The organism is Sporosarcina sp. ZBG7A, assembly GCF_000813425.1.
Taxonomy (GTDB): Bacteria; Bacillota; Bacilli; order Bacillales_A; family Planococcaceae; genus Sporosarcina.
On the sequence record NZ_JWIB01000028.1, the window covers coordinates 1 to 46,842 of the forward strand.

Sequence of the window (46,842 nt, forward strand, 5' to 3'; positions counted from 1 at the left end):
GTTCTTCAAACGGGCCATTTACAGGAAAACACTAAGGGGGAATATACTTTGCAATTAGGACTGAAAAACGATGAAGTCAGATTAGAAAGCTATACACCCGAATGGAAAGATGAATTTATTAAAGTCAAAAAAGAAATAATGAAGTACACAAAGCTTGAGGGTTATCGCATTGAGCATATTGGAAGTACAGCGATCACAGGTATGTCAGCAAAACCATTAATCGATATCGTAGTAGGCATTGATGATCTACAAGAGGTGGATAAACCGTTATTGAAAAGCTTTAGTAAGGCAGGTTTCTTAAGATTGAGAGTTGAAAGACCTGGGGAGATTGTTCTAGCAAAGTTTTCCGATGACACCTACAAAGAAAAGACTCATTTTATCCACTTAGTCGAATATCGAAAAGAACTTTGGAACAATCTTATCTTTTTTAGAGACCATCTAAACTCAAATGAAGACGCAAGGAAGCAATATTTGGAAATAAAACTAGATTATCTAAAAGCATCTTCAACAGGAGTAAACGAATATACAGACTTCAAAGAGAGATTTGTTAAAGAAATCTTTGCAAAAAGAACTGTTTAACACTATTCCAGATACGGGTGCGATTGTGTTATAAGTGATTTTGTCTATTTCGTAATCTGATCATTTAGTTTAATAATAAACCTTTTAACGTTTCAAATGGAACAATAATGAATAACGAAGTCGTGCAATAGAGGATACGATTTAACGGGAAAGCAGGGGGAACATGATTATTAACAAAAAGATAAATCAGGATTTTAAGACTGTTGTATCACATGTCAAAAAAACTTCTGAAGTAGTTGACGGTTCTGGTGCAGCGGTTTTTATTATAAAAAATGACGAAATCGTAACAGAAGAATACTGGGGGAAACATTCTAAAGGTTCTAGTGCAAGACATATTCAAGAAGACACCCAATTCCATGTTGCTTCAGTGAGAAAGAACTACATTGGTTTTGCTGCTGCATATGCTGTTTATGAAGGGTTTATAAAGTCAATCGATGATTTGGTCACTGAATACCATTCGGATAATGAATCTACACTTTTCGAAGGGATTACCATTAGGCATCTCTTAACGCATACGCATGGATTAAAACGTAATGGGAAGGAAACCCAAAGAGAATTCTTGCCCGGAGAAAGTTGGGCTTATCGGGGCATCGGCATTGATACGTTAACGAAAGTCATTGAAAATGCCACGGGAACGAGCATTGCAGAAATTCTAGCTGAACAAGCATTTAACAAAATGAGCTTTACCGAAACGGGCTGGTATTCAGAGGTAAACGAAAATCTGGTAGATGTTATAAGAGATTCGGATAATTCGAGCTGGTACGATGGAAAAAGCGTTTCTGGGAATGAACGAAATATGTACGTGTCTGTGAGAGAATTGGCCAAGTGGGGATACCTTCACCTCAAACAAGGATATATAAATGGTGAAAAGATTGTTTCAAGTGAAATAATAAACATGGCTACATCCTTACAAAGTCCAGATCTCATAGATAAAGAATTACCACAAAACGGTTTCTTATGGTTTGTTAAGGAATTACCTGCAAGTAAATCAGAAATTGGAGAACTTGTACCTAAAGGTTCATTCCAAATTCTAGGTTACACGGGAGTTACTTTATTGGTTATTCCCCAATATGACCTTGTTGCGGTACGTGCATTTAACAGCTTCGGTTCTCCAAACGGTTTCGATTATTTAGCGGATGTTCGTTCATTTGGTGATAGCATAATGGCATGCTTGTTAAATTAACGGGGGCAATTCACTAATATGATCCGTTCTTCAAACGGGCCAAATTGTAAAGTGAACTCAGCAAGAATGAGGAGAATTGTATGAAGTTTATTTGGATATTTATCGGTGCAATAGCATTGAATTCTACTAGTTATGTGATTGTAGAAAGTACTTTAGAGGCAAAAACAGGGTTTTTTGTTATAGTTATCCAAGGAATTGTGATTATCACTTTCATTCTTTATTTAGTAAAAAAGGAAAATAAAAAATGAATGTGTGAATATTCTGCATAATTGTCCTTGTTTCTAGTCAAACTGGACATCCTTTGTATTTAAAGCTAGGTTACCAAGATATATCAAAAATGTGGTTGGTCGAGAAGAAGTCTAAACAATCGGGCCAAATTCTTGCAAATTCTGTCTAGTGAAATCCAATACCTATCAGAGAGGTGTCATATGAAATTAAATTTGAAATTATTAATAGGATTACTTTTAGTTTTAACTCTAACAGGGTGCATTGGGGAGGATTACGATGTAGGTGTTCCTACGGCCCATTTAGAAATGGATTCACTGAAAAAACGATTAGTAGAAGCTAATATCCATTGGAACACTGAAAGTGAGAATGTACATGAAACAATAACGGATATTCAAAAATTTGCTCAATCTCAAGATGAAATAAAAGTCTCTCCAAACCAAGATGCCACATTAGAGTTTAAAGAGAATAAAAGAAATGGTGGAGATATTTGGTCAGACTCTAAAATAACGGCTGTTCTGTTAAAAGATGAAGAACAAATCGAAATTACAACGAGTGCATATACCGATTTTAAATTTCCATCTGAAAAAGGAAATTATGTGTTGAAAGTTGAATTTAAAAGTACGGCAGGTAGTGCACAATAAGTAGGGAATATCGTAGTTCAGTAACCTTTCACAAACGGGCCATTTTCATATATTTGAAACTTTTCTATAGCATCAACGACTAACCTTTATAAAGGGGGAGAAAAAATGAAAAAACTTACTTTCTTAGGAGTTTTGTTCATTGCGTTGATATTAGGTGCTTGCGGGGCTTCAAATGATAAAAGTGCTGGCACGATTTTAAGCGGAAACAAACCACCAAATGTAGTTGTAAAAATTAATGGTGAAAAATATGAAACAGTATTAGGTACATATTGTTGGGAAATCAGTTCTACTGGTGGTAAAAAGACAGGTGAATGTGTCGACACTGCTGGTCCAGTAGATTTATTAAAGGATAAAGAGCCTATCCAAATTAAGGCTGGTGAGGAAGTCACATTGAATATGGATTACACACCAAAGCCTAATAAAATGCATCTTTCACAGGTAAAGAGTGATAATGATGAAATGGAAATTGAAGTGAAAAACAATCAATTTACAGCTCCCAATGAAAAGGGCATATACTTTTATAGTTATGGCGTCTGGTGGATGGATGAAGAAGATAAAGATTTATCCCACGGTGATGCTTTCTATGCTTTTTCTTTAGAAGTTAAATAAACAGGGGCGTTTGCGGTATAAGCTATTTCGTTTATGTCGCAAACTGGCCATTTTCTGTAGAGAAGGAGTGAGTACTGATTAAAAAAAGACCAGGATTATTGGCATTAACAGTTTTAACATTTTTTGCTTATTTTATTTCTGTATGGATATTCGGATTTGGATCATGGATTGTTAAGATACTTGGATTAGGTTACGTTATCCTTTGGGGAGTATTACTTATTGGAGTTTGGAAGGACAAGGAAAATAAAAATGAGCTTTTCGATCCACCTAAATAAAATTTGAACTTAACAAGTTTTTAAATAACCTTTTAAATTATTGAGCTCAATTGCTGAGCAATGGATGTACATCAATTGGGTCATTTTGCAAAGTTGTAGTAGGTGCATTATTGTGTTCAATAGTAAGGGGGGACGTGGAATGAACAACAAGAAATTCAAAATAATATCCTTGTCTTGCTTATTAATTTGTATCCTCGTTTGGATTCCTAATATAGTTTTCCGAGTAGCTAGTCCTTTATTTTTGGTGACTTTTATTCTTGCTCCAGTCGGGATTGCATTCGCAGCATTGATAAGAAAATATTGGTTAATCGTCGCTAATACACTTATGTTTTTCAGCTTTTTCATATTTATGTTTGTGGGTTATCTTGCAAACAGCAACTGATGTCAAAACTCAAACTATATTTCTTACAACTAATGGGCGCAGTTGTTGAATAACGCTGTGCCTGAAACGTGTCATTGATTGTTTAACAACTGATTGAATACGAACAAGAATAGGAAGTGCAAAATGGGATATGATTGGGAAACATGTCCCCAGGAGGTAAGGGATTTTATTCGCAACCTTAATAAAGGTATACAAAGGATAATAAAAGAAAATTTTGTGGGTTTTTATATACACGGTTCCTTGGCGATGGGTGGTTTTAACCCTAGGAGTAGCGACATCGATGTTTTGGTTGTTACAAATAAAGCAATAGGGGTCGAAATTAAGTGGTTATTGGCACATTTTTTCCTGGAATATTCAAATTCCCCATTCCCAGTTGAAATTAGTTTTTTAAACAAGGAGCAGTTAAAGGACTGGAAGCACCCTTGTCCATTCGATTTTCATTATAGTGAATTTTGGAGAAAACGGTATCAGGATGCTTTGATAAGTGAGACGTTTAATTTTTTACAAAAGGAGAAAAGCACTGATACGGATTTAGCAGCCCATATTACAGTAACCAGCCATAGGGGGATATGTGTATATGGCGATGCTATTGCTGAGGTATTTCCTATCGTTCCTCAGTCAGACTATATATCATCAATAATGGGTGATTTCAAAGACTGTATACGAAATATTGAAAATGAACCAGTTTATTGTTCTTTAAATTTAATAAGGGTATTTTGGTATCTAAAAGAAGGGGTTATTTCATCAAAGCAAGAAGCGGGTAACTGGGGACTAGGAATATTACCGCAAGATTTACGGACCACAGTTGAAAAAGCGATTAACAACTACACGGGTAATAAAATTAATATTTCTTTTAATCAGGATGAACTCACTCTTTTAAAGAAGTATATAGCTGAAAAGGTCGAGTCTTTGTTACAAACTAGGGAATGAGTTGTCTGTCACAATCGCGTGCATTAACAAAACTAGGAATTCACTTCAAAAAAGCAGGGAAATTGAATATGAAAAATAAAGGCTAAACATAATTTGTTTAGCCTTTTTAATGATACCCGGGGCCACTTCTATTAGCGTTTATGAATGCTGTTAAATCAGGGTTTTTTTACGACTTTCTCGAAATGTCCGGCGATCCGCAGTGTGACCAAATTGTGCTGCAACATTTCATTAATTGAAATTATTCCAATGCATTTCTAAATGTGTATATTGTTGATTTGAATTTATGAAATGCACTTCTGATTCGAGGTCTTTATATACTTGGCAAATCTTAAATCGCATTATTCCCACCAATCTGTCTACCTCTCCCAGTCTAATTTCATACGTGCTATCGACAAGGTTTCAATTGGGAGTTATTCCTCTATCCTTTATGTCCTCCACGAGCGGCAACCTAATCGTAATTGTTGTCCCATACTTATTTGAATCTACATTTATTTTACCACCATGCGCTTCGACTAATTGTTTGGCGATCGTCAAACCAAGCCCTGTTCCAGTATCACCTGAGGTCGTGTTCGTTCCTCTGTAATAGCGATTGAATAGATTCTCCATCATATATTTTGACATGCCTATCCCTTCGTCTCGCACTTCAAGTAGAACCCAATCATCTTCTAGGTGTATGTCTACATGAATTGGTGTACCCTCGGGGTTGTGCTTAATCGCATTACTAATAACATTGTCTAACACCCTGTTAAATCTCTTCGGGTCAATGGCGACCCAAATAGATGTGCCTCCTTTTGGAAAGGTAACAGATTCTTCATCAACTTGACTAGCGTATTTATGAATAAATGCACCCAACTCGATATTTTCTATCTCAATTAACACGCCCTCATTTTTCAACTGATACGTATAGGTTAAATCGTTAATAAGTGCATCCATATAGCTTGCTTTTTCTTGCATAACTGACGCGAACTTCTGCACTTCTTCACTCGTCCACTTATGACTCGATTCGAGCATCACCGAATAACCGTAAATTGAACTAAGTGGCGTTTTCAAATCATGCGATAGCCCGGTAATCCAATCTTCTCGAAGTTGCTCTGTCTTTTGTAGTTTTCGTTCATTCTCTTCCAGATTTTCAGCCAATGTTATCAAAGACTCATCCACATCTTCATATACTCTATACTTCTTCTTTAATCGTCCATCTTTCTTGTTCCGTATTTTGTGATCTTCTATATGTCCATAATCTTTTCTAGACAACTTTTCAATCTTCTTCATGAAATAAAAAACAGGTCTTCCAAATCTTTGACCTATCCAAAACGAAAATAGAATAATAAATAGTAGAAGAATGCTGTGAAAAAGAGTAATGCCTATAAGAAATTTTTTCATGAAATTAATCATAGCGGTGTTAAAGGGAGCATAATGCGGATTAGGCATTCTAACGACAGCCGTTGTTCCATCCTCAAGTATTCTAGATGTTTTTATCTCTTTTTGCTCAGCTAGAACTTGTGACATTTCAAGCAATTCCATCCCATTCAACGCATCTTTAACGTTATCGTTAGATTTATAGATAATACTACCGTCTGTGTCGTAGAGCTCAAATATGGCTTTATGCTCTTCTAATACTTTTTTCTGATCAATAGTAATTTCGGGAAAACTTTTAGAAGTCATAAGTGTTTTCAACAGTATATCGCTATCTGTCCGTTCAATGAATAGCAGGGACCGTCCTTTTTTAAGCAACCATATATACGAACCTTTGTCAGCAGACATTTCAATAAAATCCGTAAACTTATACTTGGAAAGGATTTCACTTTTCTCAGCAGAAGAAGTAATTATGTTTCCTTCATTATCAATAAGTTGTAAGATTCCGCCACTCTCTTCTGCACTTTTCTTTAGTGCATTTGAAAACAGGAAATTTCCCTCTGCATCCTTCTCAATGTGACTCTCGATTGTGTCAATATCTGCTTCCCGGATATTTGTATATGCATTAAAATCACTTAACCCTTTAACGGCTAAGAAGATAATAATAAGTATAGAAGCTACAGCTACACTTAAATAAAAGATAAAGAAATAACCAACAAACCGGAGTGTAATCTTACTAGACAATACACCTTCACTCTCCCTCAGTTTGAAGTTTATAGCCAATGCCACGTACGGTCTTTAAATAGTTTGGAGAGCTAGGATCAATTTCGATTTTTTCTCGTAACCTACGAATATGAACCGTAATCGTATTATCATCTATAAAACTATCCAATCCCCAAACAGCTTCATAAAGTTGCTCTTTCGAAAGAACCTGATTCGGATGCTCACAAAACAGTTTCAAGAGATGAAATTGTTTCCCTGGAATTTGGGTGATAACTCCGTTTACAATCAATTCTGCAGCGTCCACGTCTAGTTGAAACTGTCCGAAGTCATAACGGTTTCTCCCTTTATTTACTGCAGACAGATATCGGCTTGTTTGGACCTTAACACGCGCTGCCAGTTCCATTGGATTAAACGGTTTCGTAATATAATCATCAGCACCGTGTATGAATCCGCGTAATTTATCTGCATCAGACGATTTTGCTGTCAAAAAGAATATCGGCGCGTCTGATCGTTTTCGGATTTGTTCTGCTAGTTTAAGACCAGTTCCATCAGGCAACATAATGTCCAATATATATAGATCATAAGATTTTTCAAGAATGAAAATTTCTGCTTCATGGTAAGTTAAGCATACATCAATATCGAAGAATCCCTCCTTGCGTAAAATAATATCTACCATGTCCCCAATAGCTTGTTCATCATCTAACACAAGTATTTTTGCCTGTTCCACTAAATTACCTCCATATGTAAGACTCTGTTAAGGTTCCAGTCACATTCTTATAGGATTCACCCTATATAGTAACAAATGAAAGGGTGGTTTTGTATGTGGGTTATTGCTAAGCATGAAAGTTTACAACTATTAAAAAGCGTTAAATCAATTCTCGTTCTACTGTTTCTACTCGGCTGTGCGTATGCCGGCGTAAGTGTTACTGAACTATTAAAGAGTTCCTTCGACATGATGCACGAAAATGATTTATCCGTTTCTGGAAGTGAAGCGATGGTACATTCGATAGGTTTATCGTTTGCTATCTTAATTTTCGGACCATTATTTGCATTCATACTTACACATGATGTGATGAATCGAGATATTGAACAACGGACAATGCGTTTTTTAATTACAAAAACCGAACGCCAAAAAATCGTACTAGGAAAAGTAATTGGCCATTTAATATTTTGGTTTACCATTATTACAATATCATACTTACTAATTTTCATTTTATCTGGCTATTTTTCATTTCTCGCTTTTTTCCAATCAGCTTCATTCATATCTGTATTTGTTGGACTGGCTTTAATACTTTCTTTGATTATTAAGAAGCCAATCTTCTCTTCATTTATTAGCATTCTGTTGGGCATCGCATTTCCCATCTTAAGTTTTTGGGCGATGTTTAGTGATAAGTGGGTTCTCTCTGTTTTTAAATATGCCACTCCTTATAATTATTTGGAAGATGATAATATGCTTTTTTTTGTTAATTTTGCTTTTACAACTGTTTATATACTGTTGGCTATTTATTTATTTAGAAAGAAGGATGTATAATGAATGCCATTTCAGTTCGGAATTTAACAAAATCATACGGCCGTACCAAAGCAGTCGATTCGGTTAATCTACACATCAAAAAAGGTGAATTATTTGGATTTTTAGGACGTAACGGTGCCGGAAAGTCGACGTTCATCAATATGCTAACAGGGATAATTCAACCAACAACAGGCGAGATTTCCTTACTCGAATTAAAAAACACCAATACAATATTAAAACGAATCGGCGTCTTACCTGATTACACCGCATTTTATGAATCAATGACTGCCCTGCAACACCTAAGCTATTTTTCCTCATTGCAAGGGGCTAAAAAGTCGAAAATGGAATGCCTTACAGTCTTGGAGAAGGTCGGACTTGTCCCACATGCAGCTGTAAAAGTCGGCAAATACTCATTCGGTATGAAAAAAAAGTTGGGCATTGCACAAGCAATTATTAATGAACCAGACTTGCTCATTCTTGATGAGCCGACTTCAGGAGTGGACGCTGAATCAGCAATTCATATCCAACGGCTTCTCCTTGACCTCAATAAAAAAGGAACGACTATTTTCATGACCTCGCATAATTTAGACGAAGTTGAAAAGATCTGTACACGGCTCGCGATTATGAAAGATGGCCGTATTGTAAATGAAGGAACGCTTTCTGAACTTAAACAGAAGTATACAGAGTCACTTGAAGTGGTCATGGCAATATCCCGAAGGCCATCCAGTCAACTTCTCATGGAGGCTACTAGTATCACAGGAGCTCTAGACGTTTTAGAATCTACTATGAGTTTCAGAGCAACTAATGATGAGATGATCCAGGAAGTCGTTCGACTGCTCGTAAACAACGGGATTGGCGTTCACCGAATCTCAGCGGACCAACCAAACCTCGAAGATATTTTTTTGAATGGATGAAAAGATAATGACAAGAAACAAAAAAAGCATTGGAACATAAATTTTCAAATTAACACATAGGGGGAATAATACTTTGTCGACATCAATAAAAAGAATAGGAACAATCGATGGAATAAGGGGATGGAGTCTATTTGGTATTCTTCTCGCAAACTTACTCATCTTTCAATACGGGATTTTCGGAAAAGATGAAATAGGTTATTTCAATCTTTCATCCACTAACTTAGGTTTTTACTATTTTACTAAGATATTTATAGAAGGTGCTTTCATGCCTATTTTTACTTTCATTTTTGGCTATTCACTCATATTAATGAAGAAAAGTCTTGAGAGAAAACAACTAAAAGTTAAATGGCATTTATTCAGAAGGTCGATTATTTTAATTGGACTCGGACTCTTACATAGCATTTTTTTATGGGAGGGGGATATTTTATTTGTGTACGGAATTATGGGGATTTGCCTTTTGCCTTTTGTTATGCGAAAACCAAAAACGATACTGATATGGGTCGTCCTTTTATTTTCTCTAATTACGGCAGTAAGCTTAGTCGATTCTGGTGAAGATTTTGAATTAACGAGTGAAGCCAAAATGACATCTTATCTAAATGAAACAATGACTATTTATAGTGCTGGAACATATAGCGAAATTAAAGATCATCGTCTGAATAAAGATCCTTTGGAACTTGGGTCAGCAGAGGCTACTCTCATGCTCTTACTGTTGCCATTTCTATTAAGTCCGATGTTTTTATTTGGGATGTATGCGGCCAAAATGAAATGGTTTCTTAATCCTATAAAAGATAAAAGAAAATACTTAACTGGTTTATTAATACTCATACCTATAGGTCTATTATTAAAAAGTACACCATATCTTTTTGATGAAATTAATTTGGAGATGCTTGGTGGAATTGTTCTTCCAATCGGATACATTTGTCTATTTGCATTCGCTTATTCTAAACTTCCGCGCACGTTAACGTTTTTTGAAAACGTAGGGAAATTATCGTTAACGAATTACATCATGCAAACTGTTATATGTACATTTATCTTTTATGGATATGGATTTGGTTTATTCGCGAGACTAGGCGTTGCAGCTGGAGTTGCTTTAGGAGCGGTCATCTTTACTTGTCAAATAGTCGTCAGTACTCTTTACTTGAAATACTTTAAACAGGGTCCATTGGAAAAACTAATGAGAGTGGGGGTATATTTACGACTGCGGAGTGCGAAGTAAGTCTAGCAACTTTTTTTAAAGGGCCGTTTCAGTAGCTCAATAGTCAAAACAGATTGGTGGGGATGTATTGCAATAACTAATTATTTGACTAAGAATTCAGAGAAAAAAAGGAGGTAAAGGATATTCTGAAGAAGGATTAAAGGAGATATTTGATAAAGACTTCTATATTTTGAATTTTATAAAAATTAAAACCCTGCACAATTAGATGATTTTTTTGTATGAGCTCAATGCAAGTTAAAAGTTAAGTGGTCTTATTCAAGTGACGGGTGCAATTCTTGCAGAAGAATTTGCGCCCGCATTATACATACTAGTCTGTATTTGCAGAATAGGGGGGATATAATGACCAAACAAAAGATCTATTTTTTAGGGTATTTTCTATTATTCCCAACAATCTTCATAGTTAGCTCTTTCTTATGGAGATTTCTTATTAGGAGTAATGATTTATTAATTGTGTTAACAGATTCTTTATCAATACTAGCTATATATTATTTCATCGTGAGTATTTTCTTTGTTGTTCGTATAAAGTAATGCGTTGTATTGGAATTGCCTTCGGTCTACATAAAAGCCAAAGAAGATGATACATTCAAGTTCAAGGTCAAGGTCTGGGAAGTTTCTAGCCGACAAAGTTGGGTTATTGGCGAATGATGGTCTAAATGGGGGGAATGATGTTTAAAACTGTATGAAAGCTATGTAATTGGTATAATAAAAAACTGAGGGCTCAAAGCGGAAGGTTGTATGACTGTCTTCCGCTTTTTTGTTATTAGGCAAAGGGGGCTGTTCATAAACAAAGACCAGCGCTCATTCTTCATAATCGGAGCCGTTTGTGATGAGAGTTCAGAAAGGAGTTTTGATCAGTAAAGTATTGACAATGTGTACTTGTAGGGGAACCATTCAGAACATGTAGAATTGGTTAAACAGTATCTGTAACAGTCATGAGAGAAGTAAAAGTAGTGACTAATTTAGATGAAATATTTATTCGCTGACCAATATTCTGGAATCGGGCGTTCATTTTGAACAAGTGATTCCTATAGAAGCGGTTTTACGTGAACCGCTTTTATATTCCGTCATAACCGGGTATGTAATTAAAGTGATTCAGAAAGTAATAGTGAAAATACGTGAATAGGATAGGGGCAAAACAAACCAATGGCATATATTTTATTAATTGTTGGATTTACATTGTTGATAAAAGGAGCTGGCTATTTTGTTGACGGATCTTCCAATATCGCAAGACTGCTCCAAGTTCCGCCTATTTTAATCGGGTTAACAATTGTAGCTTTTGGGACAAGTTCTCCGGAAGCGACTGTCAGTATTATTGCAGCACTGGAAGGAACTGCAGATGTTGCAGTGGGAAACGTAGTTGGCAGCAATATTTTTAACATTACTCTCGTTGTTGGAGTAGCTGCTATTTTATATCCTTTGAAGGTTGAAAGTGAGACTATTAGAAAAGAAATTCCATTTACCTTACTCGCAAGTGTGGCCATGTTTATTCTTATGAGTGACATTGTATTGCAGGGGTTCAGCAGCAACATGATTTCACGCGGTGATGGGTTCATCTTTATGCTGTTCCTTTCCATTTTTATGTATTATGTTATTGAGATTGGACTAAAAAGCCGGAAAAATGCAACGAACGAACCAGTACCTGAAAACATCAGCTGGGGTAAAAATATATTAATTACCATATTAGGTCTTGCTGCAATAATATTTGGAGGGGATTTGGTAGTAGATAATGGTACGAAAATTGCCTACTCTCTTGGTATGAGTGAAACATTGGTGGGACTAACAATTATTGCAATAGGGACTTCTCTTCCTGAACTTGTCACATCTATTACAGCTGCCTTGAAAAAAGAAAGTGAAATTGCGCTTGGGAATATCGTAGGGAGTAATATTTTTAACATTCTATTTGTACTTGGTACCTCGTCTATAATTTCTCCATTAGCGGTGAACGATAAGGTACTAATTGATGTTGTGTTTATGATTGTACTGACTGTTGTATTATTGATTTTTTCAAGGACCGGTTTCAAAATTGGAAAGCGTGAAGGATTGGTGCTTGTCGCCGTCTACATTATTTATTTAGTCTATATTATATTACGAAATTAACGCGATACTGTATGAACCCTGTACCATTTAACTAACATTTCCGTTAGGATCTAGGGATGGATTTTTGCTGAAGAAATTAAATAAATCACTTCAATTCCCTGCATTTTGACCACTGAATTAGCAACGATTTTATTAAGATATATGCGTCTTCCGATATTTATTTTAGGTCGTATGATTCGTATGTATATTGGATTGTTGAGATATGCTCGATTTTTATTCAAAGGTTCATATATTGGAATTTAAAAGACCGCTAATTCATATGAAAATTAGCGGTCTTTTTATTGCTTTACTTTGTGTTTTGTAACTTTCAACTGAACGGAGTAGATCTAAGCAGAAGCGTTTTTTATAGTTATCTCTGACATTCTGAAGAGATTGACCCTATATTACAGTTTGCGTAATATATTCCGGTCAAAATCTCCAGGCTCTGCTATATTGCGTGGGAGCCTCAATTTCTGTATGAAGTTCGCGGGCAGCTTGATACGGCCAATACGCGTCTCGTAACAGTTCTCTACCGATTAAAACGAGATCAGCACGTTCATTTCTCAAGATTTCTTCAGCTTGCAATCCCGAGGTGATTAAGCCCACTGCGCCAGTTGCGATTTCAGCACCTGTTCGGATTGTTTCTGAATAAGGAACTTGGTAGCCAGGGAACGGATCGATTTTTGCCGGAACAACAGCTCCAGAACTCACGTCAATCAAGTCTACGCCTTGGTTCTTCATCCACTTAGCCATTTCAATGTACTGCTCAGAAGTCATGCCACCTTCTGTATAATCTTCAGCAGATATCCGAACAAATAACGGACCTTCCCATGTCTGTCTGACGGCATCGATGATTTCACTCAGGAACCGATATCGATTTTCTGCGCTTCCGCCATACTCATCAGTTCGATGATTGGAAAGGGGGGATAGGAATTCGTTAATAAGATAACCATGTGCCCCGTGAATTTCCAGTAACTCGAATCCTGCTTTTGCAGCACGTTTTGCTGCAAGAGCGAATGCGTTAACAGTTTCTGCAATAGCTTCCTTGCTCATTGCGACAGGTGTTTTGTATTCATCACTAAACGCAATGGCACTCGGCGCTTGGATATCACCATCTACCGTCGCTTTCCTGCCGGCATGCGCAAGCTGGATTCCAGCCGCAGCACCGTGTTGTTTAATGAGGCGTGTCAGTTCAGTCAAGCCTTCAATATGGGTGTCATCCCAAATTCCGAGATCTTGTGGGCTGATTCGTCCTTGAGGCTGAACAGCTGTCGCTTCCAGGATAATCAGCCCTGATTGACCGACAGCTCTTGAGCCATAATGGACACGATGCCAATCTTCGACTTTACCGTCTTCATTTTGAGAAGAATACATGCACATCGGAGACATCGCAATTCTATTTTTTAATGTAAGATTTCGGATCGTGTACGGTTCAAATAATTTAGCCATTTCCGAGTCACTCCTTTTCATGAATGACTCTACTATAGCAAAAAAGCGTAGGAATTCCTTTAGGAAGAACTCGTACTCTCTTTAACTTCGGTGGATCCAAGCTCTCTAGAGCGCTTTTCAGCATGCTCAATGCAACTGAAGACGGCTTCCTGGAATCCTGCGGAAGTGAGTGCGCGAAGCCCTGCTTCCGTCGTGCCACCCGGGCTAGTCACGTTTTCTCTTAGAAGTGCTGGCTCCTCTTGAGTTTGTCGTAACATGCATGCAGCCCCTTCGATTGTCTGAATAATGAGGTCGCGCGCAATCGGCTGTTCAATTCCAGCGCGCATGGCGGCTGTCTCTAAGGCTTCTGCTAAATAGTAGATATAGGCTGGTCCGCTCCCGGAAAGGGCTGTAACAGCATGTAAGTCATCCTCTTCAACTTCCGCTACGATGCCAATCGAACTTAATAATGCAAGAATCTCTTGCTTTTCAATGGATTTCATAGAACTATTGAATGCGATACCAGTAGCTGACTTCCCAATTGCTGCAGATGTATTCGGCATGGAGCGAGCAATACCGTGTTTGCCTAGACCTAATTCAATTGTATCCATTGAAACACCAGCTAGAACAGAAAGGACAACTGCTTGTTCGTTAAGTAAAGGAGAAATCTGTTCCATTGCGGTATAAACATCTTTAGGTTTAGTAGCTAATACGACTAAATCTGCGTTTCGAAGCTCATTTTTGTCCGGACTGACAATTGAGATGCCATACGTATTTTGTAACAATTGAAGGCGTGCTTCATCTGCTCGGTTCATGACAAAAACATTAGAAGGCGTAACAGTACCTTGCTTACAGATCCCGGCAATCACAGCTTCCGCCATCGATCCGGCACCAACAAATACGATTTTTTCCATGGAATTCCCTCTTTTCCTAGATACGTGTATTCAATCAGTCTATGCGATTATTGAAATAAGTCAACTGATGATTCAGTTATCGATACATGACGAACGTACAAAAAGCATGTACAATAGAATGAATAGTGATTCAATATTGGAGGCAAAACCATGATTCAACAACTGACGATACCAACGCCATATGCTGTTGGCGATGTTAATGCATTTTTAGTGAAGGGCGATACACTGAGTCTATTCGATGCGGGTCCGAAGACAACCGAAGCTCTTGAGGCGATAAAGGCAGGGCTTAAAGAATCCGGATATACGTTGGAGGATATTGAACAAGTCATTCTTACACATCATCATCCAGATCATTCAGGCTGGGTGGATGCATTTCCGAACGCAGAACTTTACGGCCATGAGTACAATAATCTCTGGCTAACGAGAGACCCGGATTTTATAAAATTTCACGACCAATTTTATATGGAGCGATTTATAGAGCAAGGGGTTCCTGAAAAAGCGCTAGGAATTGTAGGGAAGATGAAACGCGCTGCTGATTTCATGGCAGAGCGTCCACTTGATCATATTTTAACTGAAGGGGACGAAATACCGGGACATCCTGGGTGGACGACTCTTGAGACGTTAGGGCATGCTCAAAGTCATTTATCATTTTGGAATCCTGAACGGAACGAACTTATCGGTGGTGATTTATTGCTGGAAAAGGTTTCTTCGAATCCACTCGTAGAACCTCCGAAAAGTCCTGAATATCCCCGACCAAAAACAATGTTGCAATATAACGCTTCGTTAAAACGATTGCTTGACCTGCCTGTAGAGAAGGTTTACAGCGGACATGGAATGCCTGTAACTGGTGTTCATGACCTTATTGAGAAGCGACTGCAGAAACAGCACGAGCGGGCAATGAAGGTTTACGATATGCTGTCAGTTGGTCCGCAATCTGTCTTCGAATTGACCGTGCAATTATTTCCAGCTGCCTATAAAAGGGAGCTTGGTCTGACACTCTCAGAGACACTTGGTCAAATGGATTACTTATTAGAGCTAGGCAAGGTTGTTCTAAAAACAGACGATCAAGGAATTCATCGGTATGAGAAAGCGTAAAACAATTTTAATAACAGGAGCTACCAGTGGAGTTGGTTATGAAACTGCAGTGAGGCTAATATCTGAAGGTCATCGTGTCCAAGTGACGGGGCGTTCAGAAGAAATTCTGGCTAAGCTTGTAGCTCTTGGGGCATATGCGATTCAACTAGATTTAACAGGTGAGGGAGCGACTGATCACTTGCTACGTGAGCTGGAAATGCCGGATGTCATTATTTTCTCAGCAGGAGTTGCAAAGTTTGCACTTGCTCATGAAACTGAAGATAGACAGGTTGAGCAAATGTTTTCAGTGAACGTGACAGCACCGATACAGCTGACACAAAGGATACTACCGTCATGGATGGACCGTAGAAGTGGACATCTGATTTATATTGGTTCCCAAGCAGGAAAAGTGGCGACACCAAAAGCAGCTGTCTATGCAGCGACGAAACATGCATTGATTGGATACACGAATGCGTTACGTATGGAAGTTGCACATTATGGAATCGACGTATCTGTTATTCATCCAGGTCCAATCGACACAGCCTTTTTAGACAAAGCAGATGATAGTGGTACCTATAGGGGTGCAGTTGGTAAGCATTTGCTTACTGTAGAGGAAGTAGCCAAAGTTGTCGTAAATGCGGTTCATCAGCCGAGACGGCAAGTAGATTTACCAAGGGTGATGGGTCTGACTAGCAAACTTCATGCAATAGCTCCAGGCTTAGTGGAACGAATAGGAAAACCATTTTTCATGAAAAAGATGAAGTAAATCCAAAACCTCACCTGATTTTGAGAAATGAAAAAGAGGCGTCCATATATCGGACGCCTCTTCATTCGCGGAAAATTTGTTTTAACTAGTTGCGTGTAGCTGACGGGTAAATCGAAAGCATACTGCAAACTCTTCTTGCACGCATTTCACTTCATCGTTCTTTAAATCGAAGAGAAACGGTTGTTTAGGTTGCACTTGCACAAAAAACTTACTTCTTACTGGTCTTACAAACACTCGTAACTCTTCTTACGGTGATGCTTTGTCAGTACAGCAAATTTCCCGCCAAGGCTGTGCATTTCTCCAAGTAAGCGCTTAGCGCCTTCCTGGATTTCGCCTTGTAGTAATCTATACCCGGCAAAACAACCTATAAACCTATTTTTAAAAATTCTTTTTTATTTTCTTTGAATATCTATTGCGGAATCTTAAGATGACGTGAACATAGATTTTAGAAAATATAATACAACACTGCATCAGAAAAATGTTTATGATAAACTGAGACTAAACAAACCGTACACGAAAGGTGTTCCTTCATGATACAGCTAACCGTACAAAGCATTGTACACCAATTTTCATTTGAAATTCTATCCGGAAGCGACCACTTGGAAAGACCGCTGAAAAAAACAAAAGTTCGTCGTCCAGGGTTGGAATTCATGGATACGTTTGAGTTCATAGCGAGAGGACATATTCAAATACTCGGTAAAAACGAGGTCAACTATTTACATACGCTTACTGATGATGAATGCAAACGCAGAATTTCGAATCTTGTCGAATATGATCCACCTTGTATTTTAATCACTTCCAATCAGGACCAACCCTATGGATTACATACGTATTGTACGGAAAACGGAATTCCTGTTTTAAGAACTCCAGATTCTATGGGTGTGGCGAGTGCGAAATTAGACGCATTTGTCATTAGCTCGATGGCAGAAGAAATCGCAATTCATGGAGTAGTCGTCAATGTAGCGGGAATTGGAATTTTACTGCGTGGTAAATCCGGCGTAGGAAAGAGCGAGACTGCACATACACTGATTGGCAGGGGACACCGGCTTGTAGCGGATGATATCGTCGTACTTCGAAAACTCAGTCCTCAAACGTTACTCGGTACCCACAACCAGACCAACCGGGAATTTTTGGCGCTTAGGAGTATCGGTTTAATGAACGTTGTTCGTTTATATGGACGTGCTGCGTTTCAAGAAGAGACTAGAATCGCTCTCGATATCGAATTGACAGAGTGGAAAGACAACTCACTTAACAATGAACTGGAATTAGACGAGAAGTTTACTGAGTACATGGGTGTACCTATACCTTATATTCAAATCCAATTACAACCAGGGCGGGATGTCGCTGGGCTTATCGAAGCAGCTGCAAACAACTGGTATTTAAAACAGCAAGGGTATAGTGCTCTTGAGGAATTCATGGAGCGCCTGGAGCCTGAATTCAAACAGGAATGATCTGACAGGAATAGTTCGTCTTTATCTGGAAAAACTATTTGTACACTAGTTTTGAAGGAGGATGACTAATGACGGAAAAGAAAGAGCCACATGAAATGATGACTGAGAAAAACAACAAACTTTCTTCAGCTCAAGAAGTAGAATATGTGGACGACTTTAAGAAAGCAGACAAAGCAACGAAAAATACGAAGAAACGTAAAAACGAATAGTAACAAAAAAGTCCGGAAGCCATATTAGCTTCCGGACTTTTTTGTCTATTCGACTTCCTTTAATAACTCCAACACTTCGTTTGACCGTATGAACATCCCAACTTTACCATGGGAGTCAAGCTCGGTTATCGCAAAGACAACACCGATGACCTCATCATTTTGGAAAACGGGGCTTCCACTATTTCCTCTGTAAACCGGTGCATCCAAAAGTATAATAGGTACATTACGCCCCGCCCATTCACTTTCTCCTATCAGTTTTCCTTCATTTGCGATTCCAAAAAAGTTCAAAGGATTTCCGATGAAACTGACTTTGGAATCAGGTGTGTAAGTGGGGCTTTCCGCTAGTTTTAGCGATGGAACATCTGGTGGATCTTTAATTTGCAAAATAGCTAAATCATTAACGGAATCTTGTGCAATAAGAGAGGCTGAAAAGCGACCTTGCTCTTCAAATGAGACTGTAATCTGTTTTGTATTTTCGACCACATGATTATTTGTCACAATCAACCCATCAGGAGATACAGAAAAACCAGTTCCTTTTCCATCTTCGGTCAATACAACAGCAACGGATTGTTTCCACTTTGTAATGTCCTCCCGTTTAGATAACTTTGCTGATGTTTTTAAAAAATCGATTGCTGGTAATGAATAGATATCGAAAATGAAAGCGACAGGCTGAAAAAGTAAAACCAATGCCATGAGCCATACAATCCATTTAGGGACTCTGCGTTTTCTTGGCTGCGGATTGTTACGAAGGTAAGCTTCTTTTGCAAGTGCTTCCCGTTGTGCTTCCAAAACAAGCTGGCGAAACTCCTCTTCTTCTATTTCTTCTTGCGTAAGTTCGGGTCCTTCTAAATGATCGACCTCGTTGACTTCGTAGGCTTCAGAAACATTATCGTCTTCGTCTTTTGGAAAATGATTTTCTCGGTTGAATTCATCTTGATTCTTCTGATCGTCCTGATTCATATGTATAGACCTCCAGTATACGTTCCTGCAATTGCGGTAAAAGGGGTTAACCAAAAGTGTATCATAGATTGTGATGATCAATTCTGAAAAGAATTAACTGAAAAACCTATCTACTCACCATTATACTTGATATACTTTCCATAAGTGTATTTGTGTCTATTTGAGGGGAGATGTGTTACGGTGGATGAAAATGCATTGAAGAAGACGGAACCAGAACGTTATCCAAGTACAGTGACTGAAGAAGTGCATACCCTTACTACTAAAGTGAGAGCGTTAGAGGACGAAATCAGTGAATTGAAAAAGGATATACACGCTATCGACTTCTTGCAAAAAAAACCGATTATTTCAGGCGATGCGATTGCTACCGGAGGCTTCTGGATTGTAGCAGGATTAGCTGTAATCGGGATATTTTTTTAATGAAGGAGGTAATAACGTATTATGAAAAGCCCAGGACTAGCAGCTGTACTTAGCTTTTTTTGGACCGGTGTCGGACAGATTTATAATGGTCAAATCCTGAAAGGTCTCATACTAATTGGAGTGCAAGTTATCAATTCACTTCTAATGTTTGTATTAATTGGGTTTATCACGTATCCAATTGTTTGGATATGGGGAATGTACGACGCTTACAAAACTGCTGAAAAACACAACACTCGACAAGTTTACTAAAAAAGAAATTTAATAGTATGAGGAACTTTAGATGCATAGTTGGTTTCTTGTGCATAAAAAAATCATATTAATAAGACGTCCTATCGATAAACGAAATCGATAGGACGTCTTATTTTATTTCCGCTTTGCTTTAATGAGATTCAACTCTGTACTTAATGCTTTTAAAAGAGAGAATATCATCAACAAGATGACAAACGAGAAAGGGAGGGCAGCTATTATAATCGTATTCTGCAATGCATCTAACCCATTAACAGAAAGTAAAATTAACGCGATTGCCGACTGAAGTACACCCCATATGAGTTTGATACTGTTCGGCGGTGTCAGTGATCCATAACTGGATTGCATGCCTAGCACAAATGTCGCTGAATCCGCAGAAGTGATGAAGAAGGAAGCGATCAGGACAATTGCAACAATGGAGATGAATACGCCCCAAGGTAATGTACTAAACAACTCAAAGACCACGAGTTCAGTAGCTTTATCCGCAAGATTGACGACTCCTGCTTTCTGAGCTTCAATCGCAGTCGTTCCAAAAGCTGTAAACCAGAATGTGCAAAGAATTGTCGGTGCAATCATAACACCAATCATGAATTCACGAATGGTACGTCCTTTGGACACACGTGCAATAAACATACTAACGAAAGGTGCCCAAGAAATCCACCAAGCCCAGTAAAAGATGGTCCACATATCCAACCACTGACGGTTTTCTGAATTCAATGGGGAAGTGGAGAAGCTCATTTTCACGAAGTTCGCTATATAACCCCCTAGGGAGTCTGAGTACATATTAAAGATTAATAAGGTAGGACCAAGTATTACAACTAAGATCAGTAAAGCAATCGCAAGTACAAGATTCAAGTTGGATAAGTATTGAATCCCTTTACTAAGACCACTCCAAGCTGAAATGATGAAAAGTACAGTCACAACTAATATGATGATGAATTGAGACTGAGTTCCTATTTCAACTCCAAACAAATAATTTAACCCTGCATTAATTTGTACAGCGCCAAAGCCGAGAGTAGTTGCAACACCGAAAGCGGTTGCAAACACAGCGAGAACATCCACAAGAACACCCCAAGGGCCATTCATCTTATTCCCAAAAATCGGCTTCAATGTTGAAGAAATTAAACCAGGTTCTCCCTTACGGAACTGGAAGAATGCTAGAGATAAGGCGACAAAACCGTACATTGCCCATACATGGATACCCCAGTGGAAAAAGGATTGACGTAAACCTTCTTTAAATGCTGATGGAGTATTGAGTTCGCCTGTCGATGACATGACAGCATAGTGTGAAAGTGGCTCTGCAGCGCCATAAAAGACAAGTCCGATGCCCATACCGGCTGAGAATAGCATGGCAATCCAGGATACTGTTGAAAACTCGGGTTTGTCTGTGTCTTTCCCAAGTCTTATTTTCCCGAATGGACTAAAGATCAGGAACAGACAAATGATAACGAGTACAGACAACAGCATGAGGTAATACCAACCAAAGGTAGATGCGACGAAGTTTTGAATCTTTCCGGTTTGTTCGGCAAAGCTTTGCGGCGCGAGCACACCGTAGCCAACTGCCAAAATGATCAGTCCGATCGTAATGTAAAAAACGCTTGAAATTTTTCTCATGATTCCCCCTAAGATAATTGTAGTGATTTCACGGTTATTAACTATAGCAATAAAGAATTGAAAATGCAAAAGAATATAAAAAAGGAGAATGTAAGAACATCCTCCTTTTTTTAAATGCGAAAAAATAGTGTCATCACAGGCATTTTAAAAAAACGATTTAAGCTAAGCGGTCCTTTTCGTGGATATCGTCAGGCTCACGAAGCAAATAATACTTTCCTTTGGTTACCTTTGCGAGAAGTACAGTAAGTATAGAAGCAAGAACAGCGGCGAAAAATGCTGCTGTAGACTCTAAGAAAATGCCCATATATCCAAGTGCAGCAAGGGTTCCAAGAAGACTTGCAACTAATAGTGATACTACACCGACTGGATTCCAGCGATACAAATATTCTTGACGAGCAACATAATAATTGGGTCCGATCTTCATGAGTTTTTTGACGACAAGAGCATCCGTTACTAGAATCGCTGCCCAAGAGAGTAAAAATACGCCTTGGAATGTCATCATCGTACTTAAATGATCGACAATATTTGCAAGCATAAGCAATATTGCGCTAACCCCTGATACAACTACCCAAAAACGCCGTCCGGGAGTAAACCTAAACATGTTTTCGAAGAAGTTTGAAAGCGACAATGAGCTACTGTAAATATTCGTTACGTTAATGCGTAATTGAGTAATCATAGTAAATAAAGCTCCGCCAATACCGAGCAACAGGACAATATAAACTCCTGGATCGGGTTCCATAAAACGAACACCAAACCAGATGCCTAAACCACCCATTACTCCAAAACAAAAGATTTGAGGGATAAAACCAATCATAAAAGAGCCTAGTTTAATATCCTTAGGCTTTAAAAAACGTGCATAATCTGAAGCGAGGAGAGCTGTCAGACCCATGATACCATTATGCATACCAATGCACATAAGTAATGCGGTACCACCTAGTGTGACACCCTCAGGCATATAGGAGAATACGGCTCCGGTGTACACTGCAGGTTTATAAAACGAGATAATGATTGCAGTGATTAAAAACACAACAAATACTGGCATTGACCACTTTTGCAATTTATCAAGCTGTTCAATTCCGAACCAATTCAAGGGGATGACGATTGATCCGAACACGATGATGAGAATCCACTTTGGGAGGGTAGGGAAAAAGTGGTGAACTGCAGATACTAAAATTAACCCTTCAAACGCACAATACATAATGAAGTTAGATGCGTAAATCAGTGAGGTAAGTGAGGATCCGATATATCCGAAACCTCCACCACGTGACAGGAGATTTACATTCATCCCAGATTTCGCAGACAAATAGGCGATAACTGTTCCTAATATCCCTGCGACAATGATTGCGTAAGCTGAAGAAATCATAGCATTTGCTGCCCCATAAGAGAGAGCCATGACACTTCCCATCTGGAAGTAAAAAATGGCTGTTGCGATTCCGAATGTAATGTTGGTAATGCTTAACCAACTTTTCGTACGGTCTTCTCGAGGAACTCGGTCAAGCGAATAGTCACTTTCCAGTTCTTCTATTTCTTCGTTATATTCATTTGTAGTATTAGTTACTGATTTCATTCAATTCCTCCTAATCGATACATGCATCTCCTTCCTGTTCAGTCAATTATTTTTTCGCAAGTTATACACTGTAGAAGCATAACAAAAAAACAATAGATATATCAAGGGATGCAGTTGACATGCCTATATTCTATACAGAGTTGAGCAAAGATAACCATGGCTGAACTCTTATATTACAGTGAATTCGAACTTCCGTGTATTGAAGCGAAAAGGGGGAATACTGAAACAGGAAAGTTTATTTAACACTATTTAAGTGTTAAACTAGTATTGATGAAAAGGAGTGATACTTATGGGTAAATTAGATGGTAAAGTAGCAGTAATCACTGGCGGTGCCGGTGGTATCGGAAGTGGTATGGCAAAAGCATACGTTAAGGAAGGCGCGAAAGTAGCAATCGTTGACTTGAACGCTGAAACTGGCGAAGCAATGGTGAAAGAACTTCAGGAGTTCCAACCTGAAAGCATGTTCATTCAAGCGGACCTTACAGATCGCGACAAGTTGAAAGATATCATCACAACAGTTGTCGACAAGTATGGCAAACTAGACATTCTTGTCAATAACGCACACGCATCACGTCAAGTTTTGCTAGCTGACGCAACTCAAGCGGATATGGATTTCTCCTTTAACACGGGCTTCTATCCAACGTTTTACTTGATGCAAGCCGCATACCCACACTTGAAAGAGACTGAAGGGACAATCATTAACTTCTCTTCAGGTGCAGGTATTAACGGAGATGTTATGCAAGGTACGTATGCAGCTGCAAAAGAAGCGATTCGTGCGATTACTCGTGTAGGAGCTAACGAATGGGGTCAGTTCGGCATCAACGTGAACTTAATTTCACCGATTGCCAATTCACCTGGTATCCAACAGTGGAAAAAAGACCAGCCTGAAGCATTTGACAAAATGATCAACAATATTCCAATGCGTCGTCTTGGCGAATTGGAAGGCGATATTGGTCGAGTTGCAGTCTTCCTTGCGAGTGAAGATGCATCATACATCACTGGACAAACAATCATGGTTGACGGTGGCGCAACTAAATTACGATAATCAAAAAAACACGATCCTCTGAAACTGAGGATCGTGTTTTTATTATTTCCGTAATAATAAATAGATGAAGTAGGGAGCACCGATTAAGGACACGACTAATCCTGCTGGAATAATCCCTACGCTGGATATGTTTCTACCGATCGTATCTGCGAGCAATAATAACCAGCCGCCAAGTAGAATAGCGATTGGAAGATAGAGCTGACTTCGTGGACCGATTAAAGACTTTGCAATATGAGGTGCCATTAGCCCAACAAAAGCAATTCCTCCAGTAACGGAAACAGCTGAAGCTGCAAGCGCGACTGCAGTGACGAGAAGAATAATACGTTCTCTCTCAACAGAAACACCAATTCCAATGGCAACAGATTCACTTAACCCCAATACATTCAATCGGTTCGCTTTATATAACGCGAATGGAACAAGAATAAGTAACCAGGGCAATAGTGCAATGACAAATGGCCAATCAGACCCCCAAATATTTCCCGCTAACCATTTCGCAATGAAATCCACTTTTTCACGATCCGCTGAAGAAGTGAGAACGATCATGACACCGGATAGTGCTAGAGAAAACCCCACACCTGTTAACACCAATCGAACCGGCTGCATTCCTGTTTTTTTATCGTAAGCGAAGAGATAGATTAGAAATGCGGTCAAAAATGCCCCAACTAACCCGACAATCGGCATCAAATACACTAACGCACCTGTTTCAACAGGTACAAATAGAAAGAATACTGCAATGGAAGTACCTGCCCCAGCGTTAATGCCAATAATTCCGGGATCCGCCAAGTCATTCCGTGTGATTCCTTGAAGAATCGAGCCAGAAAGCGCAAGGGCTGCTCCTGCTAAGAACGTTATGGCTATACGGGGGAGACGAATAGAAAACAAAACAAATTCTTCTTTAAATGTACCATTGCCGAAAAGTGCAGGGAAGATGCGACCAGGATCTACGGAAGCTGGCCCGAGTGCAATGGCTGCAACTGCAGTTCCGAGAGAAAGGATGCTAAATATGATCAGTAAGAGACGCTGTTTTCTTAACACTTTAGATTGAATCATGAGAAAGCTCGCCCTCCTTTACGGAGAATAATTAGGAAGAACGGCAAGCCCATGACTGCAACGAGTGAGGCAACAGGTGTTTCGTATGGTGCGTTCATCGTCCGACCTAATGTGTCCGCAAGCAACATGAATGCACCACCAACAACTGCAGACATTGGCAGTATAAACCGATAATCAGTGCCAACTATTGCGCGAACGATATGCGGAATCATAAGTCCCACGAACGCCAGATTTCCTACTAGAGCAACGGCAGATCCAGCCAGAAGAATAGTTAGGATGAACAAAATCATTTTGATCCTGAATGTATGCTGACCCAATCCGACAGCTACTTCTTCATTTAAACTTAGTAGGGTTAGTTGCTTGGACAAAATTAGGCCGACTCCTATCCCGATAACAATCACCGGAGTAATAATTTGAAGTTGAGACCAAGTTGTACCAATCACACCTCCAGCTGTCCACATGGAAATGTCTTTTGACACCTTAAAATAGATTCCGACCCCTTCAGCAACCGCAAAGAAGAAAGTCGAGACAGCAGCGCCTGCCAAAACAAGACGGAAAGGTGAGAAGCCACCACGCTTTGCAGAAGCGATGCCGAAGACTACTAGAGCCCCAGCTGCTGCTCCTAGAAAACAAGCGATCATAATCCCGTAATAATTGAGGGAAGGAACTAGTGCGATTGCAATGGCGAGAGCGGCATTAGCACCAGCAGTTAAGCCAAGTAAACCTGGATCAGCTAGAGGGTTTCTTGTCATCCCTTGCATGATGGCACCTGAAACAGCCAAAGCAGAACCGACTAGTAACGCAGCCAGTTCCCGAGGGAAACGGATCTCTCTTAAAATCAAACTATTTTTACTTGAATCGCCTATAATTGCTAGCCACACATCAGACACGGAAATATTCGCTGCACCTAGTATCATTGCAAGGAATAGAGAAGCTACCAATCCGATGCAAGCTATAAAGAATTTAATTGAAAATGGCATAGTTCGCAGATTCATTAGCCAGGACTCCTTTCGCAAAAGAAAAGGATTCTTTCAAGGTGAAAGAATCCTTCTTGAATAACGATTACTTTAAAAAGTTTTCTTTGAAAAACTCAAGCTGATACTCAAGCGTTAGAGGATCGTTGAAGTAGAACTCACTCAACTCAGCTTCAAATACATGACCTTCTTTAACAGCTGGAGTATTCTTATATGTCTCAGTTTCCATAAAGGAATTATCGCCATCGTTATTGCGACTTAAAATAACGTAGTCTCCCATATAATCAGGAAGTACTTCAGAAGAAAGAGCGAAATAACCATCCTTTAATGCATCTGCTTTGACTTTTTCAGGCATCGGTAGCTTCATCTCTTGAAATAGGATTTCTGTTCCGCGTCCCCAGCTATCTCCATATACATAGAGCTGCTTGTCAAAGTTTTCAATAACTGAAACGGTCTTACCCTCACCGATTTTCGCTTTAATTTCTTCGCCAGTTTCTTGTGCACGCGTTTTGAAATCAGTGACCCATTCTTGAGCTTCCTCACCTTTGTTCAATAACTTACCGATTTCAACATATTGAGTCAAATAATCGACTTTATTGTAAGTGAATGTGACCACGGGAGCAATTTCTTTTAACCGATCCAAATTATTCAATGGAGATAGTCCAATGATTAAATCCGGTTCCAGTTCAATGATTTTTTCTAAATCTTCATCAGACACTACTTCAGCATCTTTCAGTTTCGATTCAAATCGAGGATTATCTTTTGACCAAGAGTCCACACCGACAATAGGAACGTCAAGTGACATAACATGTCCTGCAAATGATGACAAAACGACAACGCGCTGTGGATTTGCTGGAACTTCTATTGGGCCATCTTCAGATTCATAGGTAATCGTTCCTGAATCTTTCGCGGCTCCGTCTTTTGAAGGTTCCTTGGAAGCATCCTCATTTTTAGAAGAGCAAGCTCCTAGAACAAGAACCAGTGCAAGAGTTAAGAATAATAGTGCCTTTTTCATGTTAGTAATCTCCTTTTAATAAATCGTATGTAATACACATCGGTTTACCGCTTCTCGGATCCATTCCGATTTCTGCGTCAATCCTAAAAACTTCACGCAAAGTTGTAGGTTCTATTACTTCTTCAGAAGAACCCGCTTTAATGACCTTCCCATCTTTCATCGCTATCAAATAATCAGCGAAGCGGGCAGCCTGATTTAAATCATGTAACACCATGATAATGGTTCGTTCCTGCTCAGCATTCAATTTCTGTAATAGTTCAAGAACTTCCAACTGATGTGCCATGTCTAAATAGGTTGTCGGTTCATCAAGAAAAATGATTTCCGTTTCTTGTGCAAGCGCCATTGCGATCCAGACCCTCTGACGTTGACCGCCTGAAAGAGCATCCACTTGACGATCACGGAAAGAATCCGTATTTGTAACAGTAAGAGCCCAGTTAATGACATCGAAATCAGTTGCTGTCAACCGTCCTAGTCCTGTTTGGTAGGGGAATCTACCATAAGAAACGAGTTCCGACACTGTTAGACCACTCGCAGCTTCTTGCGTTTGCGGAAGAATTGCCATTTTTCGAGCAAGCGCTTTTGTTTTATGATCAGCAATATCTCCCCCATCCAACAATACCTTCCCTGAATGGCGGGGAATGAGACGTGTCATCCCTTTCAAAAAAGTCGACTTTCCACATCCGTTAGCCCCGATGATCGCAGTTATTTTCTTATTCGGTATCGTAACGGATAGGTCATCCACGATGATTTGTTCACCGTAAGCAATCTGTAAATTTTCAGTTGCCAAACGTACCATTCGGAGCACTCCAATCTTTTATACACAATAAACGTTGATAATGATTCTCATTATCGGTATAATGCTACTATAAAGAGTGATCCTAAAGAAGTCAAATATAAATTTAGGGGGATGAAGTATGTCTCAAGCAACAATTGTAGATGTGACGATTATTGGCGGAGGACCTGCAGGATTATATGCTGCTTTTTATAGTGGGTTACGTGGAATGTCCGCCAAAATCATTGAATTTCAACCGGAACTAGGTGGGAAACTACATGTTTATCAAGAAAAAATGATTTGGGACGTTGGCGGCGTCACACCAGCACCTGCAGCTGAAATGATTAATAAGCTAGTGGAGCAAGGCATGACGTTTAACCCCGAAGTTGTTTTGAATGAAAAAGTAACTGGAATTGAAAAAGATGATGAAGGAAATTTTGTCTTGACTAGCGCTTCTGGTGCTAAACACTATAGCAGAACAGTCATTCTTGCTGTTGGCGGAGGTATTCTAAAACCACAAAAAGTGGAAATAGAAGGTGCAGAGCGGTTCGAAGTCTCGAATTTACATTACACAGTAAAATCACTACAACACTTCAAAGGAAGACGTGTCCTGATATCAGGTGGCGGAAATGCTGCAATCGACTGGGCTAATGAGCTAGAACCTATTGCCAAAGAAGTGATTTTAACATATCGGAAATGTGATTTAAACGGACATGAAGCACAAGTTCAGCAATTGCTTCAGAGTCAAGTAGTGTGCCACTTTAATACAAGGATTGACAAATTGATAGCATCAGCTGATCACCAGTCAATCGAAAAAGTGGAATTAAAACATTGTCTAGAAGAATCCGGATTGACTCTGGAAGTTGACGATGTGGTCATTAACCATGGATATGAAGTGGATACCTCATTAATAGGAGGCAGCGAAGCGAACCTTGAGCTCACAAACGACCACCGAATTGCTGGAACACCGATGAGCGGGACTTCAGTTCCTGGGATTTTTGCTGCTGGAGATGTCCTTTTCCATGAAAGTAAAGTCAATCTCATCGCGGGGGCATTTCAAGACGCTGCAAACGCTGTAAATAGTGCCAAAATGTATTTAGATCCAAAAGCATCCCAGGCAGGCATGGTGAGCTCGCACAATGATGTCTTCAAAGAACGTAACAAAAAACTTGTACAGCAGTTAATCAGTTAAACCTAAATATGAAATTACTTCCCCACAAAAAGAAGCAGATGCACTAGGCTCTGCTTCTTTTTGTCGTTCTTATCCCCAAATGTGTGCAATGATGGAAAGTACTATAATATGAAAGACTTGGTCCGCCATAATTATCAGCCACGCAGGTTCTCCATCTTTTATGCCCATTATCGTCTTCGCCCACCATGCAACAAAACGACGGCGATCCAAAATGACATGACTCACAAAAATAATGGCAACAACCCATAAAGAAATCCTTCCTGTGCCTATTAAAAATGCAACACTTACAGCCGATGTATAAACGAAACAATGGGTTAAGAGTGGAGCCCACTTTGTGGCTTTTCCTGCAGCCATCCAACTCGTTTGCAGTAAATAATCGCCAATCAGATGCCCTATTATTAAATATGAGAACAATGTCACGTTGTTACCTCCGTGTTACTGATTTTTCATTGAAAGTAATGACTTTAGTTGTGTATTTATGATTGTTTCATGATACTATTATTACAAATAGAGAGAAACGTGACAACAGTTTTTTAGAAAGGAATTAGTAAATGGAAAAATCACTTGCATTAACGACTCCTGACTCCTCTGAATTTCCACAGTCAGATCTACTTTTATCTACTATTTTTGAATATATGGGGAAAATGTCCACTGAAACAGACATTGCAAAGATGCTATTGTTACTAGCTGATTTAGGTACAAAGTTAGTACAGGCAGATCGATGTACCGTTTGGCTCCATGAATCTATATCGCAGACTGTTTGGACGGTCGCAGGTCATGGGGTAGAAAGAATTACAATATCGGATACGAGCGGGTTTGTGGGAAGAAGCATACAAGCCGGAACGGTGATTAATGTAGAAGATGCTTATTTAGATGAACGATTCAATACTGCAGTCGATCAGGAAACAGGTTATCATACACGTTCTATACTGTGTATCCCATTCACTAACCAAGAAGGAAAAATAATTGGTGCATTCCAGGCTATTAATAAGCTTGGAGATTCCCACTTTACAAAAAAGGATGAAACGTTGTTATCATTTGCCTCAACGTATGCTGGTAAATCTCTTGATACGTTCATGTTACATAACGAGTTACTGGAAACGCAAAAAGAAATTATAGAAACGATGGGGGAAATAGGCGAGAGTCGATCGCAAGAAACCGGTAATCATGTCAAACGTGTGGCAATCTATTCTTATAAGTTGGCTCAACTTGCAGGTATCTCTGAACCACAATCGCTTCTTCTTCGTTACGCATCTCCCATGCATGACATAGGAAAAGTGGCAACACCCGATTCAATTCTACTGAAGCCTGGAAAGTTAACGCCCGAAGAATTTGAAGAAATGAAGTTGCATACAGTCGTTGGATATAATGTTTTTCGGAAATCAGAGCGTGAATTATTAAAAACAGCTGCCATTATCGCTTACGAGCATCATGAAAGATGGGAAGGCGGCGGATATCCTAGAGGTTTGGAGCGAGAACAGATTCATATATTTGGAAGGATCACCGCAATCGCTGATGTATTTGACGCACTAGGTAGTGACCGCGTGTATAAAAAGGCTTGGCCGCTTAAAAAAATCGTGTCGTACATGTCTGAGCAACGGGGCAAACAATTTGATCCTACGTTAATAGATCTATTTCTAGACCATTTAGATGAATTTGTCGCAATTCGTGATAGTTATACCGATAGGATGTGAAGTGTAAGTGTCAAAAACTATTTCAATAGTAGAAACCCGTCTAGTTAAATTGCCAATTGAAGTAGTATGGGAGCTAGTTTCCGATACCAATCGCTTAAACCGATACCTCGGATTGTTTCCAGTCAACTTTACTCCCTTTAGAACCAGGACCCAACAGCTCATTCGAAAAGCAAAAGGAAAAGCTTATGGATTGATAGAGGTTGAATGGGATGAAAACGTATTTGAATGGGTTCGTGAATCTTATTACACGGTTGAGCGTAATTATACGAAAGGGCCAGTGGAGCGTGCGATTTGGAAAGTGTCAGTTACGAAAGTGGACGAGGAAGAAACGAAGTTGACACTTACAGGATTGTTTGAGTATCGTTCTCTTTTAGGAAAAGTGGCATTAAAAAAAGGAATTATTCCTCAACTCCTTCAAACATTTACTTATGTCGAAGACGCTGCAGCGACAAAGGAGCATATGCCAACAGCAAGAGAACAGAAAGCCATTCAAATAGATGAACGCGTTTTGCTTGATGCAGAACACCACTTGAACGAATTATCGCTTGATCAGGCACTTGTCAAAGCGCTCATTAGAACCATTCGAACAGAATCAGATGTAGCTGTGTCGTCAATTCAGCCCTATCGATGGGCATTTGAACATGGATTTACTAAACAACAAGCAGTTCGTCTATTCTTGTTTGCGAGTGAAGCCGGGGTATTGGATTATGAATGGAGTTTGATGTGCCCGAACTGTCGAGTCGCTAAAGATCATGCCTCCGTCTTAAAAGATGTGAAAAAAACGGTGCATTGTGATCTATGCGGTGTGGACTTCGAACTTGATTTTGAAAACTATGTAGAAATGACTTTTCAAGTGAACGGTGCGATTCGAAAAACGAACAAAGTAACGTTTTGCATAAACGGACCAACTAATTCACCACATACAATTGGACAGTTTCGGATTCCGCCTCAATCGACGACACATGTACCGTGGACTAGTATTCCTAAGGACATGCAAATCCGGGTGGTGAAGCATAATTTCAAAGTTCCATTTACCTATCAACCAAACATCGAATCTTCCCAAATACATATTCAACCTAATGGTATTGTCGAACAATTTCTCATGCAAAGTTCAGACATTTCAATTGTTAACACGAGTGATGAAGAATATGTTGTGGCATTTGAAGAGACGAAATGGGATGAATATGCGCTTACAGCACGTGAAGTAACCTCACTTCAGTTGTTCCGGGATTTGCTACCCGCAGAAGTTCTTGCGCCAGGCATGCAAATCGGGGTAGGTAAGCTGACCATTCTGTTTACTGATCTGAAGGATTCAACTCAGTTATATGAACGGGTTGGGGATGCAAGCGCATATAGTGATGTCCAAAAACATTTCACCTCACTTGGCAATCTAATTCGTTCCCATGATGGAACAATTGTAAAAACAATAGGAGATTCGATTATGGCGGCATTCTCTTCTAACATTCATGCGTTGGAAGCAGCGCTTGATATACAATCCTCTGTGTCCTCCCTGAACAAAATGTTGAATAATCCGGTCACTATTAAGATAGGTTTGCACGAGGGGCCAGTGATTGCGGTCAATGCAAATGGTGTGCTAGATTACTTTGGCAGAACTGTTAACATGGCAGCGCGTGTTCAACAACAGAGCGCTGGGGGAGACATTGTGTTGAAAAAGAAACTTTTCGATGAGCTGGAAGTCAAGGCGGATTTAGGATTGGTAACGGAATTCACGACACAACTACATGGAATGGCATCACCTATTCAATTGGTCAGATTGAATCCTATACTTGGTGATGTAGATTGAAAGAGCTATTTTAGCTCTTTTTTTCGTTTTACGTGTATTTGAAAGTGAACAGGGAAAATAAGAAAGGTAAACATCCATATATAGGAGGGAGAATGATTATGAAAAAAAATCTTATGCTACTCACTATATTACTTTCTGGCGGTCTAGCTGCCTGTTCTGCATCTCCAACGGACGAAACAACCAATTCCACCCAACAGGAAATGGGCGATTCTGTTCAAAATGAAACAGATGGAAACGCTGGAGGTCAAAATTATGAAGAAGATCAGACTTCTAATAACGAACAGTCCCAGTCAGATGAAGCACAAGACAGCGATGGAACATCAGCGTCAGAAGAAAATGATAACCAAGGGCAATCTGGCCAAGCAGGCACTGCTGATGAGTCAATTGATAAAGAACAAAAGAAAATGGCAATTGATACATTGAACGACTTAGTTTTAGATGGAAAGAAAGGGAAAGTATATCATTTAAATGATAACTTCTACGTGGGGAGAACCACTCAAACTGACGTCTATAATACAATTGGAAAGCCTGAACGCCAGGACACATTCGATCGATATACCGGGTCAATGGGGCAAGCTTCCTATGATCTCAGATATAATGAAAAGGGTCTATTAGTTGAAGCACGTTACCTTGGAACGAACGTTGAAAGACAAACAAATTTAGGTGGCATCAGTTCAAAAGATTTAGTAGAACAATTGGGTAACCCAGATGAAAAAAGAATGCTGAAAGGTTCCAATCAAACGAGTTATATATATGAATTAGGAAACTACGAGATCCAGTTCGTCATGACTGAGAAAGACAAAGCGGACCATGTCAACTTGTTGCTCGTCTCTTGAAAAAAGCCATGCGGCGAATCCGCATGGCTTTTATATGTTTTATTCGGACTTCAACCGATTGATAATCTCTTTTACATAGAACATGGTTCGACTTGCAGCTTCATCAGGAGTTGCTTCAATGCGATTATTAAGGAAATTCATTAGCATTCCTTGCCAAATTAAAATAGTGACTTCATTGAGCGACTCGGTTTTATCTGCATCTAGACTGCTTTGCTCCACAGCTCTTTTCAAGATGGGATTGCCTCTTTTTACAACATTCTGTTCAAGTAAACTCATTCTGATTTCTTCAGGAACATCCACTAAGTCCGCTGGATAGAATTCATAATACTTCTCCAACAAATGGTCGGGATTATCTCCTAGATCGCGGATGAAAACTGAGTGGAAGATATCTGGTTGTTTAAACGAATATTCACAAAAACATTCCCATGCAGTTACATATTGATCTAAGGCACAAGATTCCTCATTCATGCGTCTCGTCACTTCAACCGTATAATCCTTCATCAATCTCATCGATGCGAAAAACAGCAAGTGTGAGAACTCGTCGAAGTAATTATAAATGGTTGCACTATTATAACCAGCACGGTCTGCAACCTTACGAATTGTAACTGCTCTCGCACCTTCTTCTTCAATGATTTCAGTGGCGGCCTCGACAAAGTACTTCCACATTCTACTCTTTTGAAGCATTTTCTTATCCAAATAAAGCGCCTCGCTTTTCTCAGTTATCAGTAATTGTACAATACTACCAGTCTAATTCATTATACTTGTACTTGCGAATTTATTCTGATAGTATAAACGCGTTCACAAGATAATCATGATTATAAATTAAGAATGAAGAACTCGCAATCTTTTTTGACTACACAAATCTTGTTCAATAACAATTGAAATACGTTATTTGAAAGCGTTATCAAAGTTGCGTTTGTGAAACAACAAAAGGGGGTTGAAGGATGCAAAAAACGAAATTAGATCCTTTCGTATTTTGGACGTCAATAGTATTCATTTTACTGGCAACTGTGTTGCTAGTAGTCTTTAGAGAAAGTGCTGAACCTGTCCTGGATGACGTCATGACGTTCATTACGTTTAAAATGGACTGGGCATTCCAATTTCTCACATTTGGGCTATTTATATTTTTAATATGGTTGGCGTTTAGTAAATTTGGTCGCATTAAATTAGGGGAGGGAAAACCCGAGTTTTCTAGTTTCAGTTGGGGCGCTATGCTGTTTACCGCTGGAATGGGAACAAGCATTATGTATTGGGCAATGATTGAACCGATTTCGTACTTTTCAGGTCCGCCGTTTGGAATTGAACCTGGGACCAATGAAGCTGCAGAATGGTCACTTACATATGGATTGTTCCATTGGGGTATTTCAGCGTGGTCACTTTATGCATTTCCGACTGTCGTAATTGCGTACTCGTACTTTGTGAAGAAACGTCCATCTCTTAAAATCAGTACTGCACTAAGAGGAGCTCTTGGTAAATATGCAGATGGTTGGGTAGCAAAGTTAATCGATGTCCTCGTCATTTGGAGTTTAGTAGGTGGTCTTGGTACTTCTTTAGGACTTGGTGTTCCAATGGTTTCTGCTGTTGTCGGCTCCATATTTTCCATTGAACCGTCTCTCGGATTGGATGCCGTTATCGTCACACTCATCACTATTATCTATTCGGCGAGTGCCTACCTAGGCTTACAAAAAGGGATTAGAAGACTAAGTGATTTGAATATCTACTTAGCAATTGCCCTTGCTCTCTTTGTTTTCATCGCAGGACCTACTTCGTTTATACTTACGTATTTCTCGAACAGTTTTGGATTGATGCTTCAAAACTTCACGTTCATGAGTTTTCATACAGATCCGATTTCCCAAGGCGGATTCCCACAAGGTTGGACTGTGTTCTATTGGGCTTGGTTTGCTGCAACTGCAATGTTCATGGGATTATTCGTCGCCCGGATTTCCAAAGGGCGCACGTTGCGTGAATTGATCACCCATATGCTATTGTGGGGGTCAATCGGAGGCTGGGTCTATTTCATGGTCTTCGGTGGCTATTCTATGAACTTGCAGTTACAAGGAGTTGCCGATATTGCGAAAACACTTTCTGAACAAGGTGGACCAGCAGCTGTCGTCGAAATCCTTCGTTCTCTACCGCTAGATGTACTCGTGTTGCCATTCTTTGTGATCGTTGGTGTTATTTTCTTATCGACATCGATGGACTCTGCAACGTACATCTTAGCAGCCGTTGCAACGAAAGAATTACAGCCTGGTGAAGATCCTGCACGTTGGCACCGAATGATTTGGGGCGCTATTCTTGCAGTACTGTCAATCTCGTTGCTACTAGTAGGAGGTCTCCGTGTTATACAAACCTCGGCAGTCGTAGTAGCAGTTCCAATCTTCATCATCTATATTTTGCTTCTCGTTTCACTCGTAAGATGGTTGCGCGAAGATTTTCCAAATGAAAACCTAAACAAATAATTGGAGGCATTTCTCATGGTATTTAACGTAAGAGAAACAAATCGTACAATCCGCACGACCTTCCCGAAAAAAACGAAAGAATTATCGAACGTCATGATTCCGCTTTCAGACGGAACACAATTGGCTGCACACATTTGGCTGCCGGAAGACGCAGAAACAACACAGGTCCCAGCAGTTCTTGAGTACTTACCCTACCGTAAAAACGAATTTACTGCATTGCGTGATTCTCTACGTCATCCATATTTTGCAGGGCACGGATATGCGAGCATAAGGGTCGATATTCGAGGAACTGGAGATTCAGACGGCATTTTGTATGATGAATACTTGAAGCAAGAACAAGATGATGCATTAGAAGTATTGGATTGGATTGCAAAACAGTCATGGTCAACAGGTAGTGTTGGGATGATCGGTAAATCATGGGGTGGCTTCAATGGACTCCAAATCGCAGCGCGCCAACATCCAGCACTAAAAGCGATTATCACATTGTGTTCTACAGATGATCGCTATGCAGATGACGTCCACTACAAAGGGGGCGCAATGCTTGCCTCAGATATGCTTTGGTGGGCTAGTACAATGTTTGCGTATAATGCACGTCCGCAATATCCTGAAGTCAGGGGCGAGTCGTGGAGAGAAAATTGGTTGGAGCGCATGGAACTGACTCCTCCATATGCAGAAGAATGGGTGCGTCATCAGCGCAGAGATGCTTACTGGAAACACGGTTCAGTCATTGAAAATTACGATGATGTAACGATTCCAGTCTTTGCAGTTGGCGGCTGGGCAGATGGTTATACGAATGCGATTCCAAGATTATTAACAGGTTTAAAAGGGCCGAAAAAAGGTCTAATCGGTCCGTGGGCACACGAGTATCCTGAAATGGCGGTACCAGGTCCACAAATCGGATTCTTACAAGAAGCGGTCCGTTGGTGGGATGAATGGCTAAAAGACGAACGGACAGGCATCATGGATGAGCCGATGGTTCGCGTTTATATGCAATATAGCGTTCCACCACAAACAGAGTATTTATATCGTCCAGGACACTGGGTGGCAGAAGAACAATGGCCACCAGCAAATGTTAAAGAAAAGCAACTGTTCTTAAATGGAAAAAACTTGAGTGAAACAGCTGACGGGAAAGAAGTAATCATATCTTCCGTTCAACAACACGGATTGTATGCAGGCGTATTCTGTCCATTTGGCCAGCCAGGGGACCTACCAGCGGATCAGCGAATTGAAAATGGCATGGCAGTAGTGTTCGATGCAGCACCTGTTGAAAAAGACGAACCAATTCTAGGTGAACCTGAATTCCGTTGCAGAATTACTTCAGATAAAAAAGCTGCACATTTAGTTGTCCGACTCAATGATGTTGCGCCCGACGGTTCTTCGACGCGTATCACGTGGGGCGTGTTAAATCTTACACACCGCGATAGCGATGAGAACCCAAGTTATTTAGAACCAGGAAAACCTTACGACGTAACAGTGAAGATGAATGTCATCGGTCATACGTTGCAAAAAGGTCACCATTGGCAACTTGCGGTGTCACCGAACTATTGGCCACACATTTGGCCATTCCCTGAAGCGGTTACCTTCACAGTTGAAACTGGAGAAGAAACATCACTAGTCTTGCCACTTAGAAATCCGACAGATCTGGATAAGACGTTAAAACCTTTTGCTCAAGCGGAAACAGCGGAAGTACTAGAGAAGGACATTTTGCGTGAAGCAGGTCGTACACGAGAAGTGAAGCAAGATGCAGCAACCGGAGTCTGGACATTAGATGACTTTTCAGATGAAGGCAAGCGAAAATTGCATAGCAATGGACTCGAATACGGAAGCACCAATCGAAATGTCTATACCATAAGAGAAAATGATCCACTCAGTGCGCGCGTAGAATGCGATTGGACGTTAAGTGTCGGTAAAGACGAGTGGCAGACGTACTTGGAAACAAAGAGTACGATGACTGCGGACGAAACTCATTACTACCTCATGAACGAATTGAAAGCATGGGAAAATGAAAAGGAAGTGTTCCACAAGAAGTGGGAAGAAAAAATAGAACGCGATTTCACTTAATGTAACATTCGCGTAAAATCGTATTACCAAGGAAGCTGTAGAGGAATTCAGTGAAAACTGTTTGCCTCTGCAGCTTCTTTTTTTGATGGATGGGTTGTTATAGCGAATAATCGAAAGGGGAATCTTGAGAATAAGTAAATAATGCTCTTAGAGCTCCATATGTGCTCATAAATCATGAAAAATGCTCATAAATTCCAAGATATGCTCATAAATTTAAAAATCTGATCATAACTCCTGAAAAGTGATCATAAATCCAAAAAAGTGCTCATAACTCCTGAAAAGTGATCATAAATCACCATAAATCGCTCATAAAGTCCCGCGGTCATAGCATCAGGTACATCCAAATTATTATATCGCGACCAATGTTGAAAATTACTCCTTATTTAAAAGACGAGAGCCCAAGACCCATGTTTTTAAGAATCTCATCAGAAAAGTAAACAACTAATGTTTCCTTTCCACATTAGCTGGATTATTCACTCATAATAGGACACCTTTTTGTAATTATAGATGTCTGAAAAAAGCTAGTGAACCGCAATTTGTTCAAATCATTGTGAACTCAAAACCACAGCTTTACTTTCTCGCTCAAGTATACCTGTCAAATGTTCAAGCACCGTCAAGTAAACGAGCCCATTCCCTTCAATCTTTTGTGAGAAACCTAGTGGAACGGTCCTTTTTATTAGCTGGGCATAAAGCTCTGGCTCTGTAAGTTCTCTACCGAAACTGTTGTTGACCAACCCTTTGATGAGGGCAAGAGCTCCAGAGACATGTGGGGCAGCCATTGAAGTTCCGCTTAATGTTGCAAATTCCCCGTTTAAATACGTAGAAAGAATTTCTTCACCCGGAGCAACTAGATCGACTTCATTATGAGAGTTGGAAAAATCGGAAGGTCTTCTTTCAAGATTAATAGCACCTACACAAATGACTTCGTTATAACAGCCAGGATAGGCGAATTCATCGGTTGAATCGTCGCTATCGCCTTCATTTCCAGCTGCACAAACTACGAGTATATTATTAGCAACCGCTTTTTTTACCGCTTCATGAAGTTCAGGCAAATCAGTTGGACCACCTAGCGACATGGAAATTATATCCACTTTTTGTTCAATGGCATAGTTGATACCATTGATAATCCACTCATATTGCCCGGATCCTTTTTTATTCAATACCTTTATAATAAGCAGACTTGCTTCAGGAGCTACTCCGACAACGCCCTCATCGTTCTCCTGTGCGGAAATCGTTCCAGCTACATGAGTGCCATGACCGTTGTAATCGAGGAAAATGTCGGGATTACTTCCATCATCGTCCGTAAAGTTCCGACCGCCTATAATTTGATCTTGTAAATCAGGGTGTCTACTATCGCATCCTGTATCCAGTATAGCAACCGTAATGCCATTTCCTTTTGTTTCCTTCCAAATTGCGGGTGCTTGAATTAATTTCACACCAGGTGGAACTTCATTGGCCTCTGTCATTTGAATAATCACTTCGAATGGAATTACATGAGCAAAATTCTTCATTTTTTCCCTCCTCATTGGATTATCTGAAATTTGGTTAAAAAGGAACTCCTTAGCATATAGTCACTGATATAGAGGAATTACTAATTTAGTTGTTTCTATTAATAGTGTTTCTACAAACTAAAACTGAACACTACCAATATATTGAATTGAAATGAATCTTTTATTTCTTGGAGCAATGACTGAGAAAATAGAAGTCTAGATAGACCCATACATCCGGCGAAATATATTGCACATCCGTCGGCAATTCATCATATTATAAAAAATAAAACATAGAATAAATGAGGACTGGGCGGTTGAGCACTCAGTCCTACACTATTAAACTGTGAAACAAAAGCATGACAAATCTTTAAGCACTGTACAACGATGTAAATGGTTGGAAAAAAAGCATTTGACCGAGAAGAAAGAAGTAATTGTCCACACTTCTGCCGATGGGGGGGCGGTTACTCCTTTCGCGATAAAAAAAAGATAGCAGACAACGACACCGACATAAAAGCAATCCATCCACCAGATAATGATAGAAGTAAGCTTAGTATTTCGTATGTTGTCATTGGTTTTCACCTCCCTTACTTTGGAAGTGCCCAACAAGCGGTCCTGCATTCTTCGTAAATGGACTTAAATCTAGATGCAGTTGCTGTAGGGGGAAGTTATATAGTTCCCCCTACTATTATGTATATGTACAATCAGTATTTATATGCTTAATATTTATAGAAAATCACGGGGACTAGCCTTCCTGTTTAGTTGAGGGAAGGTACATCTCGTTTTTTTATTGTCTTCGATTAGTTCATTGATGTTATTTGAACGATATAAAGACAACATTCACTTTATATTCAATACGTTTACAATAAATAATCTTGCTTCAGGAGTTAATCCAATTACGCCCTTATCGATCTGTTGCACATCAAGAACTTCATAAAATTTTATTCTAAACCCACTATAAACCAAGGATAATACTGGTATATCTTCATGTGAATTATACCACAGTCTGATTATTCAGTCTAATTAAATAATGGGTATAATGAATAATTGATTCTGGAGACTTATTAAAAAGGTATAATATATAGAACGTAATCACTAGTATAACTGTGATAAAAAATAAATTTATCAAGTTGTAGTCCAAATTGCATATTAAAAATAATGTCGTTTATCTATAAAGTCGTCTTAAATTTAGAAAACGTTATATGATACAAAAGAATTAATTCAAGATTAATCTCAAAATCAATGTCTAAGACTGAAGATATTTAGGTCAACAATTGCATGTAGGCGTGAGATATTTTACTCCTTCTGGTTATTTTCCGTATATAAAAACAAGACTCCGTATTTAAAATAAATAAGTGTTTGAAAAATCAGTCCCAGAATGATAGAATAATAGATGCATTACTGGTCAATATTACTTATCGTCCAACTATGTAAATAGTTGGATAAAGTGCATTTGGCCGAAAAAGAAAAAGTAATTGTCCACTTGTCTGCCGATGGGGGGGCGGTTACTTTTTTCTTGTTAAGAAAAGATGGATGACAACGCCCCCATCATAAAAGCAATCCATCCACCGGAAAGTAATAGAAATTAGCTTATTACTTCGTATGTTGTCTTTGCTTTTCGCCTCTTTTCTTTTGGGAGTGTTTAAAAGCCTTTCATAACTTCACCTCAACTAAATCGAAATAATGATGCATTTTTAGTAAACTGGAAAATTATGGAGAAGCAGTTTTCATAAATTATGAAGTGAATATCCAAATCATATAGGGAAGCAAAAATAAAAACGTTTTGGACATAAAAGTGTCCGAACGTTTTTTTGAATGTCTTAAACCAATAACCTTAAAATGTTTACCCCTCTATATCACTCATACGGTCCACATAAAGGTAATGAAAAAGGTTTCGAATGGATAAAGTAAAATAATGGTTTATTATTGGTTCGAAAATCTTTTAATATCCACTGAAAAGGTAACTAGAGAATAAAAAGTAGAAATGTTAGAATATTTACAATAGTTGAATACCCTATAATTAGGGAATATGAATACAAGTATAAATTTAGAGTAAGCGCCTTACTCAGGGAAGCCAAAACAGAGTCAAAATAAATCTTCACTTCAACCTGTATTGCTTGATCTAATAATTTAGGGAGGGGAAAACATGTCTATTACACGTATGGATAAGTTTCAAAATCTTAATATGAATCTTGTAGATTTGCAACGACAACAAGCATTAAAGCGTTACATCGCCCGTTCTAGTGAACGCGAAAGAATTGCTAGTGAACTGAAAACAAAAAGTCCTTTAGAAGTAGATACTCCCGAAAGAGTCGCACTTCGTAAAGCGATTATTGATCCGCATGATGGACTTGCAATTGAGCGTATTATTGGTCAAGATGATCTATTTCCCATTTCTTATCTTGAAGCTGGTCTAAGAGCGGCCAAATCCGTTTGTAGAATCGAAATCCGTGATAGTGTAGGCAGGGTTCTTGGACATGCTACAGGTTTTCTTGTATCAACATCATTATTACTTACAAATAATCATGTTTTGGAGGACTACGAAACGGCTCAGTACAGTGTCGCACAATTCAACTATGAAGTCGGTCTTGACTCAAAGGAACGTCCAATGAAAACCTTCCATTTAGCACCCAAACGTTTATTTATTACGGATCAGAAGCTTGATTTTACATTAGTCTCGATAGAGGAAGTGTCTGCTGATGGTACAAACGTCAGTGATTTTGGGTTCTTGCCTCTCATCTCACAAACGGGCAAAGGATTGGTTGGTGAATGTGTATCAATTATTCAACATCCATCAGGGGCACCTAAAGCTGTAGCGATTAGAGAGAATCAAATTATGGATGTATTTGACGACTTTATTCACTACTCAACAGATACCATGCCTGGATCCTCTGGTTCACCAGTCTTTAATGACGAATGGATCGTAATCTCTCTCCACCATGCAGGTGTTCCAAATCCAAAGAACCGGGCAGAATTCATAGCCAATGAAGGCATTCGCATAAGTAGCATTATCCAGTTTGTTATGGACCAAGGCGCCAGCTTTAGTGATGATCAAAAAATGTTAATGAATGAAATTATAAATGATTGGGAAGTCCACGATCATACTACTGAAGAGATCATAGTTGAGGAGTTAAGCGATTCATGGTATGAAAGTTCCACCGGGTATGACGTTCAATTTCTTGGTGAAGAATTTGAAGTTCCTCTTCCGGCGTTCAGGTCGGATCTTGAACAGGATATTGCCCAGTTAAAAGACGGAAGCAGTGTTCTCCATTATACGCATTTTTCAATTGTTATGAGTAAGTCACGCCGTTTAGCCTATTATACGGTGGTGAATATTGACGGCAATCAATTGATGAAGATAGGCCGTAATAACAATTGGTATTTTGATTCCCGAATGGAAGTAGAGTACCAGTGCGGTCCTGAATTATATAAAAATAATTCACTTGATAGGGGACATCTTGTCCGTCGGCGTGATCCTGTTTGGGGAGATTCAGCGGAAAAGGGGAATGCGGATACGTTCCATTTTACAAATTGTGCTCCACAGCACAGTAAGTTGAATCAAAAAAGTTGGCTGGATCTGGAGAATTATATTTTATACAATGCCGAAAACTTGAATCTTAAAGTGACAGTGTTTACTGGACCAGTTTTTCGGATAGATGACATTATTTACAGAGGAATTCAGATACCGGCAGAGTTTTGGAAAATAGCTGTCATTGTTAAGAAAGATGGGAACCTATCCGCAACTGCTTATTTACAGACTCAAAAAAGTCTTATTGAGGATTTGGAATTTGCTTACGGTGAATATAAAACATATCAAGTACCAATTTTAAAGATTGAAGCAATAACAGGTCTCGATTTTGAAGACTTACGTAATTTCGACCCACTCAATCAATTAGAATCGACAATTGGATATGTCATTAGTGCATCTCAAGATATCAAACTCTGAAGTTTGAACATGCTAAGCATTAAAATTTATCCATTGTTCCTTTAGTAGGAACGACTCGGTCACTAATCAATTAGTGCAGTTGAAGAGGAAAGGTAAATCCTTAATTGTAAGTAACGAATACATGAAGGCTTTATAAATAATAAGAAGTTTATATTAGAGTTAAGATGACTGCTGATAAAACTCAATACTACCTCATTAACGAATTGAAAGCGTGGGAAAATGATAATGAAGTGTTCCACAAGAAGTGGGAAGATAAGATGGAACGCGATCTCACTTGATGCAACGTTCACGTAAATGTGTATTACCATGAAATCTGTAGAGGATTTCAGTGGAAAATGTTTGCCTCTGCAGCTTCTTTTTTACGGTAGATGGGTTGATATATCGATTAATCCAAAGGGTAAATCCTGAGAAAGAGAAATAAATGCTCTTAGAGCTCCATATGTGCTCATGAATGATGGAAAATGCTCATAACTCTAGAGCAGTAATTATAAACTACGATAAATCGCTTATAAAGTCTCGCGGCTAAAGCATCAGGCATATCCAATTCATTATCTCGTGATCAATTCAAACGAACTTTTCATTAATAGAGTGAAAACACATCAAATAACACGATTTGAGTGACAAAAAGCACCGTGAAGCTCGGTGCTTTTTTCATTTTCTTGAACTCTATCAGTTTTCAAGATAGCGATATTTAATAATCAGAAATCACAGAATTTGTAAGGTGACTCTGATATAATCAAAGCAAGTGAGGTAAGTCATGCTATTCAACGAATAGAATCAAATTGAGTAAGAATAATTGCTCCCAACAATGATGATATAAGATGAGTAGAATAATAATTCAACAATAAATTTTCGAGAGTAGGAATTTAATGATCTATGAAGCAAATGCTGAAGTAAGGAAAAAATTAGTACCTATGTTTAAACGTTTTGATAGCACAATTGTTCTTTCATATCTCCAAGGTCATATGGGAACTGCTTGGGTGGATGACCTGGAGAATCCAATGGTTGCCCAGATAACTGTAGGGATTTTTGTGTTTTATGCAGGTGATTCAAGTACAAAGGAAGCAGAAGAAATGCTATATAATCTCCCTGAATTCACCCTAGCAATTGTGGATTCTGATGAATGGAAAAATCGTATAGAAACAGTTCATAGTGGTGCCATTGATAAGTTCCAACGATACAGTTTTGAAAAGAACCCTGAGCACTTAAATAGGATACACATAGTTAACTTAATGGCTTCATTACCAGAAGGCTACGAAATTAAGAAGGTTGATAACAACATAGCAATTGCACCTTCCTTTAATAATCTATCAGAGGATTTTGTAAGTCAGTTTGAATCCTTGGATGATTTTATTAAAAGGGGTGTGGGCTATGCCATACTACACGAAGGTATAGTTGTTGCTGCAGCTACATCTTTTAGTGTATTTGATAGTGGTATCGAGATTGAAATTGCTACACATCCCGCATATAGAAGAAAAGGTTTAGCCACTATAGTGGCCGCTGCCCTGATTTTAGATTGCCTGGATAGTGGGAAGTACCCAAGTTGGGATGGAGCAAATTTTGAATCTGTTGAATTAGCAAAAAAGCTTGGTTACGTCTTTAAAGATTCATATGACACTTACTTTATTAATCGCATAAAATAATTTTCATGTTAGAAAATGTACCTTGAGTAATTGTTTATTTCGTTAGTTATGAAAAAGCAGAATTGCTTTCCAAATGATTCATCATCGGCAGCTATTTTAATGTAATTGATCTGCGTCGATAAAGTAATAAGACCATTATAGAGAGTGAATATTTAGGGGGGGATATAGTTGCTTGTAAAGGGACTTAATCATTTTTATTTTCTGTTTCTAATTTGAATAAATCTATTGAATTTTATCAAGATATATTTGATGCTAAGTTGCTGGTTAAAGGGAGAAGCACTGCCTATTTTGATTTAAATGGAATTTGGTTGGCACTTAATTTGGAAAAAGATATTCCTCGTAATGAAATAAGTCATTCATATACCCACGTTGCTTTTACGATAGAAGAAGTTGAGTTTTATAATGCATATGACAAGTTGGAGAGGTTAGGCGTAAACATTTTAACTGGCCGTCCTAGAGATGAAAGAGATAAGAAGTCTATTTATTTTACTGATCCAGATGGACATAAGTTTGAATTTCACACTGGTACATTGCAATCTAGGTTAGATTATTATAAACAGCATAAACCACATATGGAATTTTATAATTAAACGAAGCTTTCAGATTCCAGGCTATTCTGGTCTACAGAATATCTCCCTATTCATTGATGATGTCGTTACCTAGAGTGGAATAGTAAAGTAATGAATTTTTAAAAAATGGAGGGACGGATTAGAATGATGGTTTTAGCACCTTTCCTAGTGGCTGTTATATCGGGAAGTATTATATTGTTGATCACTTGGGGCTTAATCCAAAAGAATTTTTCACTACCTGTAAGAAATTTACCAGGAATCGTAACAATTATAGCCGCAATCATTCTATTTTACATCGGCTTTGTAACAATTAGAGGATTTGAAGGGGCTGCCTATTTATTTCTTGCCTTCTTTTTAGTTAGTTTTGCAATAGCTTCTTTTATGATGGCGAATATCATGGCAAAAAAGCAGTTGTAGAAAAATAACAAATGACATGCGCTATAGTTGTTTACCGTCTGCGAAATTTGTTACTTTCCGCTTGAGACGGCACTCTGATCCCTTCGGAGTCGTCCGTCTTTCGCTATAAGTAACGTCGAATACTAAAAATAAAGCGTCCGTTCATCAATCGGGACATTTAATTATGGACGTTGGATTTAGGGTGGTGGGATATGATGCCGACTTGCCAGAATTGTAATAAAGAGTGGAATTTGAAACAAACAATAAAAAAACGACAACGTTGGACCCTGCAATGACTTGTCCTAACTGCGGAGAAAAGCAATATCAAACACAGAAATCTAAAAAGAGGATCAGCTTTCTAACTGTAATTATTTTATTACCACTACTGATCCAAATCTTCTTTGATATACCAGTAATTATCCTGTTTAGCTTACTTCCTGTTTTCGCTGTTATCGTTTTTCTTTTATATCCATTTTTTGTGGAATTGAGTAGTAAGGAGAGGTGCATAGGCGAACAGTGAAGTGTTTGGACAAGAATAGGGGGATTTAATCGCAAAGCTTTGTACCAGAATCGGGCGATATTGCTGCACAAATAATCGCGCCAATATCGCAAACGGGCCAGCGCGACAAGTTCT

General features: G+C 39.0%; 41 protein-coding genes and 1 pseudogene. 28 read left to right on the top strand and 14 right to left on the bottom strand.

Features of this window, described 5'->3' with window-relative positions; genetic code table 11:
- Positions 1-48 precede the first annotated feature (48 nt).
- The 6 genes from RL70_RS10535 to RL70_RS10560 all read left to right on the top strand — a co-directional run bounded on the left by RL70_RS10535 (position 49) and on the right by RL70_RS10560 (position 4,827).
- Positions 49-579 carry a GrpB family protein gene (locus tag RL70_RS10535; protein WP_039043359.1) on the top strand — a complete coding sequence of 177 codons (531 nt, stop codon included), beginning with the start codon at positions 49-51 and terminating at the stop codon, positions 577-579.
- 163 nt (positions 580-742) lie between these two features.
- Positions 743-1,762 carry a serine hydrolase gene (locus tag RL70_RS10540; RefSeq protein WP_039043360.1) on the top strand — a complete coding sequence of 340 codons (1,020 nt, stop codon included), beginning with the start codon at positions 743-745 and terminating at the stop codon, positions 1,760-1,762.
- Between the two features lie 80 nt (positions 1,763-1,842).
- Positions 1,843-2,010 (top strand): hypothetical protein, encoded by a 168-nt coding sequence (locus RL70_RS17885; RefSeq protein ID WP_156137963.1) that lies wholly within the window; start codon positions 1,843-1,845, stop codon positions 2,008-2,010.
- A gap of 180 nt (positions 2,011-2,190) precedes the next feature.
- Positions 2,191-2,631, top strand: coding sequence for a hypothetical protein (locus RL70_RS10545; protein WP_039043361.1), 441 nt, complete (start codon positions 2,191-2,193; stop codon positions 2,629-2,631).
- A gap of 105 nt (positions 2,632-2,736) precedes the next feature.
- On the top strand, positions 2,737-3,240 hold the full coding sequence (locus RL70_RS10550; protein WP_039043362.1) for a hypothetical protein: 504 nt from the start codon (positions 2,737-2,739) through the stop codon (positions 3,238-3,240).
- A gap of 780 nt (positions 3,241-4,020) precedes the next feature.
- A complete protein-coding gene (locus RL70_RS10560; protein WP_052245905.1) occupies positions 4,021-4,827 on the top strand; it encodes an aminoglycoside adenylyltransferase domain-containing protein in 807 nt (268 codons plus the stop codon).
- Between the two features lie 399 nt (positions 4,828-5,226).
- Here RL70_RS10560 and RL70_RS10565 read toward each other — a convergent pair whose 3' ends face one another.
- Positions 5,227-6,924 (bottom strand): HAMP domain-containing sensor histidine kinase, encoded by a 1,698-nt coding sequence (locus RL70_RS10565; RefSeq protein WP_052245906.1) that lies wholly within the window; start codon positions 6,922-6,924, stop codon positions 5,227-5,229.
- A gap of 7 nt (positions 6,925-6,931) precedes the next feature.
- Positions 6,932-7,630, bottom strand: a complete 699-nt coding sequence (locus RL70_RS10570; protein WP_039043364.1) for a response regulator transcription factor — start codon at positions 7,628-7,630, stop codon at positions 6,932-6,934.
- A gap of 93 nt (positions 7,631-7,723) precedes the next feature.
- Between RL70_RS10570 and RL70_RS10575 the strand changes: the two genes are divergently transcribed.
- From RL70_RS10575 to RL70_RS10595, 4 genes are all read left to right on the top strand, one after another.
- Positions 7,724-8,434, top strand: a complete 711-nt coding sequence (locus RL70_RS10575) for an ABC transporter permease (RefSeq protein WP_039043365.1) — start codon at positions 7,724-7,726, stop codon at positions 8,432-8,434.
- Complete coding sequence (locus RL70_RS10580; RefSeq protein WP_039043366.1) at positions 8,434-9,327, top strand: ABC transporter ATP-binding protein; 894 nt, start codon at positions 8,434-8,436, stop codon at positions 9,325-9,327. The genes RL70_RS10575 and RL70_RS10580 overlap by 1 nt, the downstream gene beginning before the upstream one ends.
- A 73-nt stretch (positions 9,328-9,400) precedes the next feature.
- Positions 9,401-10,543: a DUF418 domain-containing protein gene (locus RL70_RS10585; RefSeq protein ID WP_039043367.1), complete on the top strand. Its 1,143-nt coding sequence runs from the start codon at positions 9,401-9,403 to the stop codon at positions 10,541-10,543.
- Positions 10,544-11,686: 1,143 nt separating this feature from the next.
- Complete coding sequence (locus tag RL70_RS10595; protein ID WP_039043369.1) at positions 11,687-12,640, top strand: calcium/sodium antiporter; 954 nt, start codon at positions 11,687-11,689, stop codon at positions 12,638-12,640.
- A gap of 408 nt (positions 12,641-13,048) precedes the next feature.
- Here the strand turns inward: RL70_RS10595 and namA are convergent, their stop codons facing one another.
- Both namA and proC read right to left on the bottom strand, forming a co-directional pair.
- Entirely contained in the window at positions 13,049-14,068 is a 1,020-nt protein-coding gene (namA, locus tag RL70_RS10600) for an NADPH dehydrogenase NamA (RefSeq protein ID WP_039043370.1), read from the bottom strand.
- Between the two features lie 59 nt (positions 14,069-14,127).
- A complete protein-coding gene (proC, locus tag RL70_RS10605; protein ID WP_039043371.1) occupies positions 14,128-14,961 on the bottom strand; it encodes a pyrroline-5-carboxylate reductase in 834 nt (277 codons plus the stop codon).
- Between the two features lie 150 nt (positions 14,962-15,111).
- Here proC and RL70_RS10610 point away from each other — a divergent pair, with 150 nt between their 5' ends.
- The 4 genes from RL70_RS10610 to RL70_RS17575 all read left to right on the top strand — a co-directional run bounded on the left by RL70_RS10610 (position 15,112) and on the right by RL70_RS17575 (position 18,461).
- On the top strand, positions 15,112-16,056 hold the full coding sequence (locus tag RL70_RS10610) for an MBL fold metallo-hydrolase (RefSeq protein ID WP_039043372.1): 945 nt from the start codon (positions 15,112-15,114) through the stop codon (positions 16,054-16,056).
- Positions 16,043-16,801: an SDR family oxidoreductase gene (locus tag RL70_RS10615; protein WP_039043373.1), complete on the top strand. Its 759-nt coding sequence runs from the start codon at positions 16,043-16,045 to the stop codon at positions 16,799-16,801. Before RL70_RS10610 ends, RL70_RS10615 begins: the two co-directional genes overlap by 14 nt.
- 530 nt (positions 16,802-17,331) lie before the next feature.
- Entirely contained in the window at positions 17,332-18,252 is a 921-nt protein-coding gene (gene hprK, locus RL70_RS10620; RefSeq protein ID WP_039043374.1) for an HPr(Ser) kinase/phosphatase, read from the top strand.
- Between the two features lie 68 nt (positions 18,253-18,320).
- Positions 18,321-18,461 carry a YfhE family protein gene (locus tag RL70_RS17575; protein WP_082003386.1) on the top strand — a complete coding sequence of 47 codons (141 nt, stop codon included), beginning with the start codon at positions 18,321-18,323 and terminating at the stop codon, positions 18,459-18,461.
- A 45-nt stretch (positions 18,462-18,506) separates the two neighbouring features.
- Here the strand turns inward: RL70_RS17575 and RL70_RS10625 are convergent, their stop codons facing one another.
- Positions 18,507-19,421 (bottom strand): S1C family serine protease, encoded by a 915-nt coding sequence (locus tag RL70_RS10625; RefSeq protein WP_052245907.1) that lies wholly within the window; start codon positions 19,419-19,421, stop codon positions 18,507-18,509.
- A 180-nt stretch (positions 19,422-19,601) separates the two neighbouring features.
- Here RL70_RS10625 and RL70_RS10630 point away from each other — a divergent pair, with 180 nt between their 5' ends.
- Entirely contained in the window at positions 19,602-19,838 is a 237-nt protein-coding gene (locus RL70_RS10630) for a hypothetical protein (protein ID WP_039043375.1), read from the top strand.
- A gap of 21 nt (positions 19,839-19,859) precedes the next feature.
- Entirely contained in the window at positions 19,860-20,087 is a 228-nt protein-coding gene (locus tag RL70_RS10635) for a hypothetical protein (protein ID WP_039043376.1), read from the top strand.
- Between the two features lie 114 nt (positions 20,088-20,201).
- Here RL70_RS10635 and RL70_RS10640 read toward each other — a convergent pair whose 3' ends face one another.
- Positions 20,202-21,698 carry a BCCT family transporter gene (locus RL70_RS10640; RefSeq protein ID WP_039043377.1) on the bottom strand — a complete coding sequence of 499 codons (1,497 nt, stop codon included), beginning with the start codon at positions 21,696-21,698 and terminating at the stop codon, positions 20,202-20,204.
- 157 nt (positions 21,699-21,855) lie between these two features.
- Positions 21,856-23,265: a cytosine permease gene (locus tag RL70_RS10645; protein ID WP_039043378.1), complete on the bottom strand. Its 1,410-nt coding sequence runs from the start codon at positions 23,263-23,265 to the stop codon at positions 21,856-21,858.
- A gap of 289 nt (positions 23,266-23,554) precedes the next feature.
- Here RL70_RS10645 and RL70_RS10650 point away from each other — a divergent pair, with 289 nt between their 5' ends.
- Positions 23,555-24,310, top strand: a complete 756-nt coding sequence (locus RL70_RS10650) for an SDR family NAD(P)-dependent oxidoreductase (RefSeq protein WP_039043379.1) — start codon at positions 23,555-23,557, stop codon at positions 24,308-24,310.
- 42 nt (positions 24,311-24,352) lie between these two features.
- On the opposite strand, the gene RL70_RS10655 is transcribed toward RL70_RS10650, so the two are convergent.
- The 4 genes from RL70_RS10655 to RL70_RS10670 form a co-directional block, all read right to left on the bottom strand.
- Positions 24,353-25,360 carry an iron ABC transporter permease gene (locus RL70_RS10655; RefSeq protein WP_039043380.1) on the bottom strand — a complete coding sequence of 336 codons (1,008 nt, stop codon included), beginning with the start codon at positions 25,358-25,360 and terminating at the stop codon, positions 24,353-24,355.
- Complete coding sequence (locus tag RL70_RS10660) at positions 25,357-26,355, bottom strand: iron ABC transporter permease (protein ID WP_082003388.1); 999 nt, start codon at positions 26,353-26,355, stop codon at positions 25,357-25,359. The genes RL70_RS10655 and RL70_RS10660 overlap by 4 nt, the downstream gene beginning before the upstream one ends.
- Before the next feature lie 67 nt (positions 26,356-26,422).
- The gene (locus RL70_RS10665; protein WP_039043381.1) at positions 26,423-27,349 is read right to left on the bottom strand and encodes an iron-hydroxamate ABC transporter substrate-binding protein; all 927 of its coding nucleotides are present in this window, start codon (positions 27,347-27,349) and stop codon (positions 26,423-26,425) included.
- A gap of 1 nt (position 27,350) precedes the next feature.
- On the bottom strand, positions 27,351-28,145 hold the full coding sequence (locus RL70_RS10670; protein WP_039043382.1) for an ABC transporter ATP-binding protein: 795 nt from the start codon (positions 28,143-28,145) through the stop codon (positions 27,351-27,353).
- A gap of 118 nt (positions 28,146-28,263) precedes the next feature.
- On the opposite strand from RL70_RS10670, the gene RL70_RS10675 reads away from it, so the two are divergent.
- Complete coding sequence (locus RL70_RS10675) at positions 28,264-29,313, top strand: NAD(P)/FAD-dependent oxidoreductase (protein WP_039043383.1); 1,050 nt, start codon at positions 28,264-28,266, stop codon at positions 29,311-29,313.
- A gap of 69 nt (positions 29,314-29,382) precedes the next feature.
- On the opposite strand, the gene RL70_RS10680 is transcribed toward RL70_RS10675, so the two are convergent.
- Complete coding sequence (locus tag RL70_RS10680) at positions 29,383-29,733, bottom strand: DUF3307 domain-containing protein (protein ID WP_039043384.1); 351 nt, start codon at positions 29,731-29,733, stop codon at positions 29,383-29,385.
- A gap of 131 nt (positions 29,734-29,864) precedes the next feature.
- Here RL70_RS10680 and RL70_RS10685 point away from each other — a divergent pair, with 131 nt between their 5' ends.
- The 3 genes from RL70_RS10685 (at position 29,865) to RL70_RS18220 (ending at position 33,647) form a co-directional block, all read left to right on the top strand.
- Positions 29,865-31,007, top strand: a complete 1,143-nt coding sequence (locus tag RL70_RS10685) for an HD domain-containing phosphohydrolase (protein ID WP_039043385.1) — start codon at positions 29,865-29,867, stop codon at positions 31,005-31,007.
- 7 nt (positions 31,008-31,014) lie between these two features.
- A complete protein-coding gene (locus RL70_RS10690) occupies positions 31,015-32,811 on the top strand; it encodes an adenylate/guanylate cyclase domain-containing protein (RefSeq protein WP_039043386.1) in 1,797 nt (598 codons plus the stop codon).
- A 98-nt stretch (positions 32,812-32,909) separates the two neighbouring features.
- Entirely contained in the window at positions 32,910-33,647 is a 738-nt protein-coding gene (locus RL70_RS18220) for a DUF4309 domain-containing protein (protein WP_052245908.1), read from the top strand.
- Between the two features lie 39 nt (positions 33,648-33,686).
- On the opposite strand, the gene RL70_RS10700 is transcribed toward RL70_RS18220, so the two are convergent.
- Positions 33,687-34,343, bottom strand: a complete 657-nt coding sequence (locus RL70_RS10700; protein ID WP_231567262.1) for a TetR/AcrR family transcriptional regulator — start codon at positions 34,341-34,343, stop codon at positions 33,687-33,689.
- Between the two features lie 248 nt (positions 34,344-34,591).
- On the opposite strand from RL70_RS10700, the gene RL70_RS10705 reads away from it, so the two are divergent.
- Complete coding sequence (locus tag RL70_RS10705; protein WP_039043387.1) at positions 34,592-36,106, top strand: BCCT family transporter; 1,515 nt, start codon at positions 34,592-34,594, stop codon at positions 36,104-36,106.
- Positions 36,107-36,121: 15 nt separating this feature from the next.
- Positions 36,122-38,167: a CocE/NonD family hydrolase gene (locus tag RL70_RS10710; RefSeq protein WP_039043388.1), complete on the top strand. Its 2,046-nt coding sequence runs from the start codon at positions 36,122-36,124 to the stop codon at positions 38,165-38,167.
- Between the two features lie 545 nt (positions 38,168-38,712).
- Here RL70_RS10710 and RL70_RS10715 read toward each other — a convergent pair.
- Complete coding sequence (locus RL70_RS10715) at positions 38,713-39,678, bottom strand: S8 family peptidase (protein ID WP_039043389.1); 966 nt, start codon at positions 39,676-39,678, stop codon at positions 38,713-38,715.
- A gap of 2,122 nt (positions 39,679-41,800) precedes the next feature.
- Here RL70_RS10715 and RL70_RS10720 point away from each other — a divergent pair.
- From RL70_RS10720 to RL70_RS17580, 5 genes and pseudogenes are all read left to right on the top strand, one after another.
- Entirely contained in the window at positions 41,801-43,600 is a 1,800-nt protein-coding gene (locus tag RL70_RS10720) for a DNA/RNA non-specific endonuclease (protein WP_039043390.1), read from the top strand.
- Positions 43,601-44,469: 869 nt separating this feature from the next.
- Positions 44,470-45,243, top strand: a complete 774-nt coding sequence (locus RL70_RS10725; protein ID WP_039043391.1) for a GNAT family N-acetyltransferase — start codon at positions 44,470-44,472, stop codon at positions 45,241-45,243.
- Between the two features lie 168 nt (positions 45,244-45,411).
- Positions 45,412-45,833 (top strand): annotated as a pseudogene (gene fosM / locus RL70_RS10730) (FosM family fosfomycin resistance protein).
- Positions 45,834-45,956: 123 nt separating this feature from the next.
- Positions 45,957-46,229 carry a hypothetical protein gene (locus tag RL70_RS10735; RefSeq protein WP_039043392.1) on the top strand — a complete coding sequence of 91 codons (273 nt, stop codon included), beginning with the start codon at positions 45,957-45,959 and terminating at the stop codon, positions 46,227-46,229.
- Between the two features lie 271 nt (positions 46,230-46,500).
- The gene (locus RL70_RS17580; RefSeq protein ID WP_231567263.1) at positions 46,501-46,728 is read left to right on the top strand and encodes a TIGR04104 family putative zinc finger protein; all 228 of its coding nucleotides are present in this window, start codon (positions 46,501-46,503) and stop codon (positions 46,726-46,728) included.
- Positions 46,729-46,842: the final 114 nt, after the last annotated feature.

Excerpts from the sequence above, each read along its gene's own strand:
- RL70_RS17575 (WP_082003386.1), top strand. The coding sequence starts at position 18,321 with ATGACGGAAAAGAAAGAGCCACATGAAATGATGACTGAGAAAAACAAC.
- RL70_RS10665 (WP_039043381.1), bottom strand. The coding sequence starts at position 27,349 with ATGAAAAAGGCACTATTATTCTTAACTCTTGCACTGGTTCTTGTTCTA.
- RL70_RS10540 (WP_039043360.1), top strand. The coding sequence starts at position 743 with ATGATTATTAACAAAAAGATAAATCAGGATTTTAAGACTGTTGTATCA.
- RL70_RS10705 (WP_039043387.1), top strand. The coding sequence starts at position 34,592 with ATGCAAAAAACGAAATTAGATCCTTTCGTATTTTGGACGTCAATAGTA.
- RL70_RS10545 (WP_039043361.1), top strand. The coding sequence starts at position 2,191 with ATGAAATTAAATTTGAAATTATTAATAGGATTACTTTTAGTTTTAACT.
- RL70_RS10645 (WP_039043378.1), bottom strand. The coding sequence starts at position 23,265 with ATGAAATCAGTAACTAATACTACAAATGAATATAACGAAGAAATAGAA.
- RL70_RS10660 (WP_082003388.1), bottom strand. The coding sequence starts at position 26,355 with ATGAATCTGCGAACTATGCCATTTTCAATTAAATTCTTTATAGCTTGC.
- RL70_RS10625 (WP_052245907.1), bottom strand. The coding sequence starts at position 19,421 with ATGAATCAGGACGATCAGAAGAATCAAGATGAATTCAACCGAGAAAAT.
- RL70_RS10650 (WP_039043379.1), top strand. The coding sequence starts at position 23,555 with ATGGGTAAATTAGATGGTAAAGTAGCAGTAATCACTGGCGGTGCCGGT.
- proC (WP_039043371.1), bottom strand. The coding sequence starts at position 14,961 with ATGGAAAAAATCGTATTTGTTGGTGCCGGATCGATGGCGGAAGCTGTG.
- RL70_RS18220 (WP_052245908.1), top strand. The coding sequence starts at position 32,910 with ATGAAAAAAAATCTTATGCTACTCACTATATTACTTTCTGGCGGTCTA.
- RL70_RS10715 (WP_039043389.1), bottom strand. The coding sequence starts at position 39,678 with ATGAAGAATTTTGCTCATGTAATTCCATTCGAAGTGATTATTCAAATG.
- RL70_RS10675 (WP_039043383.1), top strand. The coding sequence starts at position 28,264 with ATGTCTCAAGCAACAATTGTAGATGTGACGATTATTGGCGGAGGACCT.
- RL70_RS10580 (WP_039043366.1), top strand. The coding sequence starts at position 8,434 with ATGAATGCCATTTCAGTTCGGAATTTAACAAAATCATACGGCCGTACC.
- RL70_RS10615 (WP_039043373.1), top strand. The coding sequence starts at position 16,043 with ATGAGAAAGCGTAAAACAATTTTAATAACAGGAGCTACCAGTGGAGTT.
- hprK (WP_039043374.1), top strand. The coding sequence starts at position 17,332 with ATGATACAGCTAACCGTACAAAGCATTGTACACCAATTTTCATTTGAA.
- RL70_RS17885 (WP_156137963.1), top strand. The coding sequence starts at position 1,843 with ATGAAGTTTATTTGGATATTTATCGGTGCAATAGCATTGAATTCTACT.
- RL70_RS10635 (WP_039043376.1), top strand. The coding sequence starts at position 19,860 with ATGAAAAGCCCAGGACTAGCAGCTGTACTTAGCTTTTTTTGGACCGGT.
- RL70_RS10575 (WP_039043365.1), top strand. The coding sequence starts at position 7,724 with ATGTGGGTTATTGCTAAGCATGAAAGTTTACAACTATTAAAAAGCGTT.
- RL70_RS10560 (WP_052245905.1), top strand. The coding sequence starts at position 4,021 with ATGGGATATGATTGGGAAACATGTCCCCAGGAGGTAAGGGATTTTATT.
- RL70_RS10550 (WP_039043362.1), top strand. The coding sequence starts at position 2,737 with ATGAAAAAACTTACTTTCTTAGGAGTTTTGTTCATTGCGTTGATATTA.
- RL70_RS10640 (WP_039043377.1), bottom strand. The coding sequence starts at position 21,698 with ATGAGAAAAATTTCAAGCGTTTTTTACATTACGATCGGACTGATCATT.
- RL70_RS10610 (WP_039043372.1), top strand. The coding sequence starts at position 15,112 with ATGATTCAACAACTGACGATACCAACGCCATATGCTGTTGGCGATGTT.
- RL70_RS10735 (WP_039043392.1), top strand. The coding sequence starts at position 45,957 with ATGATGGTTTTAGCACCTTTCCTAGTGGCTGTTATATCGGGAAGTATT.
- RL70_RS10670 (WP_039043382.1), bottom strand. The coding sequence starts at position 28,145 with ATGGTACGTTTGGCAACTGAAAATTTACAGATTGCTTACGGTGAACAA.
- RL70_RS10685 (WP_039043385.1), top strand. The coding sequence starts at position 29,865 with ATGGAAAAATCACTTGCATTAACGACTCCTGACTCCTCTGAATTTCCA.
- RL70_RS17580 (WP_231567263.1), top strand. The coding sequence starts at position 46,501 with ATGACTTGTCCTAACTGCGGAGAAAAGCAATATCAAACACAGAAATCT.
- RL70_RS10595 (WP_039043369.1), top strand. The coding sequence starts at position 11,687 with ATGGCATATATTTTATTAATTGTTGGATTTACATTGTTGATAAAAGGA.
- RL70_RS10655 (WP_039043380.1), bottom strand. The coding sequence starts at position 25,360 with ATGATTCAATCTAAAGTGTTAAGAAAACAGCGTCTCTTACTGATCATA.
- RL70_RS10725 (WP_039043391.1), top strand. The coding sequence starts at position 44,470 with ATGATCTATGAAGCAAATGCTGAAGTAAGGAAAAAATTAGTACCTATG.
- RL70_RS10720 (WP_039043390.1), top strand. The coding sequence starts at position 41,801 with ATGTCTATTACACGTATGGATAAGTTTCAAAATCTTAATATGAATCTT.
- RL70_RS10710 (WP_039043388.1), top strand. The coding sequence starts at position 36,122 with ATGGTATTTAACGTAAGAGAAACAAATCGTACAATCCGCACGACCTTC.
- namA (WP_039043370.1), bottom strand. The coding sequence starts at position 14,068 with ATGGCTAAATTATTTGAACCGTACACGATCCGAAATCTTACATTAAAA.